Origin of the sequence: Pseudomonas sp. P7779, assembly GCF_013386315.1 — a bacterium.
In the GTDB taxonomy this organism is placed as follows: domain Bacteria; phylum Pseudomonadota; class Gammaproteobacteria; order Pseudomonadales; family Pseudomonadaceae; genus Aquipseudomonas.
The window spans coordinates 1-43,769 of sequence record NZ_JACARZ010000105.1; the positions used below are offsets into that span (position 1 = coordinate 1).

Below are 43,769 nucleotides of genomic sequence, written 5' to 3' on the forward strand. Positions count from 1 at the left end.
CGCCGGGTTAGCCGTCCTGGGCCAAGGATGGCCCATGACGGCGGCCCACGGTCCAAAGCCGGAGTGAGGGCACACCGAGCCTAGGCGAGGTGCCGAGTGGTGGGGCAAGAGCGTTTTGCTTACTTTTGCGCTGTTCAAAAGTGAGCCGCTGTAAGAGCGGAACCAATAGTCGCCGTTACCTAAATAACGGATATGCCCCCGATTCATCGCGCCCACCCCGGCCTGCGCTTCTGCACAAACGCCTGAGTCCCCTCAACCCCTTCCTCACCACAAACCGCCTCGGCAAACCACTCGGCAGCCTGGTCCAACAACGGCCCCAAAACCTGCTCACCACTGGCCAGCAGCAACGCCTTGGTCCGCGCATTAGCCCCCGGAGCACACCGCAAAACCTGCCCCAACACCTCATCCAGCCGCTCCGCCAACGCCTGCGGATCGTGCTCCACAAAATGCACCAACCCCAACCGCAGCGCCTCAACCCCATCAAACCGCGCCGCCGTCAAAGCCAGCCGCCGCGCCTGGGTCAGCCCGATACGCTTCACCACGAACGGGGCAATCTGCGCCGGCAACAACCCAAGGCCGGTCTCCGGCAACCCAAACTGCGCCTGATGATCCGCAATCGCCACATCACTGACACACACCAACCCAAACCCGCCGCCCAGCACGGCACCCTCAAGCACCACAATCACCACCTGCGGCAGCGCCTCCACTTCCTGCAACAGCGTACCGAACGCCCGGTTCAACGCCTGCAAGCCGCCCGCGGCTCCCGCGCGAGCCATGTCCTTCACATCGCCACCGGCCGAAAAATGCCCACCCGCGCCGCTGATAACCAACGCCCGCACGCTCTTGTCCCCAACCACATCGGCCAGTACCGCACGCAGTTCGTTGACCATTTCCAGGCTCATGGCATTGCGGCTGTCCGGCCGATTGAGGGTCACATGCAGCACCCCGTTATGCGGTTCCAGCAACAACGTGTTCACGACTTTCTCCCCGGCAGGGTGCCCATCAATTTACAGATGATCCCCAGCATGATCTCGTCCGCCCCACCACCAATCGACACCAGCCGCACATCGCGATAAGCCCGGGCCACCGGGTTGTCCCACATGAACCCCATGCCGCCCCAATATTGCAGGCAACTGTCGCTGACTTCCCGGCCCAGGCGGCCGGCCTTGAGCTTGGCCATGGAGGCCAGGCGCGTCACGTCCTGGCCCTTGATGTACTGCTCGGTGGCCTGGTACACCAGCGCCCGCAGGCATTCGATTTCGGTGGACAGTTCGGCCAGACGGAAGTGGATCACCTGGTTGTCGATCAGCGCCTTGCCGAAGGTCTTGCGTTCCTTGCAGTACTCGATGGTGCTGTCGATGCAGTACTCCAGGCCCTTGACCATATTGGCCGCGCCGAACAGCCGCTCTTCCTGGAACTGCAGCATCTGCATCATGAATCCCGCACCTTCATGGCCGATGCGGTTGCGCTGAGGGATGCGCACGTCGTCGAAAAACACCTGGGCGGTTTCCGAGCTGTGCATGCCGAGCTTTTCCAGGGGCGGGCTGACGCTGATGCCGGGGGTGTTCATCGGCACCATGATCAGCGACTTGTTGATGTGCGGCTTGTCGTCCGAGGTGTTGGCCAGCAGGCAGATAAAGTCGGCACTCGGGGAGTTGGTGATCCACATCTTGCTGCCGTTGATCACGTAGTCGGTGCCGTCCTTGCGGGCATGGGTTTTCAGCCCGGCCACGTCGGAGCCGGCGCCGGTTTCCGAGACGCCGATGCAGCCCACCTGTTCGCCGCTGATGGCCGGGCGCAGGAATTCTTCGCGCAATTCATCGGAGCCGAAGCGGGCGAGGGCCGGGGTGCACATGTCGGTCTGCACGCCGATGGACATCGGGATGCCGCCGCAGCGAATGCTGCCGAACTCTTCGGCGGCGACGATCGAGTAGCTGTAGTCGAGGCCCATGCCACCGAATTTTTCCGGCTTGGAAATACCCAGCAAACCGAGGTCGCCGGCCTTGCGGAAGATCTCGTGGATCGGAAAGCGTCCGGCCTTTTCCCACTCATCCACATGCGGGTTGATCTCGCGCTCGACAAAGCCACGGACGGTGCGACGCAGTGCTTCGTGTTCCTGGGTGAAGATCATTTTTATTGTTCTCCCTATGGGGACGCGGGGCGTCCCGGGCTGCATTCCCACGCGGGGCGTGGGAACGATCATCAAAACCGCGCTGCACCAAAGCTGTTGGGCTGTAGTTGCCGCACCTCGGCCTCGTGGCAGATGTCCAGCAGAAACCCGAGCAAGGTCCGTGTATCCCGTGGGTCAATCAGCCCGTCGTCCCACAGGTTCGCGCTGCCATAAAGGGCGGTGGACTGGCTGTCGAGTTTCTGTGCGGTGACCTGTTCGAGCATGTCGAGCACCTTGGGGTCGGGCACCAGGCCGTCTTTCAGTTGCTTGGCTTCGGTGACGATCCGCAGCACCTTGCCCGCCTGGGCGCCGCCCATCACGGCGGTGCGACTGTTGGGCCAGGCGAAGATAAAACGCGGGTCGAGCCCACGGCCGCACATCGCATAGTTGCCGGCACCATAGGAGCCGCCGACGACGATGGTCAGTTTCGGCACCCGGGCATTGGCCACCGCCTGGATCATCTTCGCGCCGTGCTTGATCACGCCTTGCTGTTCCGACTCGGTGCCCACCATGAAGCCGGTGGTGTTGTGGAAGAACAGCAGCGGTGTCTGGCTCTGGTCGCACAGCTGGATAAATTGCGCGGCCTTGCTCGCACCCTTCGGGGTGATCGGCCCGTTGTTGCCGATAAAGCCACAGGCGCGGCCCTGGATATGCAGGTGGCCGCAGACGGTGTGCGGGTCGAACTCGCCCTTGAATTCGAGGAAGTTGGAAGCGTCCGCCAACCGCGCGAGGATTTCGCGCACGTCGTAGGGCTTTTTCGGATCGTCGGGGATCAGCCCCAACAGCTCGTCAATCGGGTACAGCGGCTCGCTGTAAGCGCGCTTTGGCACAGGCGGCAAGCGGTCATCCCACGGCAACAGGCTGACAATCTCACGCACGATGCGCACGCCGTCAGCGTCGTTTTCCGCCAGGTATTCAGCGGTGCCGGCGGTTTGCGCATGCATCTCGGCGCCGCCCAGTTCTTCATCGGTGGCGACTTCGCCGGTGGCGGCCTTGAGCAGCGGCGGGCCGGCCAGGAACAGCTTGGCCTTGCCACGCACCACCACCACGTAATCCGAAAGACCCGGCTGATAAGCGCCGCCCGCCGTGGCCGAGCCATGCACCACGGTGATCTGCGGCAGGCCCATGGCCGACATCCGCGCCTGGTTGGCGAAGCTGCGGGCGCCTTCGACGAAAATCTCGGCGGCGTAGTTGAGGTTGGCGCCGCCGCTTTCTGCCAGCGTCACCACCGGCAGTTTGTTTTCCATGGCGATCTGTTGCAGGCGCAGGGATTTTTTCAGGCCCGAGGGGGAAATGGTCCCGCCCTTGATCGCGCTGTTGTTGGCCACCACCAGCATCCGCACGCCGCTGACGTAGCCGATGCCGGCGATCAACCCGCCCCCAGCGGCGCTGCCGTCTTTGTCATCGTGCAGTTTGTAGCCGGCCAGGCTCGCCAGTTCGAGGAACGGCGCGCCGGGGTCGAGCAATAAATTCAGGCGTTCCCGTGGCAGCAGTTGCCCGCGCTTGTCGAACCTGGCCTTGGCTTCGGCGGCCTTGCCCAGCAGGTTTTGCTCCAGCTGGCGCAATTGATTGACGCCCGTGAGCATCGCTTCGCGGTTCTGCGCGAATTGCGGGCTGTGGGCGTCGAGTTGCGAGTCGATCACCGGCATGGCTTATTTCTCCTCCTTGAGCACGTCCGGCAAGTAAGCCCGGTGGAAACCATTAAAGGACACGCTCGGCGGTTGCGCCTTGTGCAGCGGCCAGGCGCGGCTGCCCAGGCTGGCGGCGCCGTCGATGCGCAAGGTGCTGCCGCTGACGAACGCGGCGGCGGGGCTGAGCAAGAACACAATCGCCGCGCTGACTTCCGATTCGGTGCCGATGCGCTTGAGCGGTACATGCTCGCGCAAGGTCGGGATCACCGCCTTGAATGCGCCTTCGTAGGTGTCCATGCCGCTGGAGGCAATCCAGCCCGGCGCCACGGCGTTGACCCGCACCCCCGCGTAACCCCATTCAAAGGCGGCGGTCTTGGTGAAGTTGTCCATGCCCGAACGTGCCGCACCGGAGTGCCCCATGCCGGGCATGCCGCCCCACATGTCGGCGAGCATGTTGACGATGGATCCGCCGTGCTTGCTCATGCTCTGGTTGAACACTTCCCGGGCCATCAGGAAACCGCCCACCAGGTTGGTGCGCAACACGGTTTCAAAGCCCTTCTGGTTGATCGACGCGAGCGGCGAGGGGTACTGGCCGCCGGCGTTGTTCACCAGGCCATGAATCGGGCCGTGCTCCTGCAGGACCTGGCCGACCAGTGCCTTGACCGCTTCTTCATCACGAATATCGCAGGCCTGCCAGCTGACGCGACCGCCGTCCTCACTGATCTCCGCCGCCACCGTTTGCAGTTTTTCCGGCTTGCGCCCCACCAGGATCACATGGGCGCCGAGGGCTGCCAGCTCGTGGGCGGTGCAACGGCCAATGCCACTGCCGCCGCCGGTAACGATGATGGTCTGCCCCTGGAACAGGTCGGCTTTGAAGATCGAGTCGAAGGCCACGGCGCGGGTCCTTTAAGTGAATTGATCGGCAATGTGCTGCGGCACGGCAATCGGGATTTCCAGCAGTTGCTGGGCGAAGGCCTTGCCTTGGGGATCGATGCGCAGGCTGGCAATCCCGCCGCCACCCAGGGCGTTTTCCAGCAGGAAGTTCAGGCTGTGGCTGCCGGGCAAATACCAGCGCTCGACGCGGCCGTGGATCGGGTCGAGCACGTGGCTCATCCAGTCGACGATCACTTCGGGCGTCAGTGCCTCGGCGATCCACGGCAGGTAGTCGGGCTCGCGGGCGATCACCCCGATGTTGCTGTGGTTGCCCTTGTCGCCGGAGCGGGCCACGGCCAGCTTGACCAGCGGCACGTTGGCGTCGGCGCGGCCTTGGGGTTTGGGCGGGTCGATCAATGCGATCGAGGTGTTCAGCGGTTTGGTGACGGGCAATTCGCAGGCATGCCGTTCGCCAAGGAAGTCGACCTGCAATTGGCAGGCGCTTTTATCGATCAGGAATGAAAACAACCGAATCAGCGGGTACACCGTGGGTCGCCCGCCGACGATTCCGGTGAGCCCCGGCGCCATGCCGGTGGCCGCCTGGGCAATCTCCCGGGCGAACAGCACCAGCGCCTGTTTGCTGGGGTGACGCACCGCCAGTTTCACCACCACTTCGCGGCAGTCCTGGCGTTGGGCATGGGGGCCGTAGGTGGCTTCGCTGCCCAGCAGTTCGATGTTGATGTCGGTGTAGGGCGCCCAGCCGCGCTGGCTGAACAGCTCTGAGGTCTTGTTGATGATCGCCTGGCTGACCCGCTCGGCCTTGGCCACCGCGTCGATCCCGGCGATCAGGCAACTGGCGGTGCAGCGAAAACCATCCGGGTAGGTGGCGCTGACTTTGTATTGGTCGGTGGGCGGCAGGCCTTTGGCGCCGTGCAGGTGCACGCGGTTTTTGCCTTGTTGCCGGAGCTTGACCTGGCTGAAGTCGCAGATCACGTCGGGCAACAGGTAGGCGCGCGGGTCGCCGATTTCATACAGCAGTTGCTCGGCGACGCTCAGTTCGCTGATCAGTCCGCCGGTGCCCTCGACCTTGCTGACGGTGAACTGGCCGTCGGCACTGACCTCCACAATCGGGAAACCGATGTGTTCGTAGTCCGGCACCTCCCGCCAATCGGTGAAGTTGCCGCCGGTGCACTGCGCGCCGCATTCGATGATATGCCCGGCCAATGCCGCCTGGGCCAGGCGGTCGTAGTCCTGCCAGGACCAGTCGAACTCATGCACCAGCGCCGCGCTGACCACCGCGCTGTCCACCACACGGCCGGTTATCACGATATCGGCACCCAGCTCCAGCGCCTGCACGATGCCGGGCGCGCCGAGGTAGGCGTTGGTGGATACGCACATCGGCGGCAAGGGCGCGCCGCTGAACATGTCGGTGACGCCGTGCAGTTGCTTGAACTGCGGTTGCAGGTCATCCCCCAGCAGTACGGCGATCTTCAACGGGATTCGGGCCTGGTCGCAGGCCGCCTGCAACGCGGCGGCGCAGGCCTGGGGGTTGATCCCGCCGGCGTTGCTGATCACGCGGATGCCCTGGCGCTGGATATCCGCCAGCAGCGGCGTCAGCACCTCGACGAAATCCGTGGCATAGCCGGCCTGGGGATCTTTCATTCGCGCTCCGGCGAGGATCGACAGGGTGACTTCCGCCAGGTAGTCGAACACCAGGTAATCCAGCGTGCCGCCGTGCACCAACTGCGCAGCGGCGGTGCAGGTGTCGCCCCAGAAGGCGCTGGCGCAGCCGATGCGTACCGTCTTGTTCATGGGGCGTCCTTCCTCTGGTTTGCTGGCACCCACACTACCAAGCAAGCGCTTGGTTTGTAAACTCTGGTCATAACTTTGCCCCAAGCGCTTGCTTGGTTGGCTGCCACGGCCTAAATTGCCGCCCAAGACGTAACCAGAAGTTAAGGAGAGCAGCATGGATGAGCAAAAAGCCCTGCGGGTGATGCGCGCCATGGTCGACGCCGGCCAATTGACCGACCCCGACAGTGCCCGTGGCAAGCTGCTGCAAACCGCGGCCCACCTGTTTCGCAACAAGGGTTTTGAGCGCACCACCGTGCGTGACCTGGCCGGCGCGGTCGGGATCCAGTCCGGCAGCATCTTTCATCACTTCAAGAGCAAGGACGAAATCCTGCGGGCGGTGATGGAGGAAACCATCCACTACAACACCGCCCTGATGCGCGCTTCCCTGGCCGAGGCGAGCAACGTGCGCGAGCGGGTGCTGGCGCTGATTCGTTGCGAATTGCAGTCGATCATGGGCGGCAGTGGCGAGGCCATGGCGGTGCTGGTGTATGAATGGCGTTCCCTGTCGGCCGAGGGCCAGGCCCAGGTGCTGGCCTTGCGCGATATCTACGAAGAGATCTGGTTGCAGGTGCTGGGGGAGGCGAAAAACGCCGGTTACATCAAGGGCGATGTGTTTATCACGCGGCGTTTCCTGACGGGCGCCTTGTCCTGGACCACCACCTGGTTTCGCGCCCAGGGCAGCATGACCTTGGAGCAACTGGCCGACGAAGCCTTGCTGATGGTGTTGAAAGCTGACTAGCCCTTTCGCGCAAGCTATTAATTGTGTGGCAGAAAGTTGTCTCGATAGACAAAAACGCCTAGCTTAGCGGGATCAAAGTTTTCGACGGTGTGTGCCTTGATGTTTTCGCCTTGGCGATTGGCTGCAGGACTCTCAATATGGGCACTTGGCGCACTGTGGCTGATGCCTGCCTCGGCCGCCCAACTGGTGAGGGTCGGTGCTGCGCATTTCCCGCCATACACCGTGCGCCCGGAGCAGGGTGCCGACACCGGGTTGCTGCCGCAACTGGTGGAAGCCTTGAACGCCCTGCAAACCGACTACCAGTTTGTGCTGGTACCCACCTCGATTCCCCGGCGTTTTCGCGACTTCCAGCAAGGTCGGGTGGACATGGCGATCTTCGAAAACCCCAAGTGGGGCTGGCAGGATATTGCCCACACCGATGTCGACATGGGCCTGGAGGATGCGGAAATCTTCGTGGCCCAGCAGGAGCCCGGTCGCGACCAATCGTATTTCGCCGACCTGACCGGCAAGCGCCTGGCGGTGTTCAGCGGCTATCACTACGCGTTCGCCAACTTCAATCCCGACCCCAAGTACATGGCGGAGCACTTCAACGCCACCTTGACCTATTCCCACGACAGCAACCTGCTGATGGTCGCCCGGGGCCGGGCCGACATTGCCCTGGTGACGCGTTCCTACCTCAGCGATTTCCTGGTGCGCAATGCCGATACGGCGGGGCAGTTCCTGGTGTCCGAGCGGATCGACCAGGTGTACCACCACTATGCGTTGCTGCGGCCCAAGGCGCCGATCACGGGGCCGGCGTTCGCCGGGCTGCTCAAGCAGCTGAGGGACAACGGCCAGTTGCTGAAGATCTTCGAGCCTTACCGCATCGATGTAATGCCGGTACCGTGATCGTCTAAATTTTTGCCCTCGGCTCACGTCACTTGTTGAACTGTCGACGATTCGTGAGCCCATCCCATGTCCAATCTGAATGACCTGTTTGTGCTGCCCTTGCCGGCGGGACCCGCCCTGAATGCTGATGAAACTGATAGCCGCCTGAGCCTCACCCTTGAGGGCCAGCCGCTGATTCGCCTGCGCCTTGAGCGGGGTGATGAGGTGCAGGTGCATTTGCAGGAGCCCGCCAGTGTGCCGGCTGCCCGTGCCTTGTGGGCGGCGTGTTATTGGCTGTTTGCCAGGGAGCCCGGGCGTCAGCGACTGGTCTGGTGTCTTGAGCATGCGCCGGAAGATGCCTTGCGCAGTGGGTTGCTGGTGGCGACCGGGGTTGCCGGGCAGTTTCATTGCGAGCGCACGTTGTTCTGGCAGTTGCCGCAACCGTGGCTGGGGCAATCTCTCACGGGGACTTATCCGCAGCAGATGATCATCAGCGGTGGCAAGCGTCATCCTGCCCGTGCACCGAAGCCGCGGGGCGAGGTGTATCGGCGGTTTGATGCGCGGCTGGGGGCGTGGATTTCACTGCGTACGGTGGAGATTGATGTTGATCTGGCGCGCTTCAATCGTTGGCAGAACAGTGCGCGGGTGGCGAATTTCTGGCAGGAAACTGGCAGCCTGGAACAGCATCGGGAGTATCTGGACAAGCTGGAAGCGGATCCCCATGCGTTGACGTTGATTGGCTGTTTCGATGATGAGCCGTTTGCTTATTTCGAGGCGTATTGGGCGAAGGAGGATCGGGTTGCGCCGTTTTATGACGCGGCGGATTACGATCGCGGGATTCATATGCTGGTGGGCGAAGAGCACCACCGTGGTCCGCACAAGGTAGCGAGCTGGTTGTCGGCGCTGGTGCATTACTTGTTTCTCGATGATCCGCGTACGCAGCGTGTGGTGGCTGAGCCTCGGGCGGATAACGGGAAGATGATTGGGCATATGCAGAATCAGTGTTTCCACTGTGAGAAGGAGTTTGATTTTCCTCATAAGCGGGCGGCGTTGATGATTCTGGGGCGGGAACGGTTTTTTGAGCGGTGTGGGTTGGTTTGACTGAGCAAAAAATCTGAGTGCACGAAGATCAAATGTGGGAGCGGGCTTGCTCGCGAAAGCGCAGTGTCAGTCAATGCATGTGTGACTGATCCACCGCTTTCGCGAGCAAGCCCGCTCCCACATGGGATGTGTGGCGCGTCAGGCCCGCCGCGCAAACGTGTCGCTATGGGTCCCGGAAACCTTCCGGCAATGCACCAGCGCATCGCGAATCATAAAGTTCACCAACGTCGGTGAAACCCCCAGCTCCTTGGCAATATCCTTCTGCGGCACCCCGTGTAGCCGGTACATCTCAAACGCGTAACGCGTGCGCTGAGGCAACTCGGTCAAGGCGTCGGCAATGTTCTCCAGCGTCGAAAAGTTGATGTGCGAGGTCTCAGGTGAAGCGCCGTGAATAACCACATTCAAGCCTTCCTCTTCCGTGCCGGAATATTTCAGCTCCAGCGCCTGCTTGCGGTAGTGATCAATAGCCAGGTTGCGCACGATCTGGAACAGGTAACTGAGCTGCGCCTTGAACGATGACGTGATGGTGGGGGCCGATTGCAACCGGAAGTAGGCGTCTTGCACCACGTCTTCGGCGCGGGATCGGCAGCCGGTAATACGCGCTGCGATCTTGACCAGGATCAGTCGATTGTCGACGAAGGCCTGGAGTAGGGGTGAGTCGCACCTGCCTGTGGATACTTGTTCCGTCATGGAAATCACCTTGTTGCAAGAGAAGGTTGGGGGAGGGCGTCCTTGCTGAGGCCTCCTACACATCGGGCAACAAATTATGCTTAATGATAATGATTGTCAAATGAGAAGACGAACTAATCTTATGCTTTATCGAGAGGTGTGAACGGCGTCTCGCTGACTAATTATTTCCCGGTGCCATCCGTTCTCATGGGTGAAAGGCCAGTTAACAAACCGGCCAAGGATCAGCGCCTGGAGGAGGACAAAATGGGTTTTTATCGTGTGAGCGGGAGTGGTCTGAAATGAACACGCCGGCTCGATTACGCCTGTTTTGCCTGCCTTACTCCGGCGCCAGCGCCATGGTCTACAGCCGCTGGCGGCGTGCGCTGCCGGAGTGGTTGCAGGTGCGGCCGCTGGAGTTGCCGGGGCGCGGCATGCGCATGGACGAGCCGTTGCAGCGCGATATCAAAAACCTGGCCGGGCAACTGGCTGATGAGATCCGCGCCGAGCTGGACGGCCCCTACGCCTTGTTCGGCCACAGCCTCGGCGGCCTGCTGGCCTTCGAGCTGGCCCATGCCCTGCGCGAACGGGGTGCGCCGCCGCCATTGGCGCTGTTTGCCTCGGGTACCGCCGGCCCGGCCTGTCGCGATGTCAGCGAATACGCCATCGAGAAAAACGACGAACAACTGATCGCCCGCCTGCGGGAACTCAAGGGCACGGGCGAAGACGTGCTGGCCAACGCCGAACTGATGCAGTTGATGCTGCCGATCCTGCGGGCCGACTTCCTGCTGTGCGGCAGTTTCGAATACGGCGAGCGTGAGCCGCTGAGCCTGCCCATCCATGTATTCGGCGGCAAGCAGGACACGGTGCGCGCCGATCAACTGCTGGACTGGCAGCAAGACACCGCCAGCGGTTTCTCCCTCGACATGTTCGACGGTCACCACTTCTTCCTGGTGCAGCACGAGAGTTCCGTACTGCGCTGTGTGCGGCGTTACGCCGACGAACACCTGGCCCGCTGGCGCAATGACGCCGCGCGGCAGATGGCCCGGGCAACCGGCTGAACAAGCCCCCCCGGCCACACATTCCCCGATTTCCCAGTAAGCCGATTTCAGGCAGGAACCCCATGATGGACGCCTTCGAACTTCCCCGCACCCTGGTTCAGTCCCTTCAACGCCGCGCCGCGCAAACCCCGGATCGACTGGCGTTGCGCTTCCTTGCCGAGACGGCCGAACAGAGCGTTGTCCTCAGTTACCGCGACCTCGACCTGCGCGCCCGCACCATCGCCGCCGCCTTGCAGGCCGACGCCGGGCGGGGCGATCGTGCGGTGCTGCTGTTCCCCAGCGGGCCGGATTACGTCGCGGCGTTCTTTGGTTGCCTGTACGCCGGGGTCATCGCGGTGCCGGCCTATCCGCCGGAGTCCGCCCGCCGTCATCATCAGGAGCGGCTGCTGTCGATCATTGCAGACGCCGAGCCGCGGTTGCTGCTGACCACGTCTAGCCTCGGTGATTCGCTGGCGCAACTCGAAGGCGCGCCGCAGTTGCTGTGCGTTGACAGCCTCAATGCCGAAATCGCGAGCAATTGGGTCGCGCCCAACTTGCAGGACGATGACATCGCCTTCCTGCAATACACCTCCGGCTCCACTGCGTTGCCCAAGGGCGTGCAAGTGACCCACGGCAACCTGGTGGCCAACGAATTGCTGATCCGTCGCGGCTTCGGCATCGACCTGAACCCCGACGACGTGATCGTCAGCTGGTTGCCGCTGTACCACGACATGGGCCTGATCGGCGGGCTGCTGCAGCCGATCTTCAGCGGTGTGCCGTGCGTATTGATGTCGCCGGCGTACTTCCTTGGCCGGCCATTGCGCTGGCTCGAAGCGATCAGCGAATACGGCGGCACCATCAGCGGCGGGCCGGACTTCGCCTATCGCTTGTGCAGCGAGCGAGTCAGCGAATCGGCATTGGATCGCCTGGATTTGAGCAAGTGGCGCGTGGCGTACTCCGGCTCCGAGCCGATCCGCCTCGACACCCTCGAACGCTTCGCCGAGAAGTTCGCCGCCTGCGGTTTTACCCCGAACAATTTCTTCGCCTCCTACGGCTTGGCGGAGGCCACCTTGTTCGTTGCCGGCGGCACCCGTGGCCAGGGCATCCCGGCTGTGCGCCTAGACGAACAGGCTCTGGCCGCCAATCGCGCCGAGCCCGGTCAGGGCGCGGCGATCATGAGTTGCGGCACCAGCCAGCCCGAGCACGCGGTGCTGATTGCCGACCCCGCCACCCTGGCGACGCTCCCCGACAATGCCGTCGGTGAAATCTGGGCCACCGGCCCGAGCATCGCCCACGGCTACTGGCGCAACCCTGAAGCCACCGCCAAGACTTTCGTCCAGCACGAAGGCCGTACCTGGCTGCGGACCGGCGACCTCGGGTTTATCCGCGAAGGTGAAGTGTTCATCACCGGCCGGCTGAAAGACCTGCTGATCGTGCGGGGCCACAACCTGTATCCCCAGGACATCGAGCAAGCCATCGAGCGCGAAGTGGAAGTGGTGCGCAAGGGCCGGGTCGCCGCGTTCGCGGTGAATGACCAGGGCCTGGAAGGCATTGGCATCGCCGCCGAAATCAGCCGCAGCGTGCAGAAAATCCTGCCGCCGGAGGCACTGATCAAGGCGATTCGCCAGGCGGTGGCCGAAGCCTGCCAGGAAGCGCCGAGCGTGGTGGTGCTGCTCAACCCCGGTGGCTTGCCGAAAACGTCCAGCGGCAAGGTGCAGCGCTCGGCCTGCCGCACACGCCTGGCGGACGGCAGCCTCGACAGTTATGCGCAGTTCCCTGGCGTGCAAGCGCAGGCGGGTGATGCGGTGCTGGCGTCCGAGCTGCAAAGCCGGATTGCCGCGATCTGGTGCGAGCAATTGCAGGTGACGCAGGTCGCCGCCGACGATCACTTCTTCCTGCTGGGGGGCAACTCCATCAGCGCCACCCAGGTCGTCGCCCAGCTGCGGGAAACCCTCGGCCTGGAACTGAACCTGCGCCTGTTGTTCGAAGCGCCCACCCTGGCTGCCTTCGCCACCAGCGTCGGGCAATTGCAGCAGGACGGCGGCGTGGCCCAAGGCGCAATCCATGGGTTGTCGCGACAGGAAGACCTGCCGCAATCCCTCGCGCAAAACCGCTTGTGGATCACCTGGCAACTCGACCCGCACAGCAGCGCCTACACCATTCCCGGCGCCTTGCGGTTGCGCGGCGAGCTGGATGAAGACGCGGTGCGCGCAACCTTCCAGCAACTGATCCAGCGCCACGAAGCCCTGCGTACGCGCTTCTTCGAGCGCGATGGCCAGGCCTTCCAGCGGGTCGACGCCAAGGCTGATTTCGATCTGCAAGTCATCGACCTCAGCGATTTGCCTGCCGCCGAGCGGGAAGCCCGTGCCAAGCAGATTCGTGAAGACGAAGCCCGCACCCAGTTCGACCTGGAGAAAGGCCCGCTGCTGTGGGTAACGCTGGTACGCCTGGATGACGAAGACCACCAACTGCTGGTGACCCTGCACCACATCATCGCGGACGGCTGGTCGCTGAACGTGTTGATCGACGAATTCTCGCGACTGTACGCCGCTGCGTCCCAGGGCCAACCCCTGGAACTGCCAGCGCTGGCCCTGCAATACGCCGACTACGGAAGTTGGCAGCGCCAGTGGCTGGCCGAAGGCGAGGGCCAGCGGCAACTGGCTTACTGGAAACAACAACTGGGCGACGAGCACCCAACCCTGAGCCTGGCCACCGATCACCCGCGTTCGGCGCAGCACCTGCGCAGTGCCTCGCGTCACAGTGTGCGTGTGAGCGCGAGCCTCGGCGAAGCCATTCGCAAGACTGCCCAAAGCCACGAATCCACGCCGTTCATGCTGTTGCTCGCGGCGTTCCAGAGCCTGCTCTATCGCTACAGCGGCCAGCGCGATATCCGCATCGGTGTGCCCAACGCCAACCGTCCGCGCCAGGAAACCCAAGGCCTGATCGGGTTCTTTATCAACACCCTCGTACTGCGCGCCGAACTGGATGCGCGCCTGCCCTTCGCCGAGTTGCTGACGGCAACCCGCACCGCAGCGCTGGGCGCCCAGGCCCATCAGGACCTGCCTTTCGAACAACTGCTGGAAGCCTTCCCCCAAGCTCGGGAACAAGGCCTGTTCCAGGTGATGTTCAACCACCAGCAACGTGACCTCGGCGCCTTGCGCCGCTTGCCGGGCCTGCTTGCCGACGAGCTGGCATGGCACAGCCGCGAAGCCAAGTTCGACCTGCAACTGCACACTGAAGAAGACCGCAACGGGCGCCTGAGCCTGTCGTTCGACTACGCCGATGAGCTGTTCGACGCCGCCACCATCGAGCGCCTGGCCGGGCACTTCATCAACCTGCTGCAAGCCATTTGCGAGCAACCACAACAGGCCATCGGCGACCTGAAGCTGTTGCACGTCGACGAGCAGCGCCAACAACAGCAGTGGAGCGCTGCGCCGTGCACACCGGCGCAGCGCTGGCTGCCGGAACAACTCAACCAACACGTCTCGGAACGCACCGCACTGGTGTGGCAGGACGGCAGCCTGACCTTCGCGCAATTGCACACCCAGGCCAACCGCCTGGCCCATTACCTGCGGGACAAGGGCGTGGGCCCGGACGTGTGCGTGGCCATCGCCGCCGAGCGTTCGCCGCAACTGCTGATCGGCCTGCTGGCAATCATCAAGGCCGGCGGCGCCTATGTGCCGCTGGACCCGGATTATCCCGCCGAACGCCTGGCCTACATGCTCAAGGACAGCGGCGTGCAACTGCTGCTGACCCAGACTTCACTGCTGGAACAACTGCCCACGGCGCAAGGCGTGTGCGTCATCGCCATGGACAGCCTCAAGCTCGACAGTTGGCCGACCCACGCGCCGGGTTTGCACCTCAATGGCGACAACCTCGCCTATGTGATCTACACCTCCGGCTCCACCGGCCAGCCCAAGGGCGTGGGCAACACCCATGCCGCGCTGGCCGAGCGCTTGCAGTGGATGCAAGCCACCTACCAATTGGATGAAACCGATGTGCTGATGCAAAAGGCGCCCATCAGTTTCGACGTGTCGGTGTGGGAGTGTTTCTGGCCGCTGATCACCGGTTGCCGCCTGGTGCTGGCCGGCCCCGGCGAGCATCGCGATCCCCATCGCATCGCGCAGTTGGTGCAGGAGCACGGCGTGACCACCCTGCACTTTGTGCCGCCGCTGTTGCAGCTGTTTGTCGACGAACCGTTGGCTGCCGAATGCACCAGCCTGCGTCGCCTGTTCTCCGGCGGTGAAGCGCTGCCTGCCGAGTTGCGCAACCGGGTGCTGGCGCAGTTGCCGGCGGTGCAGTTGCACAATCGGTATGGCCCCACCGAAACCGCGATCAACGTGACGCACTGGCATTGCCAGGCCGAGGACGGCGAGCGTTCGCCGATTGGCCGGCCGCTGGGCAATGTGATTTGCCGGGTGCTGGATGATCAGTTCGAGCCGCTGCCGGCGGGTGTGCCGGGTGAGTTGTGCATCGGTGGCATCGGCCTGGCCCGGGGTTACCTCGGGCGTGCGGGGCTGACCGCCGAACGCTTTGTCGCCGACCCGCTGGGTGAGGCGGGCGCACGCCTGTATCGCACCGGTGACCGCGTGCGCTGGAGCACCGACGGTGTGCTGGAATATCTCGGGCGCCTGGATCAGCAGGTCAAACTGCGTGGCTTCCGTGTCGAGCCTGAAGAAATCGAAGCCCGCCTGCTGGCTCTCGACGGCATCGCCCAAGCGGTGGTGCTGGTGCGGGAAACCGCAGCCGGTGCGCAGTTGATCGGTTACTACACCGCCAGCGAACCGTTGGATGAACAGGACGTAAAAACCGCCCTGGCCGCCGAGCTGCCGGAGTACATGGTCCCGGCGCAGTTGATGCGCCTGGACGCGATGCCCCTGAGCCCAAGCGGCAAACTGGATCGCCGCGCCTTGCCGGAACCGGTGTGGCAGGTACGTGAACACGTCGAACCTGAAACAGCGCTGGAACAGCAAATCGCCGCGATCTGGCGTGAAGTCCTGGCGCTGCCACGCATCGGCCTGCGGGACGACTTCTTCGCCCTTGGCGGCCATTCGTTGCTGGCGACGCAAATCATCTCCCGCACCCGCCAGGCCTGTGACGTCGAACTGCCGTTGCGCACGCTGTTCGACGCCAGCGAGCTGGGGGCTTTCGCCGAGCAGGTCCGGCTGATCCAGGCCGCCGGGCAACGTAACCAACAGCTGGCCATCGGCAAGGTCGACCGCAGCCAACCGGTGCCACTGTCCTATTCCCAGCAGCGCATGTGGTTCCTCTGGCAGATGGAGCCCGACAGCCCGGCGTATAACGTCGGCGGCATGGCGCGCTTTCGCGGGGTGCTGGACGTGGGCCGTTTCGAGGCGGCGTTGCAGGCCTTGATCATGCGTCATGAAACCCTGCGCACGACTTTCCCGAGCATCAATGGCGTGGCGCAGCAGAAGGTTGCGGCGCAAACCGGCGTGCGCATGGATTGGCAGGATTTCTCGGCGTTCAGTGAGGCCGAGCGGCAACGGCGTGTGCAGCAACTGGCCGATCATGAAGCCCACACGCCGTTCAATCTGGAGACCGGTCCACTGCTGCGCGCCTGCCTGGTCAAGGCCGGCGAGCAGGAACATTACCTGGTGCTGACCCTGCACCATATCGTCACCGAAGGCTGGGCCATGGACATCTTTGCCCGTGAACTCAGCGCGCTGTACGAAGCGTTCATCGACGACCGCGAATCACCACTGGCGCCGCTGCCGGTGCAGTACCTCGACTACAGCGTGTGGCAGCGCCAGTGGCTGGAGTCCGGCGAACGCCAGCGCCAACTGGATTACTGGACCGCGCAACTGGGCACCGAACATCCGCTGCTGGAACTGCCGGCCGACCGTCCGCGGCCGCCGGTGCAAAGTCACCAGGGCGAGCTGTACCGTTTCGATTTGAGCGACGACCTCGCCGCCCGCGTGCGTGCCTTCAACGCCGAACGCGGCCTGACCCTGTTCATGACCATGACCGCCACCCTCGCGGTATTGCTCTACCGCTACAGCGGCCAGACTGACCTGCGCATCGGTGCGCCGGTGGCCAACCGGATTCGCCCGGAAAGCGAAGGGCTGATCGGCGCATTTCTCAACACCCAGGTGCTGCGTTGCCAGCTCAACGGGCAGATGAGTGTCGGCGAACTGTTTGACCAGGTTCGCCACACCGTGATCGAAGGCCAGTCCCATCAGGACCTGCCGTTCGACCATCTGGTGGAGGCCCTGCAACCAACCCGCAGCGCGGCGTACAACCCGCTGTTCCAGGTGATGTGCAACGTGCAGCGCTGGGAATTCCAGCAAAGCCGCACCCTGGCCGGGATGACCGTCGAATACCTGGCCAACGATGCCCGCGCCACCAAGTTCGACCTCAACCTGGAGGTCACCGACCTCGATCATCGCCTGGGTTGCTGCCTGACCTACAGCACCGACCTGTTCGACGAGCCGCGTATTGCGCGCATGGCGGCGCATTGGCAAAACCTGCTGGAAGCCTTGCTCGGCGATCCGCAACAGCGCCTGAGTGAGTTGCCGTTGCTGAAGGCTGGCGAACAGCGCGCCCTGCGAGACAGCCTTGGCATTGAGGCTGGCGAGCATCGCCTCGACCAGTGCATCCATCACCTGTTCAGCGAGCAGGCCCTGGCCCGTGCCGATGCACCGGCGTTGACCTTTACCGGGCAGACCCTGAGCTACAGCGAACTCGACAGCCGTGCCAATCGCCTGGCCTGGATGCTCCGCGAGCGCGGCGTGGGCCCGCAGGTGCGGGTCGGCCTGGCGTTGCCGCGTTCGCTGGAGATGGTGGTTGGCCTGCTGGCAATCCTCAAGGCCGGCGGCGCCTATGTGCCGCTGGACCCGGAATACCCGCTGGACCGCCTGCACTACATGATCGAAGACAGTGGCATCGGCCTGTTGCTCAGCGATGCCGCGATGTTCGACGCATTGGGCGAACTGCCTGAGAGTGTCGGCCGCTGGTGCCTGGAAGATGACCTGCTGACCCTGGCGGACTACCCGGCAAGCGAGTTGCCTTTCATCAGCCTGCCGCAACATCAGGCCTACTTGATCTACACCTCCGGTTCCACCGGCAAGCCCAAGGGCGTGGTGGTGTCCCACGGCGAAATCGCCATGCATTGCCAGGCGGTGATCGAGCGCTTCGGCATGCGCCCGGATGACTGCGAGCTGCACTTCTATTCCATCAACTTTGACGCTGCCACCGAGCGTCTGCTGGTGCCGTTGCTCAGTGGTGCCCAGGTGGTGTTGCGGGCCCAGGGCCAGTGGGACGCGGAAGAAATCTGCGGGCTGATTCGTCGGCACCGCATCAATATCCTGGGCTTCACCCCAAGCTATGGCAGCCAGTTGGCGCAATGGCTGGCCACGCAAGACCAGACCCTGGCGGTGCGCATGTGCATCACCGGCGGTGAGGCCCTGACTGGCGAACACTTGCAGCGCATTCGCGCGGCATTCAAGCCGGCGCTGTTTTTCAACGCCTATGGCCCGACTGAAACCGTGGTGATGCCGTTGGCCAGCCTGGCCCCGGAAGCCCTGGAAGAGGGCGCCGGCAGCGTGCCGATCGGCAGCATCATCGGCGCGCGTGTGGCCTACATTCTGGATGCGGATCTGGCGCTGGTGCCGCAAGGCGCGACCGGCGAGTTGTGCGTCGGCGGTGCCGGCCTGGCCCAAGGGTATCACCAGCGTCCGGGCATGACCGCGGAGCGCTTTGTCGCGGATCCGTTTGCCACGAATGGCGGTCGCCTGTATCGCACCGGTGACCTGGTGCGCCAGCGTGCCGATGGCCTGGTGGAATACCTCGGTCGTATCGACCATCAAGTGAAGATTCGTGGTTTCCGCATCGAGCTGGGAGAAATTGAAACCCGCCTGCTGGAACACGAGGCGGTGCGTGAAGCGGTGGTGTTGGCGCTGGACTCACCGAGCGGCAAGCAGTTGGTGGCCTATCTGGTCAGCGACGAAGAGCACGGTGCACTGCGTGAATCCCTCAAGGCGCATTTGAAAGCGCAGCTGCCGGACTACATGGTGCCCGCGCACCTGATCGTTCTCGACAGCATGCCGCTGACCGCCAACGGCAAACTCGACCGCCGCGCCTTGCCGCAGCCGGACCCCGAGGCGAATCGTCAACAGTACGTGGCGCCGCGCAACGAGCTGGAGCAAACCCTGGCGGCCATCTGGTGCGCGGTACTGAACGTGCAACAGGTAGGCCTTGACGACAACTTCTTCGAGTTGGGCGGCGACTCTATCCTGTCGATCCAGGTGGTCAGCCGGGCCCGGCAGGCGGGGATTCATTTCAGCCCGCGTGATTTGTTCCAGCACCAGACCGTGCAAACCCTGGCCGCCGTGGCGACCCGCAGCGAGCAGGTCAGCGCCGAACAAGGCGTGTTGACCGGCGCGTCCGGGCTGACGCCGATCCAGCACTGGTTCTTCGACACCGACATCCCGGAGCGCCAACACTGGAACCAGGCATTGCTGCTGGAGCCGGTTCAGGCCCTGGAACCTCATCGCCTGGAGCAAGCGTTGCTGGCGGTGCTGGAACATCACGACGCCCTGCGCCTGAGCTTCACCCAGCGCGACGCCCAATGGCACGCCGAACACTTGGCGGTGCCGGAAGGCGGCCTGCTGTTGCAAGCCCAGGTGGCGGACATGGAGCAGTGCAGCGCGCTGTTCACCGACACCCAGCGCAGCCTCAACCTCGCCCATGGCCCGTTGTTGCGCGCGTTACTGGTGGACGGCCCGCAAGGCCAGCGCCGGCTGCTGATCGCGATCCATCACCTGGTGGTGGACGGCGTTTCCTGGCGGGTATTGCTGGAAGATTTGCAGACCGTGTATCGCCAGTTGAGCGACGGCCAGCCGGTCAACCTGCCGGCCAAGACCAGCGCCTTGCGCGACTGGGCGGCGCGGTTGCAGGCGTATGCCGGCAGCGAATCCCTGCGTGAGGAGCTGCACGTGTGGCAGCAACAGTTGGCCGGCCCTGCCGTTGAATTGCCGGTGGATCGCCCACAGGGTTCGCTGCGCAATCGCGACGCGGATACCGTCAGCGTGCGCCTGGATGCCGAGCGCACCCGCCAGTTGTTGCAGCAGGCACCAAGTGCCTACCGCACCCAGGTCAACGATTTGCTGCTGACGGCCCTGGCCCGTGTGCTGTGCCGCTGGAGTGGCCATGAATCCGCATTGATCCAGCTGGAAGGCCACGGCCGCGAACCGCTATTCGACGAGATCGACCTGACCCGCAGCGTCGGCTGGTTCACCAGCGCCTACCCGCTGCGCCTGACCCCGCTGCATATCGAAGAGGCCGCCGGGCAGGGCGCCTCGATCAAGGCGATCAAGGAGCAACTGCGCGGCGTGCCCCACAAGGGGTTGGGTTATGGCGTGCTGCGCTACCTGGCCGACGACCTGTGCCGCCAGACCATGGCCGCGTTGCCGAGCGCCAGTATCACCTTCAATTACCTCGGCCAGTTCGACCAGAGCTTTGGCGCCGACGCACTGTTCCACCCGCTGGACGAGTCCGCCGGGATCGCCCACGACCCGGACGCGCCGTTGCCCAACGCGCTGAGTGTCGACAGCCAGGTGTACGGCGGTGAGCTGGTGCTGCGCTGGACCTTCAGCCGCGAGCGTCACCACAGCCAGACCATCGCTGAACTGGCGGACGCTTACCTGGCGGAACTGCAAAGCCTGATCGAACATTGCCTCAAGGCAGACGCGGGCGGCCTTACGCCGTCGGACTTCCCGCTGGCGCACCTGACCCAGGGGCAACTCGATGCGCTGCCGGTGCCGGCCAATACCATCGAAGACGTGTACCCGCTGACCCCGATGCAGGAAGGCTTGCTGCTGCACACCCTGCTGGAACCGGGCACCGGCCTCTACTACATGCAGGACCGCTACCGCATCAACAGCGCCCTGGACCCCGAGCGTTTCGCCCAGGCCTGGCAGGCGGTGATCGCCCGTCATGAAGCCTTGCGCGCCTCGTTCTGCTGGAACGTCGGCGAAGACATGTTGCAGGTTATCCACAAGCCCGGCAGCACGCCGATCGAGTACCTCGACTGGAGCCAGGAGCCGGAAAGCGAGCAGGAACCGCGCCTGCAAGCGTTGCTGAAAAGCGAGCGTGAAGCCGGTTTCGATCTGCTTAACCAGGCGCCATTCCACCTGCGGCTGATCCGCGTAGGCGAAGCCCGCTACTGGTTCATGATGAGCAACCACCACATTCTGATCGATGCGTGGTGCCGCTCGCTGCTGATGAACGATTTCTTCGACATCTACATGGCCCTCGGCGAAGGTCGCGAAGCGCAACTGGCGACGCCACCGCGTTACCGCGATTACATCGCCTGGCTGCAACGCCAGAACCTCGCCGAGGCGCACCAGTGGTGGCAGCAGAACCTGCAAGGGTTCGAACGCACCACACCGATTCCGAGCGACCGGCCGTTCCTGCGCGAGCATGCCGGCCACAGCGGCGGCATGGTGGTAGGCGACTGCTACACCCGCCTGGATGTGCACGACGGCGCGCAATTGCGCGAGCTGGCCCAGGCTCATCAATTGACGGTGAACACCTTCGCCCAGGCGGCATGGGCCCTGGTGCTGCGGCGCTTGAGTGGCGATCGCGACGTGCTGTTCGGCGTCACCGTGGCAGGGCGCCCGGTAGAAATGCCCGAGATGCAGCGCACCGTCGGGCTGTTTATCAACAGTATCGCCTTGCGGGTCAAGCTGCCGGAGGACGATCAGCAGTGCAGCGTGCGCCAATGGTTGAGCGGCCTGCTCGACAGCAATATGCAACTGCGCGAGTACGAGTACCTGCCGCTGGTGACCATCCAGGAGCACAGCGAATTGCCGAAAGGCCAGCCGCTGTTCGACAGCCTGTTCGTGTTCGAGAACGCCCCGGTGGAAGTCTCGGTACTGGACCGTGCGCAAAGCCTGAATGCCACCTCGGATTCCGGTCGCACCCACACCAACTTCCCGCTGACGGCCGTGTGCTACCCGGGCGATGACCTGGGCTTGCACCTGTCCTACGACCAGCGTTATTTCGATGAAACCACCGTGCAAGGCATGCTCGCTGAATTCAAGCGGCTGCTGCTGGCGCTGGTGCAGGGCTTCCATGGCGACATGGCCGACTTGCCGCTGATTGGCGAGCAGGAGCGTGAGTTCCTGGTGGACGGCTGCAACCAGAGCGAGCATGAATATCCGCTGGAGCGCAGTTACATCGAGCTGTTCGAAGCCCAGGTGGCACAGCATCCACAGCGGATTGCCGCCAGTTGCCTGGATCAGCAATGGACCTACTCTGAGCTGAACCGGCGCAGTAACCACCTGGGTCATGCGCTGATTGCCGCGGGTGTCGGGCTGGACCAACCGGTGGCGTTGCTGGCTGAACGTAATCTGGATTTGCTGGGCATGATCATCGGCAGCTTCAAGGCCGGCGCGGGTTACTTGCCGCTGGATCCGGGGCTGCCGACCCAGCGCTTGAGCCGGATCATCGACCTCAGTCGTACGCCGTTGCTGGTGTGCACCGAGGCTTGTCGGGAACAGGCGGATCTGTTGCTGGAAGAGTTTGCCTGTGGCTCGCGACCGAGGCTGCTGGTGTGGGAGGAGCTGGTGGGTTCAGAGCAGAACCCGGGCATCTACAGTGCGCCGGATAACCTGGCCTACGTGATCTACACCTCGGGCTCCACTGGCCTGCCCAAGGGCGTGATGGTCGAACAGCGCGGCATGCTCAATAACCAGTTGAGCAAGGTGCCGTATCTGCAACTGACTGAGCACGATGTGATCGCCCAGACCGCCTCGCAAAGTTTCGATATCTCGGTGTGGCAGTTCCTCGCGGCGCCGCTGTTCGGGGCGAGGGTGGACATTGTGCCAAATACCATTGCCCATGATCCGCAAGGCTTGCTCGCTCACGTCCAGGCCCAGGGCATTACCGTGCTGGAAAGCGTGCCGTCACTGATCCAGGGCATGCTCGCCCAGGACCGCATGAGCCTGGATGGCTTGCGCTGGATGCTGCCGACGGGTGAAGCGATGCCGCCGGAACTGGCGCACCAGTGGTTGCTGCGTTATCCGCAGATTGGCCTGGTCAACGCGTATGGCCCGGCGGAATGTTCGGACGACGTGGCGTTCTTCCGCGTCGACCTGGCGTCGACCCGTGGCACTTATCTGCCGATTGGTACGCCGACCGACAACAACCGGTTGTACCTGCTGGATGGCGCGCTGGAATTGGTGCCCCAAGGCGCGGTTGGCGAGTTGTGCGTGGCCGGGACGGGCGTGGGTCGTGGTTATGTCAGCGATCCGCTGCGCACGGCGCAAGCGTTTGTGCCGAATCCATTGGGTGCGGACCGGTTGTATCGAACAGGGGATTTGGCCCGCCGTCGCAGCGACGGTGTGTTGGAGTACGTCGGGCGCATCGACCACCAGGTGAAGATTCGCGGTTACCGGATCGAGCTGGGTGAAATCGAAGCGCGCCTGCATGAGCAGCCTGAAGTGCGGGATGCGGCGGTGGGCGTGCAGGAGGGCGTCAACGGCAAGCATCTGGTGGGCTACCTGGTGGCGGCGGATGCGCAGCTCAACCCGGGTGAGCGCCTCGATCGCATCAAGCAACGCCTGCGGGCCGAGCTGCCGGAATACATGGTGCCGTTGCATTGGTTGTGGCTCGACCGGTTGCCGCTGAACGCCAACGGCAAGCTGGACCGCAAGGCCTTGCCGGCACTGGAGATCGGCCAGTTGCACAGCCAGGAATATCTGGCGCCGCGCAATGAGCTGGAGCAGACGCTGGCCGGGATCTGGGCCGAGGTGCTCAAGGTCGAGCGCGTCGGCGTGCAGGACAACTTCTTCGAACTGGGCGGGCATTCGTTGCTGGCCACGCAGATAGCTTCACGGGTGCAGAAGACGCTGCAGCGGGATGTGCCGTTGCGGGCGATGTTCGAGTGCAGCACGGTGGAGGCGTTGGCGGGGTATATCGACGGGCTGGCGGCGAATGAGATCAGCGCCGAGAAGGTGGATCGGTTGAGTGATTTGATGGCGGAACTGGAGGGTTTTTAACTCGGATCGCAACGCGCCACTCGTCGGGTGGCGCGGTTTTTAAGGTTCGAACTGTGAATTCTGACAGTAGGCAAGGGGGGCATTTCGGCGTGTGATGGGCAACACCATCACTCGTTGAAATGGAGTTCTATCATGCCCAAGTCATCACCGTTGACCCTTGACCTGCCCAAGCCACAGCTGGTCGAAGCCGAGGGAGAGCCCCGGGTTGACCCGCTCCAGTTGCTGGAGGGGGCTACTGTCCGGGTGTTCTACGAAGGGATGCTCAGCACCGACAGTATTGTGTTGCGCTGGGAGTCGACACCGGGGGAATACGCGCCGATTGCCTCCCAGGATGGCGTCGAAGCGGGCTCGGTCGAGTTCCACGTACCCCCGTATTACGTAGGGCTGCGCATTGATAACTTCGCGCTGTTTTCCTATGTCGTTACCCGCGATGGCGAGGAACATCCTTCCCCCGTTGCCGACGTGTTCATCAAGTTGCCGTCCAATTTGCCGCAACTGCAGATCTTTCAAGCCTCAGGCGGTGTTCTGGACCTGTCCTTGTTGTGCGGTGAAGACCCGGTTCTGCATGTCGACGTCTGGCCGTTCATCGACCCGGTTCAAGTGGCTCAGGTCTATATCGGGGGGATTTACCCTGATGGGTCCAAGGCCAGTCTCTACCCTTATGAAGATGCACCGGTAACAGAGGAGGACGTGCGCCACGGCTGGACCCGAAAGTTGTCCCGTGCCGAGCTGGCCACGCTCAAGCATGACAGTGAGCTTTATATTGCGTTCTACGTTGAGTTTTTGCCGCGTGCGGGTTCCAGGCCGGTGTATCGGCTGATTTCTGGTTTGGTGTTGACGTTGCTCATCGAGCCTCATTTGGATCTCGTAGCGCCCACGGTGGTGGAAGCCACGCAAATCACACCTGAAAATCTCGTATTGAATCCGGTCAATACCCAGGACGGTGCGACCATCCGGGTCAGCTATGAGCATATGTGCCCTTGCGACTGGGTTTGCGCCTTCTGGGAAGGGACTGCCGGGGCAGGCACTCCGGTACTCGAGTGCAAGCAGGCCGACAATCGGGACGTTGTTGATTTTAATGTGCCGGCGTCAGCCATCAGCGCCAATTTCAATAAGCAGGTGTCGGTCCGCTACACCGTCCGACGGGAAGGGCAAACCTGGTCGGCGCTGCCGCGACCGGTAAAAATCCTGAATATCTCCGGCCTGCCCAAGCCGCAGGTGGAACAGGCCACGGGCAGTACGCTGGACCTCAATACGTTCCAGGGGGACGCGCAACTGACGGTGGCGGCCTATGCCTACGGCGCCTTGGGGCAGCCCTGCTGGATGTGGGTAACCGGTGAGCGGGAAGATGGCGCGCCTTATCGCTTCGATGTGCTGGATGGCGAGCCGCTCTCCGAGCAATGGCTGCAGGAGGGCGTCAGTACGCTGCTGTCCCGGCGCGACCTGCAAAAACTGGCCGATTGCAGCCGCTTTGACGTGCATTTTGCGGTGAACTTCGATGGCCGGTCCGACAGGGCCAGCGCCGAGCCGTTTCCTGTGCTGCGCCTGGATATTCATCAGGAAGACCTGGTCCTGAAACCCTTGACCATTCGGGAGGCCGTGGGCTCGCAGTTGACGGTATGGAATGGCCGTGATGGCGTGACGGCACGGGTGGAATATGACCACATCAGTGCTCATGACGAGATCAGCGTGTGTTGGACACAATCGGACGGTAGTTGCCTGCCGTTGCCACCCAAGCCGGGTAACACTGATCCGAAGTACGTTGACTTCACCATTCCCCGCGAGGCTGTAATCGCTGGAAGCGGCAAAACAGTGCCCGTCAGTTACAGCGTCGCGAGCGCATGCAAGCACGTCACGTCAGCTGACCTGGAGCTACAGATCAGTGTCCCGCAGCGTTTGCCTGCGCCAGAGGTGCCGCAGGCCACTCAATTGCCCGGTGGCCAGGGGACACTGGACTTGCGCACCTTTACCGGGGATGCCGAGATTACGCTGCAAGCCTGGTGGTTCATCCTGGCGGGGCAAAAGGGCTGGCTGGAATGTACGGGAACCTTGCTCGACGGGTCGTCCCATACCCTCAAGCTGCTGGTCAATGAGCCGATCACGCAAGAGCAGGCAAACCATGGGTTGTCGCACGTTCTGCCTCGTGAGGAACTGGAAAAGTTTCGCCACAGGTCCGTATTGAACATCGTGTTCAAGGTTACGGCGGACGGCAGCTCCCATGTGAGCGAAGCAATTGTGTTCCCTGTGCTGATGTTGCTGTTGCGCAAGCAGTACAGAGACCTGACGGATTTCAACGGTCAGACCTTGGGTTTATGGACCGTAGGGTCAGGCGCACCCGATGCCAGGGATATCAGCATTGAATATATGGGGACGGGACCTGACGGCAAGCCCGATTACGCAGTCAGGAATTTCACATTTACCAATAACAGTTTCGGCCCGATCCTGCAGCGGCGCTTCTTGGATTTGGAGCGCGGTTTTACTTACCGGTTTTCCGTACGGGTTCGACGGTACAGCGTTGCGTTCGCGACGCCCAAGTTATCGTTGCGCAAAGACTCCATTCAACAAACACCGGTGGAGGAGTTGGTTGATCTGAACTGGCACACACTGAGCTTCACCTTTACGCCAACCATCGCTCCCGTGCTGCTGGAAATCTATAGCCATGAAGGCGCTACGAGCGGCAACGATTGGTACATGGATGATTTCCTGGTCGAGGGGATTTAATCCGCGCTGAAAAGACAATGCCCGCTTCGATGCGGGCATTGTCTTTACAGGCTAGGGCTGATTATTTCGGACCGAGAATCTTCACCAGCTTATCCGGCGACGGCGCTCCTTGCTGTTGCTGCAATCCACCCTTGTCATCCAGATAGAAAATTGCCGGCGTGGCCGACAACTCCAGCTCGTCCATCAGCTTCATATTCGAATCAAGCTTGGCCTGGATATCCGCCGGGATCTTTTCCAGCGCCTGCAACTTGCTGCCTTTACCGGCCGACTCATGGGCTTCCAAGGCCTGTTGCGGGTCCTTGGCGGCAAACAGCGCGGCCGACTTGCCCGGGCTGTCTTCACGGATAATCCCCACCATGATGTGCCGCAACTGCACCTTGCCCGACTTCACCCAAGGCCGCGCCTGCTCCCAGAACATATTGCAGTACGGGCAGTTCGGGTCGCTGAACAGGTACACGATGCGCGGCGCGTCCTTGTTGCCGTCCTGGATCCAGTTGCTGTGTTCCATCTTGGCCCAGACTTCCTTGGCCATCGGCGCATACACCAGTTTCTCCAGCGGCGCGGTGCTCAGGTCATTGCCATCGGCGTCGTACAGGTTGCCGGCAATCACGCTTTTGCCATCGGCAGTCAGGTACAGCGCCATGCCACGGTTCTGGTATTGCGCCGCGTAACCCGTGAGGCCGCTGGGCGCATCGAACTTGCCGATGATCTTGGCACCCTTGGCCTCGATGTTCTTGATCGGCGCCGGCCAGTCTTCGGCGTGGACCAGGCTGGCGGCCAGGGTCAGGGGCAGGAGTGTCAGCAGGTGGCGGAGGCGGAGCATGGCGAATTCCTTGTGGTGGCCGGCAAGGCCGGTTTGGCGGGGGTCGGCTCGAAGCGCTCCATGGCGCGGGCCAGGCTGGCCTGTGAGAGTTCGCCCAGGTGGCTGTTGATCAGGCGACCATCAGGTTGGTAGAAGAGGGTGGTGGGCAAGGCCATGGAGCCGACGGCCTGGCCCAGGCGGCCGCTGGCGTCGAACAGCACGTTGTCCAGGTTCAGGCCCTGGGTCGCCAGATAGGTGGCGACGCTTTGCATGCTTTCGGCCTGGTTGACGAACAGGAAGGTCACGTCCGGGCGCTGGCGCTGGGCACTTTCCAGTACCGGCATTTCGCGCCGGCACGGCGGGCACCAGGTGGCCCACAGGTTGATCACCAGCGGGCCGCCCTTGTAGTCGGCCAGTTGCACGGTTTCGCCATTGGCGTTGCGCAGGGCAATGTCCGGCAGGTGCGTGCCTTTTTCGTAGAGGGTCAGGGACAGGCTGGTCAAGGCCCAGAACGCCAGGCCGGTGATCACGCCGGCGCTCAGTGGCTTGCGCAGCAGCGGGCGGCGCCAGCCGTAGATCAGCGCGCCGATGATCAGCACGATCACGCCGGGCCAGGCGAGAAAACCGCCGTCCCGCAGGTCGACGATTTGCAGCGGGTCATTCTGGTAGTACGACCAGTACATCAATACGAAGCTGACGCGTGCGGCGAGCATACCCAGCAGAAACAGGGTGAACAGCACCGACTCGGGGTTCTCGCCGCCGCGCTTGGCCACCCGCCAGCCCACCAGGGTGGCGAGGATCAACGCCGTGATCAGCAGCAAGTGATTCAGGGCGATGGCGAAGGTGCCGATGGTCAGTGTCAGCATCAGAGGGCTTCCCGGGCTAGGGTCCAGCGTTGCAGGAAGGCGGCGGCGTCGACTTCGCCGGTGATGCGCTGGGCGCGGCGCTCTTCACCGTCGGGGCCGATCCAGACGAAGCTCGGCGGGCCGGGGACCTTGTAGCGGCCCAGCAGCTCGCGGCTGGCGGCGTTGTCGGCGGTGACGTCGAGGCGCAGCAGGCGCACATCCTTGAGGGCGTCCAGTACCTCGGGTTTGCCGAACACCTGTTTTTCCATGATCTTGCACGACACGCACCAGTCGGCGTAGTAGTCCACCAGTACCCATTGGCCCTGGGCCTTGGCACTGTCGAGCTGGCTTTGCAGCACGGCCGGGTCGTTGATGGTCATGAAGGCTTCGTGGGCGGTGGGAGCACCGGCTGCCCGCGAGCCGCTGTAGACCTTCAGCGGTTGCCACAGGTCGTCGCTGCCGCCGGCCGCGCCGATCACCAATACGCTGCCCCAGAGGCCCAGCACCAGCGAACCGGCACCGAACAGCATGGCGGTACGCCCGAAATCGTGGGCCAGGCGCCAGCCGCAGTAGGCCATGACCAGCGCCAGCACACCCCACAAGCCGAGCCACAGGGTTTCACCGACCACCGGGCGAATCATCAGCACGGCGGTGGCGAGGAACAGGAAGCCGAAGATGCCCTTGAGGATATTCATCCAGGTGCCAGGCTTGGGCAGGAAGCGGTTGCCCACGGTCACCAGCAGCAAAAGCGGCACACCGATGCCTATGCCCATGGCAAACAGGATCAGGCCGCCGTGCAAGGCGTTGCCGCTTTGGGCGATGTAGAGCAGGGCGCCGGCCAGGGGCGCGGTCATGCACGGGCCCACCAGCAAGCCGGACAGGGCGCCGAGCACGCCGGCGCCTACCAGGCTGCCGCCGCTTTGGTTGCGGCTGACGTTGTCCAGGCGATCGCGCAGGAAGGCCGGCAGTTGCAGTTCAAAGAAGCCGAACATCGGCAGGGCGAGAATCACAAACAACGCAGCGAAGCTGCCGAGGATCCACGGGGTTTGCAGCAGGGCGGCGAGGTTGCCGCCGAGCAGCGCAGCCAATACACCGAGCGCGGCATACACCAGCGCCATGCACACCACGTAGCTGGCGGCCAGGGCAAAGCCGCGCCGTGGGCTGGCGCCGCTGCCGACCACAAGGCCGGCGAGGATCGGCAACATCGGCAGGGAACACGGGGCGAAGGCCAGCAGCAGGCCCAGGCCGAAGAACACCAGCAGGCTCCAGCCCAGGCTGCGTTGTTGCAGGCCGCTGGCCAGGCTTTGGTCCTGGGCCTGGCCGGTGGCGGCGACGGCAGGGTTGCCGCCCAGGTCCACGGTGATCGATTGCGGCGGGTAGCACAGGCCGGCATCGGCGCAGCCTTGCCAGCCGAGCTTGACCTGGCCGGTGGCGCCAGCGGGAATCTTCACTTCCAGGCCCTGGCGATAGACTTGCTGCTCGCCGAAGAACTCGTCGCTGTGGGCTTCGCCCTGGGGCAACGTCGGCTTTTCGACCAGGCCATCGAATTTCATGCGCTGCTGGTACAGGTAGTAACCGTCGGCAATCTGCCAATACAACTGGGTTTCGCCGGAGGCCAGACGCTCGGAGGTAAAGGTGAAGGCTTTGCCTACCGGGAGGAAGTCGGGTTTGGTCTCGAATGGATTGTTGCCAGGCGCGGCCTGGGCGAATCCAGCAAACACTACCAGCAGAAAGATAAACAGATGCCGCATGATCAAGCCTTAGTTCGAAGCAAGTGGGACACACAATGTGTGGCGTTGATTAACCGATGATTAACCGGGCTATCCTAGAAAGAAGCGATTATCCGGGATTCTTGGCGTTGGCGGCATAATGCACGCTTAATCCACTGCCTTTTTAATCACCCTCACATTTTGCAAAGGGTTCACCATGCACGTACTGGTCTGTGAAGACGACGAGCTGATCGCCAGCGGTATTGTTGCCGGGCTCAGCGCCCAGGGCCTGACGGTCGAGCGCGTCGGCACGGCTGCGGCTGCCCGGGCGATGCTCAAGGTGGCGGAATTCGACGTGATGGTACTCGACCTCGGCCTGCCGGATGAAGACGGCTTGAAGCTGTTGCAGCAACTGCGCAGCCAGGGCCTGGAGATTCCAGTGCTGATCCTGACCGCACGGGATTCGGTGACCAACCGCGTCGACGGCCTGCAGGCCGGTGCCGACGACTACCTGCTCAAACCCTTCGACCTGCGCGAACTCGCCGCACGCCTGCACACCCTGTTGCGCCGGGTGGCTGGGCGCAGCGTCAACCTGATCGAGCACGGGCGCCTGACCTACAACCCCAGCAGCCGCGAAACGTTGCTGGGCGGTGAGTCGGTGGACCTGTCCCGCCGCGAGCAGGCGCTGTTGCAAGCCCTGTTGCAAAACCGTGGTCGGGTGCTCTCCAGCGAGCAGCTCAAGGACAGCGTCTACGGCCTGAACGACGAACTGGAAAGCAACGCCCTCAACGTGCACATCCACCACCTGCGGCGCAAACTCGGCAACGGCATCGTCGAAACCGTGCGCGGCCTGGGCTATCGCCTGGGCCCGGCTGACGGTGGAGAGGACGCTTCGTGATGAGCCTGCGCCTGCGGCTGACCTTCAAGCTCGGCGCAGCCTTCGTGCTGATCTGGGTCCTGGCCGCCGCGTGGATGCTCAACGACCTGCGCAACCAGATGATGTTCTCCCTCGACCAGCGCCTGGTGGCGTCGGCGCGCATGGTGGCGGGGCTGATGGAGCAGATGCCCGGCCTCTCCAGCACGGGGGAGGGCGCGCACTTCAGCGCCGAACAATTGAACGTGCCAGGCGGTATGGCGTGCCAGGTCAGTTCCTTGCGCGGCGTGGTTTTGGCCCGCAGCCACACCACGCCGGACCAGGGCCTGGAGTCGCGCAAGAGCGGCTTTCGCGACCAGATGATTGATGGTGTGGGCTGGCGCAGCTTTACCCTGTCCCGTGGCGATTTGTTTATCACCACCGCCGACCGGCAGGTGGAGCGTGAAGCGTTGAACCTGTCGATCCTGCTGGCCGCCTCGGTGCCGGTGGGCGTGGCATTGTTGGGCTGCCTGTGCCTGTTGTGGCTGGGGATCGGCCAGAGCCTGTTGCCGCTCAACCGCATGCGTGACGCCTTGATGCGCCGCAGTGCCGACTCCCTCGAACCGTTGCAGATCAGCCCGCTGCCCAGCGAACTCAAGCCACTGCTCGACACCCAGAACCAGTTGCTGCAGCGCATCGCCAAGACCATCGAACGCGAACGCCGCTTGACCGGTGACGCGGCCCACGAACTGCGCAGCCCGTTGACCGCGATCAAGACCCACCTGCAAGTGGCGCGCATGACCGAAGGCGCCGCCCGTGACCAGTCCCTGGCCCACGCTGAAGAGGGCGCCGACCGCTTGCACCGCACCCTTGAGCAGTTGCTGCTGCTGGCGCGGGTCGAAGGCAGCCTGTCGTTTGATGACGGCCTGCAATCGAGTGCCGAACAAGTTGCGCAACTGGCGATCCAGGATGCCAACGGCGGCGACAATCAGCGTATTGACCTGATCCTCGCAGACGGTTTGTCCGAAAAACCTTTGGAAATGCCGGTGGGCCTGGCCGTCGCGGCCCTGCGCAACCTGCTGGACAACGCGTTGCGCCACACCCCGGCCGATACCCGGGTGGAGCTGAGTGTGTCCAGCGCTGGCGACAATGTGGTGTTCCGGGTGCGTGACCATGGCGCGCCGATTTCCAGCGAAGACTTGCAACACTTGACCCAGCGCTTCTGGCGCAACGGCAACAGCCCGGGTTGCGGCCTGGGGTTGGCGATCGTCCAGGCCATCGTGCAGCGCTGCTCGTGCTCCCTGAAATTCGACAGCCAGGCCGATGGCATGCGCGTCGACCTGGGCATGCCGTTGCGGCGCTGAAACCTTCTTTTCACAGCACACATAGCTACCGCCATCCTCAAGCGCAACGCTTCAGGATGGCGGTCATTTTTTTGTGTTTGAACCGGCTGAATGACTCGGCCTGTGTTGAAAAGGACAGCCCCTATGTTGGTTATCGATTCCACGTATCCCGCAAACGACTTCAATGAGCGCAATGGCCAGGCCGTGCGCCAGGTGATTGTGCATTACACCGCCGCGCCCTTTGCCTCGTCATTGCGTGCACTGACCCGCGACGGTTTCAGTGCCCACTACCTGTTGGCCGACCCCCATGACGCCAGCTACCGCGCCGCCGGCTATGACGAGTTGCGGGTATTTCGCCTGGTGGACGAAGCGCAACGCGCCTGGCACGCCGGCACCAGCCACTGGGCCGGGCGCGATAACCTCAACAGCCGCTCCATCGGCATTGAAATCGTCAACCAGGCCCGGGATGACGCCGGTGTGTTGACCTTCCCGGCGTATGGCGCAGAGCAGATTGACGTGTTGATCGCCTTGATTCGTGACATTCAGGTGCGTTACCCGGCGATCGGTCCTACCGACATCCTCGGGCATTCCGACATTGCCTATTGGCGCAAGAGCGACCCCGGCCCCCGCTTGCCATGGCGCTGCCTGTTCGAGGCGGGCGTGGGGGCCTGGTATGAAGAGGTGGCCAAGATGGCCTATCAACGTCGGTTCGACATCGGCCTGCCGCCAGAGGTTGAGGTGGAGCGGGCGTTCCAGCGCTACGGTTATGCCCCGGCGAAAAATCGCCTGGGTTTCCAGCAACGTGTCCGTGCGTTCCAGATGCATTTTCGGCCCTCTGACTACAGTGGGCGGCTGGATGCGCAGACCTGCGCGATCCTGTATGCGTTGAATGAAAAATACACCGGGGTGGCCGGGTAAATCCGCTAAAGCTGTTTTTAACGACCACAGGTGTAAATCCTCCCTTCGCTGATGCGTTTCCAGAACAGGAAATCCGTGCGCGGCCCTTGGGCCTGGCGCCAACGGGTGGGCAGTTTGGTCACCATCATCAGCGTATTGAGGGATCGAGAGATGTCAGTCGCTACCAGCCGTATCGAAGAGACCCAGGCGGTCCCTGCGGAAACGCTTTACCAGTTCGATGAAACCCCGCTGCTGGCCCGCCAGCGCCAGCAGGAATCCAATGCCCGCAGCTACCCACGGCGCATTCCCCTGGCGCTCAAGCGCGCCCGAGGGATCTATGTCGAGGACGTCGAAGGCCGCAGCTTTATCGATTGCCTGGCCGGTGCCGGCACCCTGGCGCTGGGGCACAACCACCCGGTGGTGATCGATGCCATTCGCCAGGTGCTGAGCGATGAATTGCCGTTGCACACCCTGGACCTGACCACGCCGGTCAAGGACCAATTCGTGCAGGACCTGTTCGGCCTGCTGCCGCCGGCGCTGGCGCAGGAAGCCAAGATCCAGTTCTGCGGCCCCACCGGCACCGATGCGGTGGAGGCCGCGCTGAAACTGGTGCGCACCGCCACCGGGCGGAGCACGGTGTTGTCATTCCAGGGCGGTTATCACGGCATGAGCCAGGGCGCCCTGAGCCTGATGGGCAGCCTGGGGCCGAAGAAGCCACTGGGCGCGTTGCTCGGCAATGGCGTGCAATTCCTGCCATTCCCGTACGACTACCGTTGCCCGTTCGGGCTGGGCGGCGCGGAAGGGGTCAAGGTCAACCTGCATTATCTGGAAAACCTGCTCAACGATCCCGAGGCCGGTGTATTGCTGCCGGCGGCGGTGATCGTCGAGGTGGTGCAAGGCGAGGGCGGCGTGATCCCGGCTGATCTCGACTGGCTGCGCGGCCTGCGGCGCATTACCGAGCAGGCTGGTGTGGCGCTGATCGTTGACGAAATCCAGAGCGGCTTTGGTCGCACCGGCAAGATGTTTGCCTTCGAACATGCCGGCATTGTCCCGGACGTGGTCGTGCTGTCCAAGGCCATCGGCGGCAGCCTGCCGCTGGCGGTGGTGGTGTATCGCGACTGGCTCGACACCTGGTTGCCGGGCGCCCATGCCGGGACCTTCCGTGGCAATCAGATGGCCATGGCGGCCGGCTCGGCGGTGATGCGTTACCTCAAGGACCACGACATTCCCGCCCACGCGGCCGCCATGGGCGAGCGCCTCGGCGAACACCTGCGCATCCAGCAGCGCGACTTCCCGCAGTTGGGAGACATTCGTGGCCGTGGGCTGATGCTCGGTGTGGAATTGGTGGACCCCGCCGGTGCGCCTGATGCCCAGGGCCACCCGCCGGTGCATCGCCAACTGGCGCCGCTGGTGCAGCGTGAATGCCTCAAGCGCGGGTTGATTCTCGAACTGGGCGGGCGACACGGCAGCGTCGTGCGTTTCCTGCCGCCGCTGGTGATTACTGCCGCAGAAATCGACCGTGTGGCCGAGATTTTTGGTCGCGCCCTGGCGGCGTCAGTCACCAGCCTCTAATTTTTTATCGGGCTGGCACGTTCCTTCTTACATCAGCTGTGCGTGGTGCGCAGCCAGCCTTACACCGACGGAGAACAGCAATGACCTCAGTATTCGACCGCGAAGACATCCTGTTTCAGGTAGTGGTCAACCATGAAGAACAATATTCCATCTGGCCCGACTACAAGGCCGTGCCGGAAGGCTGGCGCACCGTGGGCAAGAGCGGGATGAAGAAAGAGTGCCTGGCCTACATCGAAGAAGTGTGGACCGACATGCGCCCGCTGAGCCTGCGCCAGAAGATGGATAGCCAGGCACTTGCCGGCTGACCCGGACCTCGGGCATAACACCGACTCAAATGTGGGAGCGGGCTTGCTCGCGAAGGCGTTGTTTCAGTCACCGTATGTGTTGACTGTCACACCGCATTCGCGAGCAAGCCCGCTCCCACATTTACTGTGTTTCGCCGGTGAGAGGCGCGTTACAGCGCCTTGATCACCTGATCCACATTGCCTTCCAGTTCCGCCACCGGGTCGGCGCCATCGGTGCCCAGCACCAGCAACTTCGCCCCGCCCGCCGTGACCGCCGCCTGCACTGCATCGCTTGGCTTGCGGTGATGCAGCACCACGGCCACCTCATTCTCCTTCAAGCCTTCGCTCAGTTGCTGCAACGCCTCGGGTGTCCACTCGGTATCCGCCCTTGCATCGGTGCTGACCAGCTCCAGGTTCAAGCCACTGACGAGATAACCAAAGTGACCGCTCAAGCTGGCCACCGTCAGGTTATCGGCCTTGGCCAGTCGCGCTTCGCTGTCGGCGGTGAGCTTGAGCAGGCGTTGCTTGAGCGCGGCCAGGTTGGCTTCGATCTGCGGCTTGGCCTCGGGCGCCAGGCGGCTCAGGTCGGCGGCCATCACATCGGCCATGCGCCCCATGTTGTTGCTGGCTTGCCACGGCTGGCTGTTCAGGCCGTCGGTGGCGCCCGGCTGCACGGCAATCCCCGGCAAGCCGCCGTCCACCGGGCGCGCGGCGTCGACTTCGACGATGCGGATATTGCTGCGCCGGGCCACCGGGTACAGCGGGTCGTCGGGCCACAGCGAGCGCAGGCCGATGGCTGCATCGGCGTCCAGCGCCAGGGTGTTCAGCGCCTGCGCACCGCGCCCTGTGAAATAGGCGACTTGCCGCGAGCCGGGCAGGTTGGCCGGTGCCGCGCGCTCAAGCTGTACGTCAGTGCCTTTGAGCAACACCTGCGCCAAGCCATAGGTGATCGGCAAGGCGGCGAGGACTTTTACCGGTTTTGTCGCCTTGGCCTGGTTCAAGGCAACATGGCCAACGCCTTGGTTGGCGGTGATCTGTAGCGGCTTGACGCCGTCGGCGGCAAATGCCGGTGTGGCAATGGCCAGGGCCAGAAGCAGTGGTCGAAACATCGGGCGCATTATCCAAAATTCCCTTTCAGGCTGGGGACCGTGCCGCGGGCGATGGCGGCGAGGGCGAAGGCGATACCGGCTACCAGGATGATCGCGGCACCGGACGGAATCGGCAGGTCGAAGATGATCGGCAGCAGGATCCCGCACAGGGTGCTGACGGTGGCGATCACCACCGAGATCCAGAAGAAGCCCTTGAGCGACTGGCTCAACAGGCGTGCGGCGGCCGCCGGAATCACCAGCAACGCACCCACCAGGATCGCGCCGATGACCTTGACCGCCGCCACGGTGATCAGGGTCACCAGGATCACGAACAGGTAGTCCAGGGTCTTCACCGCCACCCCGCGCACCGCCGCCAACTGCGGGTTGAAGCTGGCGAGCATGATGCGGTTGTACAGTGGCAGGGCCAGGGCCATCACCAGCGCGCCGACAATCGCCAGCACCAACAGGTCATTGCCGTTGACGGTCAGCACCGAGCCGAACAGCACGTTTTCGAGAATGTGCACGTTGATCTTGCCCGCCAGAATGAGCAGCAGGCTCGCGCCCAGGGCCAGGGACACCGAGAGGAATACGCCGATCAGCGTGTCCGGCGCCAGGCCGGTGCGGTTGCGCAAGTAGTTGAGCAGGATCCCGAACAGCAGGCAGTAGCCGAACAGGCTGCCGTAAGGCCCGGTATACGGTTCCCCCAGCAGAATGCCCACGGCCACGCCGGTCAGTGCGGCATGGCCCACGGCTTCGGAAAAGAACGCAAAGCGCTTGACCACCACCAGGGTGCCCAAACCACCCAGCACCGGGCCGATCAGCAGGCCGGCGAGCAGGGCGTTGACTACAAATCCATAGGCCAGCGCTTCCGGCAGATACCCGGAAGACGCCCAGCCCTGGACCATCAGACGAAAGGCTTCATAGCTCATAAGGCCGGGCTCCGTGGGTGGGTGGAGAACAGGGTCAGCAGGCGGTCCGGGGTCAGTGCCTCTTTCGGCGTGGCGTCGAACAGCACACGGCGGTTCAGGCCGGTGACGCGATCGGCCAGGCGGCCGACGGCTTCCAGGTCGTGTTCGATCCACAGCACGGTGATCCCGGCCTGGCGCCAATCGTTCAGCAGCCGCTCGAACACCTGGATCCCGGCTTCGTCCAGCGCCGACATCGGTTCGTCCAGCACCAGCAATTGCGGTGCCGGGATCAAGCCCTGGGCCAACAGCACCCGCTGGCGTTCACCGCCAGACAGCGCACCCATGCGCCGCTTGCGCTTGTCCTGCATGCCGACCCGTTCCAGTGCGTCGCCAATCGCGGCGGCGTAATGTTTGGACAGCCCGAGAAACGCCGGACGCCGCTGGCACATCGCGGCCATGAAATCGTCGACGGTCATCGGCAAGCCCCGGTCGAACTCCAGCGCCTGGGGCACGTAGCCGATGGTGCCGGGTGCATCCGGCCAATGCAGGCTCAACTGGCCCTGGTGCGGCGTTTGCCCCAGCAGGGTCTTGATCAGCGAGCTTTTGCCGCCGCCGTTGGGGCCCACCAGCGCATGGATGCTGCCGGGCTGCACCTGGAAACTCACTGCATCGAGGATCACCGTACGGCCCAGGGTCAGCGCGACGTTATCGAAGTCGAGGGTCGGGCCAACGCTGGCCACACTCAGGTGTTCAGCCGCCGTCATGCCCCGGACTCCTGAATCGCCCGCACCACGGTGTTGAGGTTGCCGGTCATTTCCACTTCGTATTTTTCCGCGCTGTAGTCGCCATAGGAAATATGCGACAGCGGGTACAGCTTCACCCCGGATTCACGCTGGATGGTGTCGACGTAGCTGGACGGGAAATCCATCTCCGAGAAGATCACTTTCACGTCCAGTTCCCGCAGTTGGTCGATGGTTTTCTTCAACTGGCTGGGGCTCGGCTCGATGCCGTGGGCCGGTTCCACCACGGCGGTGACTTCCAGGCCGAATTCCCGCAGCAGGTAGTCATATGCCGCGTGCACGGTGGCCACCCGCAGGTCGGGGTTGGGCGCGCTGGTGAGCTTGGCCAGGGCGTCGGCGCGCATCTGGCGCAGGCGCTTGCCGTAGGCGCGGGCGTTCTGGGTGTAGGTCTTGGCGTTGTCCGGGTCGAGCTTGCCCAGTTCCCGGGCAATGTTGTTCACCTGGGCAATCGAGGCGCTGATGGACAGGAAGGTGTGCGGGTTGACCACCTTGCCCGCACCGCGCGCAGCGTTGCCGGTGGCGGCCAGCAGCGGCACGTTGGCGTTGGCCTCGATCACCGGGATGTCCGGGCGCTCGCTGGTGGCGATCATGCGGTCGGCGAAATCGTCATGGCCGACGCCGTTGAGCACGATCACATCAAGGGTGCCGATGCGTTTGATGTCTTCGGCGCGGGGTTCGTAGGCATGGGGATTGAAACCGGCCGGAATCAGCGGGACAACTTCAGCCTTGTCGCCGACGATATTGGCGACGTAGCTGTAATACGGGTGCAGGGTGATGCCGATGCGCAGGCGCTTTGCCGGGTCGGCACTGGCGAACGGGGCCAGCAGCACGGTGATCAGGCCGACCAGCACCAGACGTAATAATGGAGATGAAATAGACATGGTCTTCTCTCGGCTGCAACGTGAATTCAGTGACGATGCTGGCGGGTGACACCGGCATCGAATTGCGCGACTACCTGCTGCCAGCCCGCGCTGATCAGCGCCTGGTCAGTGAGGTCGGTGGGGGCGGTGAGGTGGGCGCTGCGGTTGAGCCAGATATCCGGCTCGGCGCCGCGGATGCGCATCAACAGCGAACCGCTGAGGTCCGGCGTCTGGCTCAGGCCCAGATAGGCCGCGTCCAGCAACTGCCAGCGGTGGTCGCCACGGCTCACCGAACTGGCGTCCTGGGCGAAGGGCGCGAAGCCCTCTTCGGCCAGCTGTTCAGGCGTCGGCAGGGCGCTGTGTTCCTCCTGCAGCAAGTGGATTTCATCCAGGGTCACCCGCAGGTCGGCGTAGATGCCTTGCTCGGCGGCGCTGAGGTCGCGGCGGGCGTCCAGTTGGTGGCTGGGCACGGCGGCGATCTCCTGGCTTTCACCGCGCAAGGCCACCACCGTGCCGGCAACGGCGAGGATGATCAGGCACAACAGCAGGACATACAGGGTTTCGTGCCCGGCACCGGCCGGGCGCACGACTTGGGTTGTACGGCTCATTGGGGCTGGATATCCGCTTGGTCGATTTCCACCACGTGGCCGGGGCCGGCATCAAACAACACGTAGAACTCGGCGGAGGGTTTCTTGAAGGTCAGCTTCGAGTCTTCTCCCAGCTTGCCGGGCACCAGGATGGTCTCGTCGTAGCCGATCACGTCCAGGGTCACGCCGGGGGCACCGCTGCCATCAGAGAAACCACCGGTGCACTGGATCTGCTCGCCGGCGATTTCCTTGCATTCGCACATCGGGTTGTGGGCCAGGGCGACGGTACTGAAACCGGCACTGAGGATCAGCGCGCCAACGGTGCGGGCCAGTTGCGGCAAAGTCATGGTTTAACTCCTCGTTTTTTCAGCCAGTCGATGGTGGCCGGCGATGCCTGGCTCAAGGGAATGGAGGCCTGGTGCATGGCGCCGTCCCAGCCTTCCATGGTGATCCACACTTCGGCGTCCAGCGGGGTGCGCTCAGGGATCGGCAACGCGGCGCCCATGCGGTATGGGGTGCCGAAGAAAATCACCCCGGCCGCCCGCAGGCTGCGGGGCTTGCCGATACGCAGGTAGGTCGCCTTGACCTGGTCGATGCACGTGGCACACAGGGCAGCGTTGAAGGATTTCATCGGGCCTGCCGGGTCCGGGCGCGGCGGCTCGTTGCGTAGCTCGGCGAGCTTCAGGCTCCAGGGGCCGACCTGTACTTCGCCGATCTCCCGTTCGCCCAGGCCGCTGTCGCCGCGAAACAGTGCCGCGTCGGCAAAGTACTTGGGCATGAAGCCCAGGGGCACCAGCAACAGCAGGATATTGATGTGGAAGCGCCATTTGAGCCAGAAGGCCCGCAGGGGCGAGGGGGGTTGAACCGTCATGGCCTTGTTCATGGGTTGGCCTCCGTGGTCTCAGCCTGCAAGGCCTGGGTTTTCGCCGGTTGACGGGCTGCCTTGGCTTCGCGTTTCAGCGCATTGAGGGTGGCCAGAGCCGTGCGTTTGGTCCAGATCAGCAAGCCGCTCAAGACCATCATGCTCAGCACCAGGCCGAAGAAGGCCCAGATCAGCTTGATCCAGATCCCGCCAAAGTCCCCGGTGTGCAACGGGCGCATGGATTCGGTGACGAACTCCAGGGCCGAACGGTCGGACAGCAGGTGCGAGGCGGCGATTTCGCCGTTGTACGGGTTGATTTCCGCGGTCTGGAACATCAGCGGGTACCAGCCACGCCCGCCGATGCGCAGGTGGCTGTAGGCGTTGCTGGGCAGGCTCACGAAGCTGGCCTCAAGCCCGGGAATGCGCTGGGTGGCGATGTTGATCGCCTCGTCCAGGGGAATCATGGGCGCCGGTACGCCCGGGGCGGACATCGGCACTTTGTCGCGGGCAATCGCCGGGACGATTGGCTCGCTGGAAATGGTGATCTGGTTATCGCCCAGGATCGCCTGGATCAGGAACCAGGTGCCGGTGATCGAGATCACCGCGATAAACCAGATCGACCAGATGCCGCTCAACCGGTGGAAGTCGCCCCAGAAAATCCGCGCACCGTGACGAATGCGCAGGGTCGGCCTGAAAAAACCTTTCCAGAAACGCTTGTAGACCACGAGGCCGGTGACCAGCGAGGCCAGCAGCGGCAAGCCCAGCAGCGAGACCAGGTACCAGCCCCAGCTGTAGCCATTGGTGAAAGGCACCAGCCACCAGCCATGCAGGGCACGGGTAAATTGCTGGAAGTTGAACGATGGGCTGATGCCCTGGATCACCCCGGTGTATGGGTTGACGTAGACCTCCAGCGAGCGCCCGTCGGGGTAGCTGAGGTCGGCGCTGAGGGCGAAGTGCGATTCGTCCGGGCGGCTCAGGGATTCGACGATCACCTGGGGTTCGGCGCGCTTGATGGCGCCGATCACCTGGTCGTAGGTGAGCGGTTCGGCATCGTCCGACGGCTTGCTGGCGCGGATGTCCGGGTTGGCCAGCCAGACGATCTCCTGGCTGACCACCGCCAGGGTGCCGGTGACGCAGACGATCAGCACAAAGAACCAGATGGGCAATGCCAGCCAGCTGTGCACGAGAAACCAGAGTTTTGAGCGTGACTTCTTCGACATGTGAATGAGGGTCTTGATCGGAGGGAGGCGGTAAAGGCCCGGAAAACGCCACCCGTAGCTTTTGCTGACGCGAGCGGCTGTATCTAAGTTAAGACGGATGAGAAACACAAAACCCTAAGGCGGATATGAAAGTAAATGTTTCAGATACGCATTCATGCAACACGAAACATGTTCCGAGCCATCACCAAGGCGGGATTGATGGGGCGGGGGCGCTGCCTATGATGGGGTCATACCGTTGAGCGAGCCCCATAATGACTTCTACCAGAACCCTCTACGACAAACACATCGATTCCCACACGGTGTGCCGCCTGGATGACCAGGGCCATGTGCTGCTGTACATCGACCGCCAGGTGATCAATGAATACACCAGCCCGCAAGCTTTCAGCGGCTTGCGCGAGGCGGGCCGTGGTGTGTGGCGGCCCGGTACGGCGCTGGCGGTGGTCGACCATGTGAATCCCACCACGCCCAAGCGCATCGCGACCATGCCGGATGCGGGCGGCGCGCGCCAGGTGTCGTACCTGGCGGAAAACTGCCGGGATTTCGGGATCGAGCTGTTGGATATCCTCGACAAGCGCCAGGGCATCGAACACGTGATCGCCCCGGAGCAGGGTTTTATCCTGCCGGGCATGGTGATCGCCGCCGGCGACAGCCACACCACCACCTACGGGGCCTTGGGCGCGTTCGGCTTTGGCATTGGCACTTCGGAAATCGAGCATTTGCTGGCCTCGCAAACCCTGGTCTACAAGCGTCTGAAAAGCCTGCGTGTGACCGTGGACGGCGAACTGGCCCGTGGGCTGACCTCCAAGGACGTGATCATGGCGCTGATCGGCAAGATCGGTGCCTCGGGTGCCACCGGCTACGCCATTGAGTTTTGTGGGTCGACCATCGATGCCCTGAGCGTCGAGGCGCGCATGACCATCTGCAACATGGCGGTGGAAGCCGGTGCACGTGGAGCCTTCATGGCGCCGGACGAAAAGGTCTTCGCCTACCTCAAGGGCAAGCCACGCGCGCCGAAAGGCGAGTTGTGGGAACGCGCCCTGGTGGGCTGGCGCCAACTGCACTCGGATGCCGACGCGGTGTTCGACCTCGAAGTGCAACTGGATGCCAGCGCCCTTGAACCGATGGTCACCTGGGGCACCAGCCCCGACCAGGCCGCGCCCATCGGTGCCCGAGTGCCGGACCCGCAAGACATCAGCGACCTGATCCTGCGCCAGGACATGCGCCGTGCCTTGAACTACATGGGCCTGGAAGCGGGCATGCCGTTGAGCGACATTGTGATCAGCCACGCGTTTATCGGCTCCTGCACCAACGCCCGCATCGAAGACCTGCGCGACGCCGCCAGCGTGGTGCGCGGCAAGCACGTGGCCGACCATGTGCGGGCGATGATCGTGCCGGGCTCCACCGAAGTGCGTGACCAGGCCGAAGCCGAAGGCCTTGCCGCGATCTTTATCGACGCCGGGTTTGAATGGCGCCAGTCGGGCTGCTCGATGTGCCTGGCGATGAACGACGACGTGCTGGAGCCGGGCGACCGCTGCGCTTCCAGCACCAACCGCAATTTCGAAGGCCGCCAGGGCGCGGGTGCCCGCACGCACCTGATGAGCCCGGCCATGGTCGCCGCTGCGGCCATCACTGGCCGGCTGACGGATATTCGCCACTTTGGAGACCGCACATGAGCTTGCAACCCTTCACTCGGATCACCGGCAAGGCGGCGCCGATGCTGGCGGCCAATATCGACACCGACGTGATCATGCCCAAGCAGTTTCTCAAGGGCATCGACCGCAACGGGCTGGATCGCGGGTTGTTCTTTGATTTGCGCTTTTTGCCCTCGGGTGAGCCTGACCCGCAATTTGTGCTGAACCAGCCGGCCTGGCAGGGCGCGAGCTTTATGGTAGTGGGGCCGAACTTCGGCTGTGGGTCCAGCCGGGAGCATGCGGTGTGGGGCTTGAAGCAGATGGGTATTCGCGCGTTGATCGGCAGCAGCTTTGCGGGGATTTTCTATGACAACTGCCAGCGTAACGGGGTGTTGTTGATCACGCTGGAGGAGGCTGTGTTGCAGCGGTTGGGGCAGATGGTGAGTCAGCCTGAGCAGGCGCAGATCAGTGTGGACCTGGAGGCGCAGGAGATCCTTTTGGCGGACGGGCAGGTGATTGCGTTCCAGATCGATACGTTGCGCAAGACTGCGTTGTTGTTGGGGTTGGATGCTATTGGCACGACGTTGCAGCGCAGTGAGCAGATCAAGGCGTTTGAGCGGGAGCATCTGGCGGCCAATCCTTGGCTCGGGTGATGGGGCTGTAGTTGCAGGTTGGCTGCTGCGCACTGCCTGCGTTCGGCCTCGGGCTGAATGGGGCAGTCAGATCAAAATCAAGAGCACAGCGGCCTCCCGGCCGGCTTGAGTGTTAAAAGCAAAAGCAAAGACCAGAGCGAAAACAGATCTGCTTTTCTGTGGGAGCGGGCTTGC

Annotated in this window: 30 protein-coding genes; 13 read left to right on the forward strand and 17 right to left on the reverse strand. The window is 63.3% G+C overall.

Features of this window, described 5'->3' with window-relative positions:
• Positions 1-203 precede the first annotated feature (203 nt).
• The 5 genes from HX869_RS26405 to HX869_RS26425 form a co-directional block, all read right to left on the reverse strand.
• Positions 204-977, reverse strand: a complete 774-nt coding sequence (locus tag HX869_RS26405) for an enoyl-CoA hydratase-related protein (RefSeq protein ID WP_178903894.1) — start codon at positions 975-977, stop codon at positions 204-206.
• Positions 974-2,131: a citronellyl-CoA dehydrogenase gene (gene atuD / locus HX869_RS26410; RefSeq protein WP_178903895.1), complete on the reverse strand. Its 1,158-nt coding sequence runs from the start codon at positions 2,129-2,131 to the stop codon at positions 974-976. Before atuD ends, HX869_RS26405 begins: the two co-directional genes overlap by 4 nt.
• Before the next feature lie 71 nt (positions 2,132-2,202).
• A complete protein-coding gene (gene atuC / locus HX869_RS26415) occupies positions 2,203-3,819 on the reverse strand; it encodes a geranyl-CoA carboxylase subunit beta (protein ID WP_008431693.1) in 1,617 nt (538 codons plus the stop codon).
• 3 nt (positions 3,820-3,822) lie between these two features.
• Entirely contained in the window at positions 3,823-4,695 is an 873-nt protein-coding gene (locus tag HX869_RS26420) for an SDR family oxidoreductase (protein WP_178903896.1), read from the reverse strand.
• A 12-nt stretch (positions 4,696-4,707) separates the two neighbouring features.
• Entirely contained in the window at positions 4,708-6,486 is a 1,779-nt protein-coding gene (locus tag HX869_RS26425; protein ID WP_178903897.1) for an acyclic terpene utilization AtuA family protein, read from the reverse strand.
• Positions 6,487-6,640: 154 nt separating this feature from the next.
• Here HX869_RS26425 and HX869_RS26430 point away from each other — a divergent pair, with 154 nt between their 5' ends.
• From HX869_RS26430 to HX869_RS26440, 3 genes are all read left to right on the forward strand, one after another.
• The gene (locus HX869_RS26430) at positions 6,641-7,264 is read left to right on the forward strand and encodes a TetR/AcrR family transcriptional regulator (RefSeq protein ID WP_177036859.1); all 624 of its coding nucleotides are present in this window, start codon (positions 6,641-6,643) and stop codon (positions 7,262-7,264) included.
• Between the two features lie 99 nt (positions 7,265-7,363).
• Entirely contained in the window at positions 7,364-8,152 is a 789-nt protein-coding gene (locus HX869_RS26435) for an ABC transporter substrate-binding protein (protein ID WP_083853176.1), read from the forward strand.
• A gap of 66 nt (positions 8,153-8,218) precedes the next feature.
• Positions 8,219-9,232 (forward strand): GNAT family N-acetyltransferase, encoded by a 1,014-nt coding sequence (locus HX869_RS26440; protein WP_178903898.1) that lies wholly within the window; start codon positions 8,219-8,221, stop codon positions 9,230-9,232.
• 138 nt (positions 9,233-9,370) lie between these two features.
• On the opposite strand, the gene HX869_RS26445 is transcribed toward HX869_RS26440, so the two are convergent.
• Positions 9,371-9,922, reverse strand: coding sequence for an RNA polymerase factor sigma-70 (locus HX869_RS26445; protein WP_003209024.1), 552 nt, complete (start codon positions 9,920-9,922; stop codon positions 9,371-9,373).
• Between the two features lie 278 nt (positions 9,923-10,200).
• On the opposite strand from HX869_RS26445, the gene HX869_RS26450 reads away from it, so the two are divergent.
• The 3 genes from HX869_RS26450 (at position 10,201) to HX869_RS26460 (ending at position 26,681) form a co-directional block, all read left to right on the forward strand.
• Positions 10,201-10,959: a thioesterase II family protein gene (locus HX869_RS26450; RefSeq protein ID WP_003209023.1), complete on the forward strand. Its 759-nt coding sequence runs from the start codon at positions 10,201-10,203 to the stop codon at positions 10,957-10,959.
• Between the two features lie 62 nt (positions 10,960-11,021).
• The gene (locus HX869_RS26455) at positions 11,022-23,960 is read left to right on the forward strand and encodes a non-ribosomal peptide synthetase (RefSeq protein ID WP_178903899.1); all 12,939 of its coding nucleotides are present in this window, start codon (positions 11,022-11,024) and stop codon (positions 23,958-23,960) included.
• A gap of 132 nt (positions 23,961-24,092) precedes the next feature.
• Positions 24,093-26,681: a hypothetical protein gene (locus HX869_RS26460; RefSeq protein ID WP_178903900.1), complete on the forward strand. Its 2,589-nt coding sequence runs from the start codon at positions 24,093-24,095 to the stop codon at positions 26,679-26,681.
• Positions 26,682-26,742: 61 nt separating this feature from the next.
• Here the strand turns inward: HX869_RS26460 and dsbG are convergent, their stop codons facing one another.
• Genes dsbG through dsbD form a run of 3 tightly spaced genes read right to left on the reverse strand, consistent with a single transcriptional unit; the run spans position 26,743 to position 30,079 of the window.
• Positions 26,743-27,504, reverse strand: coding sequence for a thiol:disulfide interchange protein DsbG (gene dsbG, locus HX869_RS26465; RefSeq protein WP_003209017.1), 762 nt, complete (start codon positions 27,502-27,504; stop codon positions 26,743-26,745).
• Positions 27,480-28,349, reverse strand: coding sequence for a TlpA disulfide reductase family protein (locus HX869_RS26470; protein ID WP_087695093.1), 870 nt, complete (start codon positions 28,347-28,349; stop codon positions 27,480-27,482). Before HX869_RS26470 ends, dsbG begins: the two co-directional genes overlap by 25 nt.
• Complete coding sequence (gene dsbD / locus HX869_RS26475) at positions 28,349-30,079, reverse strand: protein-disulfide reductase DsbD (RefSeq protein ID WP_178903901.1); 1,731 nt, start codon at positions 30,077-30,079, stop codon at positions 28,349-28,351. Before dsbD ends, HX869_RS26470 begins: the two co-directional genes overlap by 1 nt.
• A 175-nt stretch (positions 30,080-30,254) precedes the next feature.
• Here dsbD and HX869_RS26480 point away from each other — a divergent pair, with 175 nt between their 5' ends.
• The 5 genes from HX869_RS26480 (at position 30,255) to HX869_RS26500 (ending at position 35,007) form a co-directional block, all read left to right on the forward strand.
• A complete protein-coding gene (locus HX869_RS26480) occupies positions 30,255-30,935 on the forward strand; it encodes a response regulator (RefSeq protein WP_003209011.1) in 681 nt (226 codons plus the stop codon).
• Entirely contained in the window at positions 30,935-32,254 is a 1,320-nt protein-coding gene (locus tag HX869_RS26485; RefSeq protein ID WP_008431673.1) for an ATP-binding protein, read from the forward strand. The genes HX869_RS26480 and HX869_RS26485 overlap by 1 nt, the downstream gene beginning before the upstream one ends.
• 123 nt (positions 32,255-32,377) lie before the next feature.
• Complete coding sequence (locus HX869_RS26490; protein WP_003209007.1) at positions 32,378-33,151, forward strand: N-acetylmuramoyl-L-alanine amidase; 774 nt, start codon at positions 32,378-32,380, stop codon at positions 33,149-33,151.
• Between the two features lie 150 nt (positions 33,152-33,301).
• Positions 33,302-34,702 (forward strand): aspartate aminotransferase family protein, encoded by a 1,401-nt coding sequence (locus HX869_RS26495; protein ID WP_178903902.1) that lies wholly within the window; start codon positions 33,302-33,304, stop codon positions 34,700-34,702.
• Positions 34,703-34,782: 80 nt separating this feature from the next.
• Positions 34,783-35,007 carry an MbtH family protein gene (locus tag HX869_RS26500; protein WP_003209001.1) on the forward strand — a complete coding sequence of 75 codons (225 nt, stop codon included), beginning with the start codon at positions 34,783-34,785 and terminating at the stop codon, positions 35,005-35,007.
• Positions 35,008-35,156: 149 nt separating this feature from the next.
• Here the strand turns inward: HX869_RS26500 and HX869_RS26505 are convergent, their stop codons facing one another.
• The 8 genes from HX869_RS26505 to HX869_RS26540 are packed head-to-tail and all read right to left on the reverse strand — an operon-like array spanning position 35,157 to position 41,311.
• Complete coding sequence (locus tag HX869_RS26505; protein WP_178903903.1) at positions 35,157-36,104, reverse strand: metal ABC transporter solute-binding protein, Zn/Mn family; 948 nt, start codon at positions 36,102-36,104, stop codon at positions 35,157-35,159.
• Positions 36,104-37,003, reverse strand: a complete 900-nt coding sequence (locus tag HX869_RS26510) for a metal ABC transporter permease (RefSeq protein WP_178903904.1) — start codon at positions 37,001-37,003, stop codon at positions 36,104-36,106. Before HX869_RS26510 ends, HX869_RS26505 begins: the two co-directional genes overlap by 1 nt.
• Positions 37,000-37,746: a metal ABC transporter ATP-binding protein gene (locus tag HX869_RS26515; protein WP_102369603.1), complete on the reverse strand. Its 747-nt coding sequence runs from the start codon at positions 37,744-37,746 to the stop codon at positions 37,000-37,002. Before HX869_RS26515 ends, HX869_RS26510 begins: the two co-directional genes overlap by 4 nt.
• Positions 37,743-38,663, reverse strand: coding sequence for a metal ABC transporter substrate-binding protein (locus HX869_RS26520; RefSeq protein ID WP_023659272.1), 921 nt, complete (start codon positions 38,661-38,663; stop codon positions 37,743-37,745). The genes HX869_RS26515 and HX869_RS26520 overlap by 4 nt, the downstream gene beginning before the upstream one ends.
• A 26-nt stretch (positions 38,664-38,689) precedes the next feature.
• Positions 38,690-39,250: a DUF6162 family protein gene (locus tag HX869_RS26525; RefSeq protein ID WP_102605703.1), complete on the reverse strand. Its 561-nt coding sequence runs from the start codon at positions 39,248-39,250 to the stop codon at positions 38,690-38,692.
• The gene (locus HX869_RS26530; protein WP_003208992.1) at positions 39,247-39,576 is read right to left on the reverse strand and encodes a hypothetical protein; all 330 of its coding nucleotides are present in this window, start codon (positions 39,574-39,576) and stop codon (positions 39,247-39,249) included. The genes HX869_RS26525 and HX869_RS26530 overlap by 4 nt, the downstream gene beginning before the upstream one ends.
• On the reverse strand, positions 39,573-40,112 hold the full coding sequence (locus HX869_RS26535) for a hypothetical protein (RefSeq protein WP_008431660.1): 540 nt from the start codon (positions 40,110-40,112) through the stop codon (positions 39,573-39,575). Before HX869_RS26535 ends, HX869_RS26530 begins: the two co-directional genes overlap by 4 nt.
• Positions 40,109-41,311, reverse strand: coding sequence for a PepSY domain-containing protein (locus HX869_RS26540; RefSeq protein ID WP_087695105.1), 1,203 nt, complete (start codon positions 41,309-41,311; stop codon positions 40,109-40,111). Before HX869_RS26540 ends, HX869_RS26535 begins: the two co-directional genes overlap by 4 nt.
• A gap of 251 nt (positions 41,312-41,562) precedes the next feature.
• Between HX869_RS26540 and leuC the strand changes: the two genes are divergently transcribed.
• Complete coding sequence (gene leuC / locus HX869_RS26545) at positions 41,563-42,984, forward strand: 3-isopropylmalate dehydratase large subunit (protein ID WP_178903905.1); 1,422 nt, start codon at positions 41,563-41,565, stop codon at positions 42,982-42,984.
• A complete protein-coding gene (gene leuD / locus HX869_RS26550) occupies positions 42,981-43,595 on the forward strand; it encodes a 3-isopropylmalate dehydratase small subunit (protein ID WP_003208984.1) in 615 nt (204 codons plus the stop codon). Before leuC ends, leuD begins: the two co-directional genes overlap by 4 nt.
• The last annotated feature ends 174 nt before the right edge of the window (positions 43,596-43,769 follow it).

Coding starts and splice junctions, on each gene's coding strand:
- atuD (WP_178903895.1), bottom strand. CDS start 2,131: ATGATCTTCACCCAGGAACACGAAGCACTGCGTCGCACCGTCCGTGGC.
- atuC (WP_008431693.1), bottom strand. CDS start 3,819: ATGCCGGTGATCGACTCGCAACTCGACGCCCACAGCCCGCAATTCGCG.
- HX869_RS26425 (WP_178903897.1), bottom strand. CDS start 6,486: ATGAACAAGACGGTACGCATCGGCTGCGCCAGCGCCTTCTGGGGCGAC.
- HX869_RS26430 (WP_177036859.1), top strand. CDS start 6,641: ATGGATGAGCAAAAAGCCCTGCGGGTGATGCGCGCCATGGTCGACGCC.
- HX869_RS26435 (WP_083853176.1), top strand. CDS start 7,364: ATGTTTTCGCCTTGGCGATTGGCTGCAGGACTCTCAATATGGGCACTT.
- HX869_RS26440 (WP_178903898.1), top strand. CDS start 8,219: ATGTCCAATCTGAATGACCTGTTTGTGCTGCCCTTGCCGGCGGGACCC.
- HX869_RS26445 (WP_003209024.1), bottom strand. CDS start 9,922: ATGACGGAACAAGTATCCACAGGCAGGTGCGACTCACCCCTACTCCAG.
- HX869_RS26450 (WP_003209023.1), top strand. CDS start 10,201: ATGAACACGCCGGCTCGATTACGCCTGTTTTGCCTGCCTTACTCCGGC.
- HX869_RS26455 (WP_178903899.1), top strand. CDS start 11,022: ATGATGGACGCCTTCGAACTTCCCCGCACCCTGGTTCAGTCCCTTCAA.
- HX869_RS26460 (WP_178903900.1), top strand. CDS start 24,093: ATGCCCAAGTCATCACCGTTGACCCTTGACCTGCCCAAGCCACAGCTG.
- dsbG (WP_003209017.1), bottom strand. CDS start 27,504: ATGCTCCGCCTCCGCCACCTGCTGACACTCCTGCCCCTGACCCTGGCC.
- HX869_RS26470 (WP_087695093.1), bottom strand. CDS start 28,349: ATGCTGACACTGACCATCGGCACCTTCGCCATCGCCCTGAATCACTTG.
- dsbD (WP_178903901.1), bottom strand. CDS start 30,079: ATGCGGCATCTGTTTATCTTTCTGCTGGTAGTGTTTGCTGGATTCGCC.
- HX869_RS26480 (WP_003209011.1), top strand. CDS start 30,255: ATGCACGTACTGGTCTGTGAAGACGACGAGCTGATCGCCAGCGGTATT.
- HX869_RS26485 (WP_008431673.1), top strand. CDS start 30,935: ATGAGCCTGCGCCTGCGGCTGACCTTCAAGCTCGGCGCAGCCTTCGTG.
- HX869_RS26490 (WP_003209007.1), top strand. CDS start 32,378: ATGTTGGTTATCGATTCCACGTATCCCGCAAACGACTTCAATGAGCGC.
- HX869_RS26495 (WP_178903902.1), top strand. CDS start 33,302: ATGTCAGTCGCTACCAGCCGTATCGAAGAGACCCAGGCGGTCCCTGCG.
- HX869_RS26500 (WP_003209001.1), top strand. CDS start 34,783: ATGACCTCAGTATTCGACCGCGAAGACATCCTGTTTCAGGTAGTGGTC.
- HX869_RS26505 (WP_178903903.1), bottom strand. CDS start 36,104: ATGCGCCCGATGTTTCGACCACTGCTTCTGGCCCTGGCCATTGCCACA.
- HX869_RS26510 (WP_178903904.1), bottom strand. CDS start 37,003: ATGAGCTATGAAGCCTTTCGTCTGATGGTCCAGGGCTGGGCGTCTTCC.
- HX869_RS26515 (WP_102369603.1), bottom strand. CDS start 37,746: ATGACGGCGGCTGAACACCTGAGTGTGGCCAGCGTTGGCCCGACCCTC.
- HX869_RS26520 (WP_023659272.1), bottom strand. CDS start 38,663: ATGTCTATTTCATCTCCATTATTACGTCTGGTGCTGGTCGGCCTGATC.
- HX869_RS26525 (WP_102605703.1), bottom strand. CDS start 39,250: ATGAGCCGTACAACCCAAGTCGTGCGCCCGGCCGGTGCCGGGCACGAA.
- HX869_RS26530 (WP_003208992.1), bottom strand. CDS start 39,576: ATGACTTTGCCGCAACTGGCCCGCACCGTTGGCGCGCTGATCCTCAGT.
- HX869_RS26535 (WP_008431660.1), bottom strand. CDS start 40,112: ATGAACAAGGCCATGACGGTTCAACCCCCCTCGCCCCTGCGGGCCTTC.
- HX869_RS26540 (WP_087695105.1), bottom strand. CDS start 41,311: ATGTCGAAGAAGTCACGCTCAAAACTCTGGTTTCTCGTGCACAGCTGG.
- leuC (WP_178903905.1), top strand. CDS start 41,563: ATGACTTCTACCAGAACCCTCTACGACAAACACATCGATTCCCACACG.
- leuD (WP_003208984.1), top strand. CDS start 42,981: ATGAGCTTGCAACCCTTCACTCGGATCACCGGCAAGGCGGCGCCGATG.